60 protein-coding genes (2 of these 60 only partly in view) are annotated in these 54,901 nt (G+C 58.1%); 26 read left to right on the top strand and 34 right to left on the bottom strand.

Translation table 11 applies throughout. The features are described from left to right. The 4 genes in view from AC2FJF_RS17940 to AC2FJF_RS17925 are tightly spaced (at most 15 nt apart) and all read right to left on the bottom strand, a layout consistent with a single transcriptional unit that may run on beyond the window. Positions 1–1,922, bottom strand: the 5' portion of a protein-coding gene (locus AC2FJF_RS17940) for a GcvT family protein (RefSeq protein ID WP_496726586.1). It extends 529 nt beyond the left edge of the window; only the first 1,922 of its 2,451 coding nucleotides appear in the window; the start codon lies at positions 1,920–1,922; its stop codon lies off the left edge, out of view. Positions 1,923–1,937: 15 nt separating this feature from the next. Then, the gene (locus tag AC2FJF_RS17935; RefSeq protein WP_496726585.1) at positions 1,938–2,318 is read right to left on the bottom strand and encodes a GFA family protein; all 381 of its coding nucleotides are present in this window, start codon (positions 2,316–2,318) and stop codon (positions 1,938–1,940) included. A gap of 4 nt (positions 2,319–2,322) precedes the next feature. Next, positions 2,323–2,946: a LysE family translocator gene (locus AC2FJF_RS17930; RefSeq protein ID WP_496726584.1), complete on the bottom strand. Its 624-nt coding sequence runs from the start codon at positions 2,944–2,946 to the stop codon at positions 2,323–2,325. Beyond that, complete coding sequence (locus tag AC2FJF_RS17925; RefSeq protein ID WP_472724551.1) at positions 2,946–3,515, bottom strand: helix-turn-helix domain-containing protein; 570 nt, start codon at positions 3,513–3,515, stop codon at positions 2,946–2,948. Before AC2FJF_RS17925 ends, AC2FJF_RS17930 begins: the two co-directional genes overlap by 1 nt. Positions 3,516–3,572: 57 nt before the next feature. Between AC2FJF_RS17925 and AC2FJF_RS17920 the strand changes: the two genes are divergently transcribed. Beyond that, positions 3,573–3,914, top strand: coding sequence for a DUF1294 domain-containing protein (locus AC2FJF_RS17920; RefSeq protein ID WP_496726583.1), 342 nt, complete (start codon positions 3,573–3,575; stop codon positions 3,912–3,914). A gap of 111 nt (positions 3,915–4,025) precedes the next feature. Further along, positions 4,026–4,415: an SHOCT domain-containing protein gene (locus AC2FJF_RS17915; RefSeq protein ID WP_496726582.1), complete on the top strand. Its 390-nt coding sequence runs from the start codon at positions 4,026–4,028 to the stop codon at positions 4,413–4,415. A gap of 50 nt (positions 4,416–4,465) precedes the next feature. Here AC2FJF_RS17915 and AC2FJF_RS17910 read toward each other — a convergent pair whose 3' ends face one another. Together AC2FJF_RS17910 and AC2FJF_RS17905 are read right to left on the bottom strand one after the other, a co-directional pair. Further along, positions 4,466–4,918, bottom strand: coding sequence for a GAF domain-containing protein (locus AC2FJF_RS17910; RefSeq protein WP_496726581.1), 453 nt, complete (start codon positions 4,916–4,918; stop codon positions 4,466–4,468). A 53-nt stretch (positions 4,919–4,971) separates the two neighbouring features. Further along, positions 4,972–6,144: a thiolase family protein gene (locus tag AC2FJF_RS17905; RefSeq protein WP_496726580.1), complete on the bottom strand. Its 1,173-nt coding sequence runs from the start codon at positions 6,142–6,144 to the stop codon at positions 4,972–4,974. 102 nt (positions 6,145–6,246) lie between these two features. Between AC2FJF_RS17905 and AC2FJF_RS17900 the strand changes: the two genes are divergently transcribed. From AC2FJF_RS17900 to AC2FJF_RS17890, 3 genes are all read left to right on the top strand, one after another. Further along, positions 6,247–6,585 carry an STAS domain-containing protein gene (locus AC2FJF_RS17900; protein WP_496726579.1) on the top strand — a complete coding sequence of 113 codons (339 nt, stop codon included), beginning with the start codon at positions 6,247–6,249 and terminating at the stop codon, positions 6,583–6,585. Positions 6,586–6,613: 28 nt separating this feature from the next. Then, a complete protein-coding gene (locus AC2FJF_RS17895; RefSeq protein ID WP_496726578.1) occupies positions 6,614–7,075 on the top strand; it encodes an ATP-binding protein in 462 nt (153 codons plus the stop codon). Positions 7,076–7,271: 196 nt separating this feature from the next. Then, entirely contained in the window at positions 7,272–8,849 is a 1,578-nt protein-coding gene (locus AC2FJF_RS17890) for a gamma-glutamyltransferase family protein (protein ID WP_496726577.1), read from the top strand. A 34-nt stretch (positions 8,850–8,883) separates the two neighbouring features. Here AC2FJF_RS17890 and hspQ read toward each other — a convergent pair whose 3' ends face one another. After that, the gene (gene hspQ, locus AC2FJF_RS17885; protein ID WP_108861127.1) at positions 8,884–9,210 is read right to left on the bottom strand and encodes a heat shock protein HspQ; all 327 of its coding nucleotides are present in this window, start codon (positions 9,208–9,210) and stop codon (positions 8,884–8,886) included. A gap of 80 nt (positions 9,211–9,290) precedes the next feature. On the opposite strand from hspQ, the gene AC2FJF_RS17880 reads away from it, so the two are divergent. After that, positions 9,291–10,172 carry an AEC family transporter gene (locus AC2FJF_RS17880; RefSeq protein WP_496726576.1) on the top strand — a complete coding sequence of 294 codons (882 nt, stop codon included), beginning with the start codon at positions 9,291–9,293 and terminating at the stop codon, positions 10,170–10,172. Positions 10,173–10,232: 60 nt separating this feature from the next. Further along, complete coding sequence (locus AC2FJF_RS17875; RefSeq protein ID WP_496726575.1) at positions 10,233–10,814, top strand: transglycosylase SLT domain-containing protein; 582 nt, start codon at positions 10,233–10,235, stop codon at positions 10,812–10,814. Positions 10,815–10,826: 12 nt separating this feature from the next. Here the strand turns inward: AC2FJF_RS17875 and AC2FJF_RS17870 are convergent, their stop codons facing one another. The 4 genes from AC2FJF_RS17870 to AC2FJF_RS17855 all read right to left on the bottom strand — a co-directional run bounded on the left by AC2FJF_RS17870 (position 10,827) and on the right by AC2FJF_RS17855 (position 16,994). Next, a complete protein-coding gene (locus AC2FJF_RS17870; RefSeq protein WP_496726574.1) occupies positions 10,827–11,423 on the bottom strand; it encodes a LolA family protein in 597 nt (198 codons plus the stop codon). A 40-nt stretch (positions 11,424–11,463) separates the two neighbouring features. Further along, entirely contained in the window at positions 11,464–14,361 is a 2,898-nt protein-coding gene (locus tag AC2FJF_RS17865) for a DNA translocase FtsK (protein ID WP_496726573.1), read from the bottom strand. Between the two features lie 14 nt (positions 14,362–14,375). Next, positions 14,376–15,557, bottom strand: coding sequence for an aminotransferase class I/II-fold pyridoxal phosphate-dependent enzyme (locus AC2FJF_RS17860; protein WP_496726572.1), 1,182 nt, complete (start codon positions 15,555–15,557; stop codon positions 14,376–14,378). A gap of 108 nt (positions 15,558–15,665) precedes the next feature. After that, positions 15,666–16,994 (bottom strand): amidase, encoded by a 1,329-nt coding sequence (locus AC2FJF_RS17855; RefSeq protein ID WP_496726571.1) that lies wholly within the window; start codon positions 16,992–16,994, stop codon positions 15,666–15,668. Between the two features lie 53 nt (positions 16,995–17,047). On the opposite strand from AC2FJF_RS17855, the gene AC2FJF_RS17850 reads away from it, so the two are divergent. Continuing rightward, complete coding sequence (locus tag AC2FJF_RS17850; protein ID WP_496726570.1) at positions 17,048–18,310, top strand: FAD-dependent monooxygenase; 1,263 nt, start codon at positions 17,048–17,050, stop codon at positions 18,308–18,310. On the opposite strand, the gene AC2FJF_RS17845 is transcribed toward AC2FJF_RS17850, so the two are convergent. From AC2FJF_RS17845 to AC2FJF_RS17830, 4 genes are all read right to left on the bottom strand, one after another. Next, the gene (locus tag AC2FJF_RS17845) at positions 18,307–18,492 is read right to left on the bottom strand and encodes a Trm112 family protein (RefSeq protein ID WP_109310669.1); all 186 of its coding nucleotides are present in this window, start codon (positions 18,490–18,492) and stop codon (positions 18,307–18,309) included. The genes AC2FJF_RS17850 and AC2FJF_RS17845 overlap by 4 nt on opposite strands. Further along, positions 18,489–19,130 carry an LON peptidase substrate-binding domain-containing protein gene (locus AC2FJF_RS17840; RefSeq protein ID WP_496722019.1) on the bottom strand — a complete coding sequence of 214 codons (642 nt, stop codon included), beginning with the start codon at positions 19,128–19,130 and terminating at the stop codon, positions 18,489–18,491. Before AC2FJF_RS17840 ends, AC2FJF_RS17845 begins: the two co-directional genes overlap by 4 nt. Positions 19,131–19,157: 27 nt before the next feature. Next, complete coding sequence (gene trxA / locus AC2FJF_RS17835) at positions 19,158–20,075, bottom strand: thioredoxin (RefSeq protein ID WP_496726569.1); 918 nt, start codon at positions 20,073–20,075, stop codon at positions 19,158–19,160. Between the two features lie 76 nt (positions 20,076–20,151). Beyond that, on the bottom strand, positions 20,152–20,940 hold the full coding sequence (locus AC2FJF_RS17830; RefSeq protein WP_496726568.1) for an exodeoxyribonuclease III: 789 nt from the start codon (positions 20,938–20,940) through the stop codon (positions 20,152–20,154). 181 nt (positions 20,941–21,121) lie between these two features. Here AC2FJF_RS17830 and AC2FJF_RS17825 point away from each other — a divergent pair, with 181 nt between their 5' ends. Continuing rightward, on the top strand, positions 21,122–21,682 hold the full coding sequence (locus AC2FJF_RS17825) for a hypothetical protein (RefSeq protein WP_496726567.1): 561 nt from the start codon (positions 21,122–21,124) through the stop codon (positions 21,680–21,682). A 154-nt stretch (positions 21,683–21,836) separates the two neighbouring features. On the opposite strand, the gene AC2FJF_RS17820 is transcribed toward AC2FJF_RS17825, so the two are convergent. Next, positions 21,837–22,523: a response regulator transcription factor gene (locus AC2FJF_RS17820; protein ID WP_058272567.1), complete on the bottom strand. Its 687-nt coding sequence runs from the start codon at positions 22,521–22,523 to the stop codon at positions 21,837–21,839. Positions 22,524–22,684: 161 nt separating this feature from the next. Between AC2FJF_RS17820 and ribA the strand changes: the two genes are divergently transcribed. Both ribA and AC2FJF_RS17810 read left to right on the top strand, forming a co-directional pair. Beyond that, positions 22,685–23,779 (top strand): GTP cyclohydrolase II, encoded by a 1,095-nt coding sequence (gene ribA, locus AC2FJF_RS17815; protein ID WP_496726566.1) that lies wholly within the window; start codon positions 22,685–22,687, stop codon positions 23,777–23,779. After that, positions 23,776–24,276 (top strand): L,D-transpeptidase family protein, encoded by a 501-nt coding sequence (locus AC2FJF_RS17810; protein WP_496726564.1) that lies wholly within the window; start codon positions 23,776–23,778, stop codon positions 24,274–24,276. Before ribA ends, AC2FJF_RS17810 begins: the two co-directional genes overlap by 4 nt. Here the strand turns inward: AC2FJF_RS17810 and AC2FJF_RS17805 are convergent. Both AC2FJF_RS17805 and AC2FJF_RS17800 read right to left on the bottom strand, forming a co-directional pair. Then, positions 24,260–24,919 carry a YggS family pyridoxal phosphate-dependent enzyme gene (locus AC2FJF_RS17805; RefSeq protein ID WP_496726563.1) on the bottom strand — a complete coding sequence of 220 codons (660 nt, stop codon included), beginning with the start codon at positions 24,917–24,919 and terminating at the stop codon, positions 24,260–24,262. The two genes, AC2FJF_RS17810 and AC2FJF_RS17805, sit on opposite strands and share 17 nt — an antisense overlap. Before the next feature lie 102 nt (positions 24,920–25,021). After that, complete coding sequence (locus AC2FJF_RS17800; protein WP_496726562.1) at positions 25,022–26,050, bottom strand: porin; 1,029 nt, start codon at positions 26,048–26,050, stop codon at positions 25,022–25,024. Positions 26,051–26,333: 283 nt separating this feature from the next. Between AC2FJF_RS17800 and AC2FJF_RS17795 the strand changes: the two genes are divergently transcribed. From AC2FJF_RS17795 to holA, 4 genes are all read left to right on the top strand, one after another. Next, the gene (locus AC2FJF_RS17795; RefSeq protein ID WP_496726561.1) at positions 26,334–26,822 is read left to right on the top strand and encodes a DUF3576 domain-containing protein; all 489 of its coding nucleotides are present in this window, start codon (positions 26,334–26,336) and stop codon (positions 26,820–26,822) included. Between the two features lie 72 nt (positions 26,823–26,894). Next, positions 26,895–29,447 carry a leucine--tRNA ligase gene (gene leuS / locus AC2FJF_RS17790; RefSeq protein WP_496726560.1) on the top strand — a complete coding sequence of 851 codons (2,553 nt, stop codon included), beginning with the start codon at positions 26,895–26,897 and terminating at the stop codon, positions 29,445–29,447. Next, on the top strand, positions 29,434–29,925 hold the full coding sequence (gene lptE, locus AC2FJF_RS17785; protein WP_496726559.1) for an LPS assembly lipoprotein LptE: 492 nt from the start codon (positions 29,434–29,436) through the stop codon (positions 29,923–29,925). Before leuS ends, lptE begins: the two co-directional genes overlap by 14 nt. Beyond that, entirely contained in the window at positions 29,922–30,950 is a 1,029-nt protein-coding gene (gene holA / locus AC2FJF_RS17780; protein ID WP_496726558.1) for a DNA polymerase III subunit delta, read from the top strand. Before lptE ends, holA begins: the two co-directional genes overlap by 4 nt. Here the strand turns inward: holA and AC2FJF_RS17775 are convergent. Next, the gene (locus tag AC2FJF_RS17775) at positions 30,947–32,131 is read right to left on the bottom strand and encodes a TIGR03862 family flavoprotein (protein WP_496726557.1); all 1,185 of its coding nucleotides are present in this window, start codon (positions 32,129–32,131) and stop codon (positions 30,947–30,949) included. The two genes, holA and AC2FJF_RS17775, sit on opposite strands and share 4 nt — an antisense overlap. 48 nt (positions 32,132–32,179) lie before the next feature. Here AC2FJF_RS17775 and AC2FJF_RS17770 point away from each other — a divergent pair, with 48 nt between their 5' ends. Continuing rightward, a complete protein-coding gene (locus tag AC2FJF_RS17770) occupies positions 32,180–32,476 on the top strand; it encodes a hypothetical protein (protein ID WP_058272576.1) in 297 nt (98 codons plus the stop codon). Here AC2FJF_RS17770 and AC2FJF_RS17765 read toward each other — a convergent pair whose 3' ends face one another. Genes AC2FJF_RS17765 through AC2FJF_RS17755 form a run of 3 tightly spaced genes read right to left on the bottom strand, consistent with a single transcriptional unit; the run spans position 32,477 to position 34,559 of the window. Continuing rightward, on the bottom strand, positions 32,477–33,214 hold the full coding sequence (locus AC2FJF_RS17765) for a VOC family protein (protein ID WP_496726556.1): 738 nt from the start codon (positions 33,212–33,214) through the stop codon (positions 32,477–32,479). Further along, complete coding sequence (locus AC2FJF_RS17760; protein ID WP_496726555.1) at positions 33,211–33,819, bottom strand: enoyl-CoA hydratase/isomerase family protein; 609 nt, start codon at positions 33,817–33,819, stop codon at positions 33,211–33,213. The genes AC2FJF_RS17765 and AC2FJF_RS17760 overlap by 4 nt, the downstream gene beginning before the upstream one ends. Beyond that, positions 33,816–34,559 carry an SDR family oxidoreductase gene (locus AC2FJF_RS17755; RefSeq protein WP_496726554.1) on the bottom strand — a complete coding sequence of 248 codons (744 nt, stop codon included), beginning with the start codon at positions 34,557–34,559 and terminating at the stop codon, positions 33,816–33,818. Before AC2FJF_RS17755 ends, AC2FJF_RS17760 begins: the two co-directional genes overlap by 4 nt. 138 nt (positions 34,560–34,697) lie before the next feature. Here AC2FJF_RS17755 and AC2FJF_RS17750 point away from each other — a divergent pair, with 138 nt between their 5' ends. The 5 genes from AC2FJF_RS17750 to lpxK all read left to right on the top strand — a co-directional run bounded on the left by AC2FJF_RS17750 (position 34,698) and on the right by lpxK (position 40,746). Next, positions 34,698–36,221, top strand: a complete 1,524-nt coding sequence (locus tag AC2FJF_RS17750; protein WP_496726553.1) for a DUF2125 domain-containing protein — start codon at positions 34,698–34,700, stop codon at positions 36,219–36,221. Between the two features lie 174 nt (positions 36,222–36,395). Next, a complete protein-coding gene (locus tag AC2FJF_RS17745; RefSeq protein ID WP_282120329.1) occupies positions 36,396–37,742 on the top strand; it encodes a TldD/PmbA family protein in 1,347 nt (448 codons plus the stop codon). Next, complete coding sequence (locus AC2FJF_RS17740; RefSeq protein ID WP_496726552.1) at positions 37,729–38,529, top strand: inositol monophosphatase family protein; 801 nt, start codon at positions 37,729–37,731, stop codon at positions 38,527–38,529. Before AC2FJF_RS17745 ends, AC2FJF_RS17740 begins: the two co-directional genes overlap by 14 nt. Next, on the top strand, positions 38,526–39,761 hold the full coding sequence (locus tag AC2FJF_RS17735; RefSeq protein WP_496726551.1) for a 3-deoxy-D-manno-octulosonic acid transferase: 1,236 nt from the start codon (positions 38,526–38,528) through the stop codon (positions 39,759–39,761). The genes AC2FJF_RS17740 and AC2FJF_RS17735 overlap by 4 nt, the downstream gene beginning before the upstream one ends. Next, on the top strand, positions 39,748–40,746 hold the full coding sequence (lpxK, locus tag AC2FJF_RS17730) for a tetraacyldisaccharide 4'-kinase (protein WP_496726550.1): 999 nt from the start codon (positions 39,748–39,750) through the stop codon (positions 40,744–40,746). The genes AC2FJF_RS17735 and lpxK overlap by 14 nt, the downstream gene beginning before the upstream one ends. A gap of 38 nt (positions 40,747–40,784) precedes the next feature. On the opposite strand, the gene AC2FJF_RS17725 is transcribed toward lpxK, so the two are convergent. Both AC2FJF_RS17725 and AC2FJF_RS17720 read right to left on the bottom strand, forming a co-directional pair. After that, positions 40,785–41,447, bottom strand: a complete 663-nt coding sequence (locus AC2FJF_RS17725) for a DsbA family protein (protein ID WP_108861100.1) — start codon at positions 41,445–41,447, stop codon at positions 40,785–40,787. Positions 41,448–41,461: 14 nt separating this feature from the next. After that, complete coding sequence (locus AC2FJF_RS17720) at positions 41,462–41,968, bottom strand: DUF721 domain-containing protein (RefSeq protein WP_496726549.1); 507 nt, start codon at positions 41,966–41,968, stop codon at positions 41,462–41,464. Positions 41,969–42,049: 81 nt separating this feature from the next. On the opposite strand from AC2FJF_RS17720, the gene mutY reads away from it, so the two are divergent. Together mutY and AC2FJF_RS17710 are read left to right on the top strand one after the other, a co-directional pair. Next, entirely contained in the window at positions 42,050–43,105 is a 1,056-nt protein-coding gene (gene mutY / locus AC2FJF_RS17715) for an A/G-specific adenine glycosylase (protein WP_496726548.1), read from the top strand. Positions 43,106–43,164: 59 nt separating this feature from the next. Beyond that, positions 43,165–44,301, top strand: coding sequence for an alkane 1-monooxygenase (locus AC2FJF_RS17710; protein ID WP_496726547.1), 1,137 nt, complete (start codon positions 43,165–43,167; stop codon positions 44,299–44,301). 84 nt (positions 44,302–44,385) lie between these two features. Here AC2FJF_RS17710 and AC2FJF_RS17705 read toward each other — a convergent pair whose 3' ends face one another. The 4 genes from AC2FJF_RS17705 to AC2FJF_RS17690 form a co-directional block, all read right to left on the bottom strand. Then, positions 44,386–45,768, bottom strand: coding sequence for an adenylate/guanylate cyclase domain-containing protein (locus AC2FJF_RS17705; protein ID WP_496726545.1), 1,383 nt, complete (start codon positions 45,766–45,768; stop codon positions 44,386–44,388). A 144-nt stretch (positions 45,769–45,912) separates the two neighbouring features. Further along, positions 45,913–47,016, bottom strand: a complete 1,104-nt coding sequence (locus AC2FJF_RS17700; RefSeq protein WP_496726544.1) for a site-specific DNA-methyltransferase — start codon at positions 47,014–47,016, stop codon at positions 45,913–45,915. A 92-nt stretch (positions 47,017–47,108) separates the two neighbouring features. Further along, positions 47,109–47,741, bottom strand: a complete 633-nt coding sequence (rnhB, locus tag AC2FJF_RS17695; protein WP_496726543.1) for a ribonuclease HII — start codon at positions 47,739–47,741, stop codon at positions 47,109–47,111. Positions 47,742–47,852: 111 nt separating this feature from the next. Next, positions 47,853–48,326: a hypothetical protein gene (locus AC2FJF_RS17690; RefSeq protein ID WP_496726542.1), complete on the bottom strand. Its 474-nt coding sequence runs from the start codon at positions 48,324–48,326 to the stop codon at positions 47,853–47,855. A 177-nt stretch (positions 48,327–48,503) separates the two neighbouring features. On the opposite strand from AC2FJF_RS17690, the gene AC2FJF_RS17685 reads away from it, so the two are divergent. The 3 genes from AC2FJF_RS17685 (at position 48,504) to AC2FJF_RS17675 (ending at position 51,141) form a co-directional block, all read left to right on the top strand. Next, positions 48,504–48,788, top strand: a complete 285-nt coding sequence (locus AC2FJF_RS17685; protein ID WP_496726541.1) for a hypothetical protein — start codon at positions 48,504–48,506, stop codon at positions 48,786–48,788. Beyond that, on the top strand, positions 48,760–49,461 hold the full coding sequence (locus AC2FJF_RS17680; protein ID WP_058279725.1) for a winged helix-turn-helix domain-containing protein: 702 nt from the start codon (positions 48,760–48,762) through the stop codon (positions 49,459–49,461). Before AC2FJF_RS17685 ends, AC2FJF_RS17680 begins: the two co-directional genes overlap by 29 nt. Before the next feature lie 108 nt (positions 49,462–49,569). Continuing rightward, positions 49,570–51,141, top strand: a complete 1,572-nt coding sequence (locus tag AC2FJF_RS17675; RefSeq protein WP_496726540.1) for a DUF427 domain-containing protein — start codon at positions 49,570–49,572, stop codon at positions 51,139–51,141. 86 nt (positions 51,142–51,227) lie between these two features. On the opposite strand, the gene AC2FJF_RS17670 is transcribed toward AC2FJF_RS17675, so the two are convergent. From AC2FJF_RS17670 to AC2FJF_RS17645, 6 genes are all read right to left on the bottom strand, one after another. After that, entirely contained in the window at positions 51,228–52,019 is a 792-nt protein-coding gene (locus tag AC2FJF_RS17670) for a DUF1217 domain-containing protein (RefSeq protein ID WP_496726539.1), read from the bottom strand. Then, positions 52,019–52,417, bottom strand: coding sequence for a flagellar biosynthesis repressor FlbT (gene flbT / locus AC2FJF_RS17665; RefSeq protein ID WP_109310643.1), 399 nt, complete (start codon positions 52,415–52,417; stop codon positions 52,019–52,021). Before flbT ends, AC2FJF_RS17670 begins: the two co-directional genes overlap by 1 nt. After that, the gene (gene flaF / locus AC2FJF_RS17660; protein WP_496726538.1) at positions 52,417–52,791 is read right to left on the bottom strand and encodes a flagellar biosynthesis regulator FlaF; all 375 of its coding nucleotides are present in this window, start codon (positions 52,789–52,791) and stop codon (positions 52,417–52,419) included. The genes flbT and flaF overlap by 1 nt, the downstream gene beginning before the upstream one ends. A 77-nt stretch (positions 52,792–52,868) precedes the next feature. Further along, on the bottom strand, positions 52,869–54,080 hold the full coding sequence (locus AC2FJF_RS17655) for a flagellin N-terminal helical domain-containing protein (RefSeq protein WP_170417286.1): 1,212 nt from the start codon (positions 54,078–54,080) through the stop codon (positions 52,869–52,871). A 211-nt stretch (positions 54,081–54,291) separates the two neighbouring features. After that, a complete protein-coding gene (locus tag AC2FJF_RS17650) occupies positions 54,292–54,651 on the bottom strand; it encodes a flagellar biosynthesis protein FlgN (RefSeq protein WP_496726537.1) in 360 nt (119 codons plus the stop codon). Next, positions 54,635–54,901, bottom strand: the 3' portion of a protein-coding gene (locus AC2FJF_RS17645) for a rod-binding protein (protein WP_496726536.1). The gene runs 15 nt beyond the window's last position; the window shows 267 of its 282 coding nt (coding positions 16–282); the start codon falls outside the window, past its right edge; the stop codon is at positions 54,635–54,637. Before AC2FJF_RS17645 ends, AC2FJF_RS17650 begins: the two co-directional genes overlap by 17 nt.

Genomic DNA, 54,901 nt, shown 5'->3' with positions numbered 1-54,901 from the left:
TCACCGGCAAAGGAGACGCGAATCAGGTAGGCGGGCTGGCCTGCAACCGTGGCGGACTGGTGGGTCAGCCAACCAGTGGTCAGATCGGCATCTGTCAGGTTCGACAGGATCTCGCGCGATTTCGGGCCCGTGACGATCAGAGTGTCGCGTGTTGTGGTCACGTCCTCGATCGACACACTGGCAGGCATTGCGTTCATCAGGATGTCACGGTCATGCCATTGCGCAGTTGCGGCGGTGATCATAACGAATTCGTCCTCGCCCAGACGGATGCAGGACATCTCGGTCAGTATGCGGCCACGGTCGTCAGAGACATAGATGAGGTTCATCCGGCCGACCTTTGGCAGCCCTCCGGTTGCGAGACCGCGCAACGCCTCTGCGGCGCCCTCTCCCTTGACCATGAAGCGCGAGAAGCCTGGCAGATCTAGTACGCCACAATGGTCTCGCACGGCCTCGCATTCTTCTTGGATCCGCTGCTCCCACGGGCCGGACCGACCCCAAGTATGGGTTGCATCAAGCGACGTGTCATCGCCCGGCTTCGCGAACCAGTTGGCCCGCTCCCATCCGTTATAGGCACCCATCACGCCGCCCAGCGCTTTGACCTTGTCATGCACCGGCGACAGTTTCTTGTCGCGTGCGGCAGGCCATTCGTGATGGGGGAAGTGCATGGCGTATTCGTTGCCATAAACCTCCAGACCTTTCTGGTTGCAATAGTCCTGATCTGTGTAGTCGGTGTAGCGGCGCGGATCGACGGCCCACATGTCCCACTCGGTCGCGCCATCGACGATCCATTCGGCCAGCACCTTGCCTGCACCACCGCCCTGAGCGATGCCGAAGGTGAATGTATGTGCCTCGAACGCGTTTTTCACACCCGGCATCGGGCCGATCAGCGGCAGGCCATCCGGTGCATAGGGGATCGGGCCATTGATGACACGGCCAACGCCCGAGGTCGCCATCAGCGGAACCCGCTCCATCGCGTCGGTGACGATATCCTCGATGCGGTCCAGATCATCGTTCCACAGCTGGAACGAGAAATCCTCGGGCATAGCGTCGTCTTCGGTCATCCAGTGGCCCTTGCAGTTGGGCTCATACGGACCAAGGTTGAAGCCATTCTTTTCCTGCCGCAGGTAGTACGAGATATCCACGTCGCGCAGCAGTGGCAGTTTCTTACCACCGTTCGCTTTGGACCATTCTTCAATTTCTGGAACTTCGTCCGTCAGCAGGTACTGGTGGCTCATGACCATTGCGGGAACGGTACGACCGCCGAAGGGCTTGAACCACTCCCCCACGCGCTGTGCGTAGTAGCCGGCCGCGTTCACCACGTAGTCACAGTCGATGTCACCCTTGTCCGTGTGAACGGTCCAGGTTCCGTCGTCGTGCTGGGTGACGCCAGTTGCCGGGCAAAAGCGGATGATCTTCTGGCCCATATCACGGGCACCCTTGGCCAGTGCCTGTGTCAGCTGCGCCGGATCAATATCACCATCGGTGGGATCGTACAGAACGCCTTCAAGATCGTGCGTCTCTAGGAAAGGATAGCGCTCTTTCGCTTCTTCCGGGGTCCACATCTCCATCGGGATGCCTTGATAGCGTCCCATCGCCATGGCGTGTTCGAACTCTTGCATCCGCTCCTTGCTGTGCGCCAGACGGATCGAGCCTGAAACGTGGTAGTTCATCGGATAGTCGACCTCTTCGCCCAGACGCGAATACAGCTCGGTCGAGTACCGCTGCATGTTCATGATCGCCCATGAATTCGAGAACGTCGGAACGTTACCCGCCGCGTGCCAAGTCGAGCCAGCGGTCAATTCGTTCTTTTCCAGCAGGACACAGTCGGTCCAGCCCTTCTTGGCCAGATGATACAGCGAGGAGGCCCCCACCACACCGCCACCGATAACAACCACGCGGGCTTTTGTCGGAAAATCGCTCATTGGTCTTGATCCTTGTTACTGTGCCCGTTGGGGCAGATCGTCTGTGATGTCGTAATAATCGCCCTTGTCGGCCACAAAGATGTGCTGGGCGAGCTGTAATCCGGTGGGCGTATCGAAAGCCCCCATGGAAATCGAAATCGTGTCCTCGTCATTGTGCTGCCAGAAGAGGAACGAGCCGCAGGAACAGCAGAAACCGCGGCGGGCGGTGTCCGAAGCGCGGAACCACGTAAGCGTATCGCTGGCGGTGAAGCTCAAGTTATCCTGATGTGTCCAGGTCGAAGACCAAACATGGCCGGACTGTTTTCGGCACTGGCCACAGTGGCAGGCCGAAGGCGGAGACAACTCTCCGTCAATCGTGAATGCGACAGCGCCGCAGAGGCAAGAACCGGTTCGCATGTGACTACCCCTTTGCTGTGGGCGTGGAGCTGGCCCCCAGCAACACGCCATAGATGATGAAACAGGCGGCCATGACACGACGCACCCAAGTGTTGAAAACCGCTCCCAGCGCAGCCTTGCCCATCAGCGCGCCCAACACGGTGAACCCGGTGTAGCTGAGCGTGGTGATGATCAGCGCCGTAGGCATGATGACGACCATCTGCTGCCAGATCGGAACATCAGGCTGCACAAACTGGGAAAAGGCAGCGAGGTACCCTGCCACGCTTTTAGGATTGATCGTAGCGACCGCCAGTGCGTGCAGATACACATGGCGCGCGGGTCGTTCACTTGCCGGGGCCGGGCGCGTGGCATTCATCCAGCCGCGAACCCCAACCCAGATCAGGAACCCTGCCCCTACCAGTTTGGCGATAAAAAACCCGGTTGGAGATGCTGCGATCAACGCGGTCACACCCAGCGCTGACAGGACAAGAAACGTGCTGGCCTGCGTTAGAATCGCCAGCACGCCCAGCATCGCTTTGGGAAACGGCAGGCTCATCCCGTTTGAAATGCAATTGACCGCGTTCGGCCCCGGCGTGGTGACGAACACCACCCAAAACAGCGCGAATATGGTCCAGGCTTCAAAGCTCATCAGTACACCGGCGGAGCGATAACCCAGATGGCCACTGCGGGCTCATCATAGGGGTTCGACCATTGATAGGGTTCATGTTTGATCCGAAAGCTGTCGCCGGGGCCGACCGAAAACTGGCGCCCACTGATCGTCAGTTCCAACCGCCCTGACACCATGTACCCAACCTCCTGCGTTGGTCGGTTGGCCGGGGTTTGCATTTTCGATCGGGGCTTGAATGTGGAATGCACCATTTCGAAATCATCGGTCAGATCGGGCGACAGCAGTTCTTCGATCAACCCTTCCTCACCGGACCCCATCGGGCGGCGCGTTCCGGCGCGCACCACATACCCCTGCTCATCTGCCGGAGCGGAGGAATGCGCGAACAGCATCGACATCGGCACGCCCAGACATTCGGCAATCTGGCGCAGGTCGGAAATTGAGGGGTCGGACTTGTCGCGCTCGACTTGGCTAAGCCAACCAACAGAACGACCCAGACGTGCAGCGATCTCGGTCAGCGTCAACCCACGCGCCTTACGCAAAGCCCGAAGATCGGCTCCGAGTGTGGCGCTGTGCGGGGCTTGGCTGTTCACTGAACGCTCCGAAGTTTGGTGAAATTTTCTCCTCGTTTTTCACGATGCGCTGATTCCGTGAAAAAACCAAGATATTTTTCACTTGGACGCACAACATTGTTTGGGTATCCGTCCACCATGTGGATTGCGGTGATTTATCTGTGGGTCGTCAACACCCTGACTTTGCTTGCCTTTGGCTGGGATAAGCTGCGGGCAAGACGGCGGAAAAGGCGTATCCCGGAACGAAACCTATTGTGGTTAGCGGCGCTGGGCGGCAGTCCAGGCGCATTGCTGGGGCGGTGGATTTTCAGACACAAAACCCGCAAGCGGCTGTTTTCATACTACATCTTTGGGATATTCGGCATTCAAGCTGTGCTGGCCTATCTTCTAACGGTCATTGAATTACCCAGCTTGGCGTAGCGTAGTAAAACCATCAGAGAATTGACACTAACCAACCGGCAAACTGTCTGCTACAGTCCATGTTATCTGAATATGAATATTCTTAGGCATTCGCAAAGGGTTGGATGACAAATGGACAACGGCATCGGTTTCTTCGACATAGTCTGGTCAATCTTCTGGCTGTTCCTGATGGTGGCCTGGTTCTGGGTGATGATTTCGGTTGTGGCCGATGTCTTCCGATCCAAGGACCTAAGTGGCGGTGGAAAGGCAGTCTGGATCGCCTTTGTCATCCTGATTCCATGGATGGGCGTTCTGGCTTACTTGATCATCCGCGGCGACAAGATGCACCAGCACAATGCCGAGGCCATGAGCCAGATCGAACAGGCGCAAAAGGACTATATCCGCTCGGTAGCCACAGTATCTGCTGCGGATGAGCTGGAACGGCTTGCCGCGCTCAAGGAAAAAGGCGTTCTGACGGATGAGGAGTTTGCGGCGCAGAAAGCCAAGCTTCTGGGCACCTGATGGGAAGCACACTCTAATCAAAATGGCCGGGGGCACGCCCTCGGCCATTGTTATTTGGCGAATACGCTGGACAGAATTCCGCTCAGTTGCCTTGCGTCTTGTTCATTGAACGCGTTGGGTTGATCGCTGTCGATATCGAAAACCGCAATGACGTCACCGGCGGCGTTGTGCACAGGCAGCACCACCTCGGATCTGGTCGAAGATGCGCAGGCGATATGGCCCGGAAACGCATCCACATCCGGCACCAACTGTACCTCACCCGTGCGGGCGGCGGCGCCACAGACACCGCGGTCGAACGGGATAACCAGACAACCGTGCCCACCCTGATAAGGTCCGATCTTCAAAAGCCCCGGCTCGGTGACACGATAAAACCCTGTCCAGTCAAAACGATCATCGGAATGATGCACCTCGCACGCGATGGTGGCCATCAGGGCCACGTCGTCGGTTTCACCCTCGGTCAGTGCGGCGATGGTCTTGGCAAGTGTATCGTAATCAGCTGTCATGTCGGAACTCGTGGCAGGGCTTTGCTCCGGAGTATTTGGAAAAAGGTGAAGCGTCAAACGCGTTCGATGGCTATCGCCGTGCCTTCGCCGCCGCCGATGCAGATGGCCGCCACCCCGCGTTTCAGGTTTCGCTTTTCCAACGCGTTCAGCAGGGTGACCATGATCCGTGCACCCGACGCACCAATCGGATGCCCAAGTGCGCAAGCCCCGCCGTTCACGTTGACGATGTCGCGGGACAGACCCATCTCGTGCATGAACGCCATCGGGACGACGGCAAAGGCTTCGTTGACCTCCCACAGGTCAACATCTTCTTTCGACCAACCGATATTGGTCAGCAATTTTTGCGCGGCTGGAACTGGTGCGGTCGTAAACAGCGCTGGAGCCTGCGCGTGGCTGGCGTGGCCGACAATACGGGCGCGGACGCTCAGGCCCTGCGCCTGTGCCGCGTCCTCCGATGCCAGTACCAACGCGGCAGCACCATCTGAAATCGAAGAAGAATTTGCAGCCGTGACGGTGCCATCCTTTCGAAAGGCCGGCTTGAGCGTTGGGATTTTCTCGGGCCGCGCAGAAAGCGGTTGCTCGTCCGCGGACTGGGTGACTTCGCCCTTGCGAGTGCGGACCGAGACGTGCGTGATTTCATCCGCAAATGCACCATTTTCCTGTGCGGCCAGCGCATTCGACAAAGAACGCAGCGCGTATTCATCCTGCGCCTCGCGCGTGAACTGATAGGCCTCGGCGCAGTCTTCAGCGAATGTACCCATCAGGCGACCTTTGTCATAGGCGTCCTCGAGCCCGTCCAGAAACATATGATCCATTGCCTGCGCATGACCCAACCGCGCGCCCTCGCGCATTTTGGGCAGAAGGTATGGCGCGTTCGTCATGCTCTCCATCCCGCCTGCGATCATTGTGTCCGCGTGCCCCAATGCAATCTGATCGTAAGCCATCATGGCTGCTTTCATACCCGAGCCGCACATTTTGTTGAGCGTCGTGGCCGGAACGTCGTCGCCCAGCCCAGCTGCGAAACCGGCCTGACGGGCCGGTGCCTGGCCCTGCCCGGCAGGCAGGACGCACCCCATCAGAACTTCGTCGACGGTCTCTGTCCCTGCACCCTGCAGCGCGGCCTTGATCGCAACGCCGCCTAGATCGGCTGCTGTCACTGTATCGAACATCCCCTGAAACCCACCCATCGGGGTACGTGCTGCGCCAGCGATAACGACTTGTTTCATTTGGATGCTCCTCCGCTTTTCTACTGAGATGGATACCGAATGGTAAGAATTGCCGTCTAGCGTATTTCTACGAGCGATTTTTAGTTTAGAGAGCCCGCGCGCATGGCCCTGACCAGTAAAACAACAGAAACAACGCAGATCATAACGGTGCATTCTGACCGTATCGATGCCGCAATGGCAATTCAGTTCAAGGAAGACATGCGCAATGAGGCCGACGGTGGCGCGCCGCGCGTCGTCCTGGACCTGACGGGGGTCGAATTCATCGATTCAAGCGGCCTGGGGGCCATCGTCGCGTCGATGAAGCAACTGGGCAGCGACCGCAGGTTGGATTTGGCAGGACTACACCCTTTTGTCGAAAAGGTGTTTCGGCTGACCCGTATGGATACGGTTTTCAATCTTTACCAGACCCTGGACGACGCCCTTGCACGGTCGGCGGAATGAATACACGGATTGAATAGGCGCGATGTCCATGGGGAATGGGAACTGCTTGGATCTGAGCTTTGCTGCCACGGAAACCGAAGCCAGCGCTGGCATCGCCCAGCTTAGCAAAGGGCTTGAGGTGCAGGGCCTGCCGTCACACAAGGCGAGCGATGTTAAAATCGCGCTGGCCGAGGCGATCAACAATGTGGTCGAGCATGCCTATGCGGGCGTCACTCCGGCCAAGGTCAGGGTGCATTGTCGGCTGCATCAAAGCTGGCTGGATATTCTGATCTCTGACACTGGGAATCCTCTGCCCGGATTTCGCGTGCCGGATGGTGTGCCTGCGCCCTTGGGATCGACGCTCGATGAGTTACCCGAAGGCGGGTTTGGCTGGTTCCTGATCCATGAACTGACCAGCGACATTCGCTATGAGCATCGCAATGGCTGCAACCGGTTGTCACTGCGGTTTGACTTCCCAAACCCCTCCGCCGGACCCAAAAAGGCCACATAAAGGCCCCGATCGCACCATTGGCGCGCCGCAAACAAAGGGCAAAAAGATATCTGTAGCTCAGATAGCTTCCCTCGGCGCCTAGTGTCACAGCCCCCACCCAGTGAACGGCGCCGAGGATCTCCCTTCCCGCTGATGTGACTAGACAATCCCTGACCGCGCTTTACGTTCGGCGTTTTCAAAAGGGGAAGGCAAAGCTATGCGGGATTTTCACACTCCAGGTCGGTCCGAAGTTCTGGCAACCGAGGGAATGTGCGCCACATCGCATCCTCTGGCCGCGCAAGTTGCCGTAAACATCCTGCAGCAAGGCGGCAATGCCATGGACGCTGCCATCGCAGGCGCTGTGCTGCTGGGCATTTGCGAGCCACAGATGACGGGCATCGGCGGCGATTGCTTTGTCCTGTTCAACCGCGCAGGCGAAGATCAGATACGCGCCCTGAACGGATCCGGGCGCGCGCCGGCGGCTGCCAATGCGGACAAGTTGCGGGCCGAGGGGCTGGATACAGTGCCGTTGAACACACCCGATGCGGTGACCATTCCCGGTGCGATTGATGCCTTTTGCCATCTGGCAGAAACCGAGGGCAGGCTTGGGCTGGATGAGATACTGGCACCTGCCATTCACTATGCCGAGGCCGGTGTCCCGGTCGCACCCCGGGTCGCCTATGATTGGAAAACGGGGGCTGACACGCTGCAGGGGGCAGCGCGCAGGCACTACCTGGCTGACGGCGAAGCGCCGAAAACAGGTCAGGTCTTTCGCGTGCCAGGGCAAGCCGAGGTTCTGCGCCAGATTGCACGCAATGGTCGTGACGCCTTTTATTCCGGTGAAATTGCACAGGATATGATTGACGCCCTAACAGCATTGGGTGGTGTTCACACGGCCGAGGATTTTCTGGCCACGCAATGCACAAAATCCCAGCCTGTCACCGGAAACTACAACGGCATCGATCTTGTCGAACACCCGCCAAACGGACAGGGTGCGACTGCAATCCTGCTTTTGAACATCCTAAAGAACTTCGATTTGGCCGGTCTTGACCCATTTGGCCCAGAGCTCATCCATTTTGAGGCCGAGGCCTCGAAACTCGCCTATGACGCGCGCAATCGGTTCATTGCGGACCCCGATCACACAACCCACGCTGAACGATTCCTCGACCAGAGCGTGGCGGATAAGCTGGCCGCGTTGATTGACCCCAAGCGCGCCATGCCAGCGGCGGCCCCACTAACCGAATCCATTCATAAGGACACGGTCTATATCACGGTTGTTGACCGGGATCGGATGGCCGTTTCGCTGATCTATTCCATATTTCACAGCTTCGGGTCTGGCATCGCATCGGAAAAATACGGGATTTTGCTGCAAAACCGGGGCTCAGGCTTCAACCTGAGCGCCGGTCGCCCAAACGAGCTTGGCCCGGGCAAACGCCCGATGCACACTATCATTCCCGGTATGCTCAAACAGGATGGCCGTGTGCTCATGCCATTTGGCGTGATGGGCGGAGCTTTTCAACCAACAGGCCATGCACGCCTATTGTCCAACCTCACTGATCATGGGTTGGGTTTGCAGGCCTCTGTGGACGCCCCGCGCGCCTTTGCAGACGGCGGCGTTCTGAAACTTGAACGCGGAATTCCGCCCAGCACATCTCAACAATTGAGCGATTTTGGGCACAACGTTCAGGTTCCAGAAACGCCCCTTGGCGGAGCGCAAGCAATCCGAATCCGCACAGATGGTGTTCTGGAAGGCGCAAGTGACCCCAGAAAAGACGGTTGTGCATTAGGTTACTGACCACCAGGGCGCGCAATCTGGCGCACCAAATCACTTAGTTCAAATTAAAGTGCAGCGGGTACGCGCCATTCTCGAAAGGACCGAACATGTCAGGAATATCAGGATGCTCAACCGGTTCCCCGGATTGATCGGCAACCAGATTTTGTTCTGAAACATAAGCCACATAGAAGGATTGGTCGTTTTCTGCGAGCAGATGGTAAAACGGCTGATCCTTGATGGGGCGGCTGTCCTCGGGAATGGCCTGATACCACTCTTCTGTGTTGGAAAATTCCGGGTCCACGTCAAAAATCACCCCTCGGAAGGGATGCTTTTTATGGCGGACCACCTGTCCCAGGCGGTACTTGGCATTTGTCTTCAGCATTATCTCAGCCCCCAGAGATCTTACTACCTCTTTCCGGGCCGGAATGCCAATCATTGATCGGAAATTAAAGGAAACAGTCTGTGAACATCTTACTGACAGTGTTCGAAATTGTGGCACCGGTTTTCCTGCTGGCAAGCATCGGATTCACCTGGGTCATACTTGGTTTTGAGTATCGTTTGGAGTTTGTGACGCGCCTTGCCGTGACGCTTGCTGTGCCCAGCCTGATATTTGTAGCGCTGATGCAGACCGAGATTCCGGCAGGAGAGTTGACGCGTTTCACGCTGGCCGCAATAGCGGGTCATGTTGGGCTGGCCGTAGCATTTGGCGTTTTCGTTCGACTTTCTGGCCTTGACCGCCGTACCTACCTTTCGCCGCTAATTTTCGGAAATACTGGCAATCTGGGCCTGCCGCTATGCATTTTTGCGTTTGGCCAGGCTGGTTTGGGATTTGCGGTCATTTTCCTGGCCATCACCGCTTTGTTTTCCTTCACCTATGGCATCTACCTTGTCGCTGGGAAGGGTGCATTCGGTAAAGCCGCGCGTGAACCGATGGTCTGGGCAACCCTGCTTGGGGCCTTGTTTTTGTGGCAAGATTGGGAAACGCCTTTGTTCCTGACCAACACGCTAGAGTTGCTGGGCCAGATGGCAGTCCCGATGATGCTGATTACAGTAGGTGTCGCGATCGCAAGGCTGACAACGCGCAAATTGGGTCAGGCAATCTGGCTATCAGGCCTAAAACTGCTTGTCTGCTTTGGGCTGGGCTGGGCAATCGCGCGCGTCTTTGATCTGGATTCCATCGCCTTTGGCGTACTGGTCCTGCAGATGTGTACCCCGGTCGCGGTGACATCCTACCTTCTGGCCGAGCGATTTGACGCAGATTCAGACGCTGTTGCCGGGATGGTTATGGTGTCAACGGTGCTGTCCGTGGGCGCTTTGCCCTTAATTCTAGCGATTGTTCTATAACGATTGTGATTTCCTAAACTCTCAATCTGCGCTAGAATAAAGAAAAAAGGCACGAGGCACATGAGCAGAATTTTCTTTGTACTCCTTGGGGTGCTGCTTTTGGCATCCTGTGGTGGCGGGTCCAAACAGCCACCGAGCAGACTGAACGACGCGTGCAGCATTGCGCGCGAACGGCCTGATTTTATCAAGGCGTTCAAAAGCACCGAACGGAAATGGGGCGTCCCAATTCACGTTCAGATGGCGACGATCTATCAGGAAAGCCGCTACAAGCACGACGCACGCACACCGCATCAATACGTTCTGGGCGTGATCCCGATGGGCCGTCAAAGCAGCGCCTATGGCTTCAGTCAGGCGCTGGACGGCACCTGGGATGAATATCGTAAAGAGACCGGCAAGCGTCGCGCCAAGCGGGACCGCATCCGCGATGCGTCAGATTTCATCGGCTGGTACATGAACAAAACCCATCAGCGGAACGGTATTCACCCCACAGATACGCGCAACCAGTATCTGGCCTATCACGAGGGGCACACCGGCTTTGCCCGCGGCAGCCATAACAGCAAATCCTGGCTGTTGAACGTCGCCAATGACGTGGATGCACGCGCCAAGCTCTATCAGGCGCAGCTGGCGAACTGCCGCTACTGACAAGATTGCGGGTCAGCGATTGCCTGACCCGCTTCTTTTTGATCTTGAAAACAGATCGTTGCTGAGATTTCCGCCGGTACTCAGCTGCCCCAGCAGAACGGTCGTCTGACTGCCGGCATTGTCGTGAATGACCCATTTGCGCAGCTCGATCGGGTCCCCCGTAAACATCAGTTCAATCCGGCCGGATTCGGGATTTTTTGGGTCCCGAGCGGTAACAACCGTGGCCGTCCCATCAAAATCATGGGCAACCACCATGTTCGCCTGCCCCAGATTGACGTTGCGCGCCAACACCAGCGACAACGGGGTACGTTTTAGCGGATACTGCTCCGGCGGCTGGTTCGATTTTGGGTCAAAGATCTGCACCGTACCTGCACGCGCCAGAACCACAGCGCTGTTGGGCGGGTCATATTCGAACCGCATCTTACCGGGGCGTTCTATCCACAGCTTTCCGGTGCTCAGCGAGCCGTCATCGTTGACTTGTGTGAACGTGGTCTCAACGGTTTTGAGGCCATTGAGGTAGTTTGAGATTTGGGACAACGGCAGCTTATCAGCCGCCCAGGCCGCAGGCGCGGCGAGTGTCAAAGCAAGGGCAAAGGCAATCTGTTTCATAAGTTCCCAGATAAGCGCTCTGCCCTTGTTATTAAATATCCTATTGTTCAGGTACGAGGATTTCGCGTTTCCCGACATGATTTGCCGACGAAACAACGCCTTCATCCTCCATTTGCTCAACAAGTCGCGCAGCTTTGTTGTAGCCAATGGCAAGTTTCCGCTGAATGTACGAGGTCGAGCATTTGCGATCCTTAATCACGATCGCCACCGCCTGATCGTATAGCGCGTCTTCCCCGTTGGTGTTGCCACCGGTGTTGAGGCCCAATACGGCATCGATGTTGTCGGCTTTATCCTCGGATGGGCCGTCCAGTACGGTGTTCACATAGTCCGGTGGGCCGAACTGTTTCAGGTGGTTGACGATTTCCTCGACTTCCTCGTCCGAAACAAACGGGCCGTGGCAACGGGTGATCTTGGCGCCGCCTGCCATATACAGCATATCGCCCTGCCCCAGCAGTTGCTCGGCCCCCATTTCGCCCAGAATAGTTCGGCTATCGACTTTCGAGGTCACCTGGAACGAAATCCGGGTTGGGAAGTTCGCCTTGATCGTACCGGTAATCACATCGACCGAGGGGCGCTGCGTGGCCATGATCAGGTGAATACCCGAGGCCCTTGCCATCTGCGCCAGACGCTGGATGCAGGCTTCGATCTCTTTACCTGCGACCATCATCAGGTCGGCCATCTCGTCGACGATCACGACGATGTAGGGCATCGCCTCGGGCGCGAATTCTTCGGTCTCGAAAGTTGGCTCGCCGGTTTCGTCGTCAAACCCGGTCTGGACGGTGCGGCTGAACAATTCACCTTTGGCCAGCGCGTCTTTTACGCGACCATTGTAGCCCGCGATGTTGCGCACGCCCATCTTGGACATCTTGCGATAACGGTCCTCCATCTCGCCCACGACCCACTTCAGGGCGACAACCGCCTTTTTCGGGTCGGTTACAACGGGCGACAGCAGATGCGGAATGCCATCATAGACGGACAGTTCCAGCATCTTGGGGTCGATCATGATCAGGCGGCATTCGTCCGGTGTCAGCTTATACAGCAGCGACAGGATCATGGTGTTGATCGCGACCGACTTACCGGAACCGGTTGTCCCCGCAATCAGCAAGTGGGGCATCTTGGCCAGGTTTGCGACCATGGATTCGCCGCCGATATCCTTGCCCAGCGCCAGTGGCAGCGCGTGGTTACCATCACCGAAATCACGGCTGGCAAGGATTTCTCGCAGCACCACCATCTCACGGTTTTCATTCGGCAGTTCGATCCCGATCACCGAGCGCCCCGGCAGGGTCGAAACACGTGCCGACAGTGCCGACATCGAGCGCGCGATATCGTCAGCCAGACCGATAACCCGGCTCGCTTTCAGGCCCGGAGCAGGCTCTAGTTCGTACATGGTAACAACCGGGCCGGGGCGGACACTGGTGATCTCACCCTTGACGCCATAATCGTCCAGAACGTTTTCCAACATACGCGCGTTTTCTTCCAACGCCTCGTCGCTAAGGTGATGGCGCTGAATACTGGAAGGGTTGGACAGCAGGCTCAGCGGCGGCAGCTCAAAGTCCGAATGCCGGTCTTCAAAGGACAGCCCAGGCTGCGCTTCGGCCTGTGCACGACGCGACGGCGCAGGCGCGCGACGCACGGGCTGCGCCACCACGGGCTTGCGCGGTTCGGCCACTGGAATTTTCATCGCAGGGCGCGGGGCCGGTTCGGGCTCGGGCGTGTCTTCAAATACGGCCTCATCCTCATAGACGGGCTCGGGCGCAAAATCCTGATGCAGGGGTTCTTGCTGCCACTCGGGTTCAGGTTCTGCTGTCAGCATCGGCTCGGGTGGCAGTCCGTCCAAGGTCATCGGTGGTTCGGGCGGAAGCTCTTCCCCGCCTCTGGCGTTCAGAATCAACGGGTCCGGTCCGCGGCCACGCCCTTTGGTCAAAGGCAGGGTTGGGTCGACTTCAGGTGCCATCTCACCGGTAGCCACCTTACGGTTGCGCACGGCTGCGGAAATCTTGGACTTGATGCGATCTTCACCAGGCATTTCATCAAATCCGGCAACCGGGTCCCGGTCGAGCAGTTCCGGTTCCGGCATCGGATCCGGACGGCGGATCAGGCTGGGCATCCGTGCCAGAAGGCCAGGTTTGACGGGCTCGGGCTCTTCGAAATCCGGCTCTTCGAACATCGGATCTGCATAGGCCATATCATCGTCAAACACGGATTCAGCAGCCTCAGCGCGGGCGGCTTTACGCTCGTCCCACTGCGCCCGGCGATCGCGTGCGGCCTGCGCGGTGACTGATGCACTGCGACCCAGAAGGTTCATCAGCATGTCATAGGACATAACAAGACCCAGCAGGAAGGCGCGCAGACCCTTGCGCACGTCGGCCTTTGTGAACCCAAGAACGAATGTCCCTAATGCCAACATGCCAGTTGCCATCGCCAGCGACATCAGTTTGACCATGAAATGTGACGAAATCGGCAGCAGTGTCAGCAACGCACCCATTACGGTATCACCGAACAAGCCCCCCAGACCAAAGCTGTGGGTCGTGCGCCAGACCTCGCCCGGTACCAAAGTCGCGGCGTAGACAGAAACGATGGCAATCCAGATCGGCGCAAAGATAAGGCGGGCCACTGCGCGTTCCTCACCGAAGTGCCCCGCAAAGCGTACGCCCCAGCCAATCAACACCAGCGCGATGCTCCAACTGCCCCATCCGACGATCATGAACAGTGGCGCGGCGATCGACGCACCGATCCGCCCCATCCAGTTCTGCACTGGCGCGTCTGTCGACACCATCCAGTTCGGATCATCCGGCGTGTAGGACCAGATCATCGCGGCTGAAGCCAGCCCAAGCAGGATCAGGGCGATCCCGATCAGTTCCTTGCTGCGCCGTTCGATGGCGGCCTGTGTCGTGCTGTCCAGCAATGGATCGCGGTTGCGCGCGTTATATGATGCCATTTTGCCCTCGTACCTCACGAATAGATGCAGTCACGGAGCGTAATCAGCCCCTGCCGCAACTCTGTTTTTGGGGCCACCATTGCGACCCGGATAAATTGTTCGCCCGGGTTTTGCCTCGGATCACCTTGAGAAAGATATGCGCCCGGCAAGACCCGAACTCCGGTCTCCTGCCACAGCCTTAATGCCGTTTCTTCGCCATTTTCGACCGGCAGCCACAGGAAAAACCCGGCTTCAGGCGGCATATAGCCCTGCACGCCCGCGAAAACCTCATCCGCAATGGTGTACTTTTCCTGATACAGCGCGCGGTTCTCGACAACATGCGCCTCATCTGCCCAAACTCTTGCGGCGGCAGCCTGCAAAGGTAGCGGTAAAGGCGCACCTGCGTAGTTGCGTAACTGCTTGACCCTCTTGATGGTCTCGGGACCACCCGCGATCAGGCCCGAGCGCAGACCAGCCAGATTGGACCGCTTCGACAGTGAATTGAACAAGGTGATCCGCTCCGGATTGGCCCCTAGTTCCTGCGCAACGGTCAGTACACCGGTTGGTGCCGTGTCACGGTAGATCTCGGAATAGCACTCATCCGCGAAGATGCGGAAATCATAGGTCTCGGCCAGTTGGATCAGTTCGACCCAATAATCGCGCGAGGCGACCGCGCCCTGCGGATTGGCCGGAGAACAGATATAGGCCGCAACAGTGCGGTTCAGCACATCCGTAGGCAGGCTGGCATAGTCCGGCAAGTGACCGGTGGCGGCTGTTGCAGGCACAAAAACCGGCTCGGCCCGCACCGAAAGAGAGGCTACCATGTAAACCTGATAGAACGGGTTCGGGCACAGAATGGCGGGCTTTTCGCCATTTTTCTGCTCGGGGCACAGTGCCATCGCCGCGTTGTACAGGCCTTCGCGTGTGCCGTTCAACGCCATCACATTGGTGTCGGGGTCCATCGAAACGCCATAGCGGCGATCAATCCAGCCTGTAATCGCTGAGCGCAATTCGGGCGAACCTTCATTGGGTGGGTATCCCTGAAACCCGGCCGCGTTTTCTGTGATCACATCGGTGACCCACGCCGGAAAATCATGCATCGGCGCACCAATGGTCATGTGAATCACTTCGCCACCCGGCTGGTGATGATCCAACAGGGTGCGCAGACGCGGGAATGCATATTCCGGTAGGTCCGAAAACCGTTCGGGGAAATTCATAACTACTGCCTCAATACCGGGATCATTTCGCCCCGTTTTAAAGACAGATTACAGGTCGCACGCGGTTTCGTCCAGACAAAGAGGTGGCGATTCAGGGGATTGTGGCATTCAGGCCAACGCCACCTCGGCGGCTGATCCCAGCCGTAACAGGGCCTCTTCCGAGCCGGGATATCCCATCATCATCACGCCACACCCGGGTATTCCGGTCGGCAGTGTCAGTGCAGCCAGCCCCATCAGATTGCCGATACGAGTGTTGCGAAGAGCCAGCAGGTTTTCCGTGACATAGTAGTCATGATCATTCATCAACCGATCCAGATTCGGCGGCAGAATGGGGGCCGTGGGCGCAAGCACCGCATCAAACCCCGATGTTGCCGCATCCCATGCAGCCCTACAGGCTTTTAGCCTGGACCAGGCAGCGATGTAATCGGCACCCGTCGCGTTTTGACCCGACCGAAACCGTTCCAGAATCTCGGGATACATGGCATCGGGATTGGCTTCGATCACATCGCGCCACAGCCCATAGGCTTCGGTTGTGTAGAGAACGCCAGATAGCGCCATGGCGTCGTGCAGCTCGGGGACGTCCAGCGGAACGATCTCGACACCGGCCTCGGTGAGTTTTTCCAACCCATCCTCAAAGGTCTTGCGCGGTTCATCCCTCAGGTCGTCCTGCGCCACGGTCTGAAGATTGGCAAAGCGGCGGCCTTTCAGGCTGACACCGCGAAGATCCGGCGGAGAGCGCCCCTCCAGCAAGGCCAGCATATGAGCTGCGTCCTCGACTGAGCGGGTCAGTGGACCAACAGTGTCGAACCGCAGACACAAGGGCACTGTACCCTCAAGGCTGACACGCCCGGCGGTGGTTTTCAGCCCGACCAGATTGTTCCAGGCCGCTGGGATGCGCACTGACCCGCCCGTATCCGAACCGATCCCACAGGCGGCAAGGCCCCAGGCCACCGATGCGGCCGCGCCCGAAGAAGAGCCTCCGGATACGGCGTCTTCATCGTCAATGCATGGGGGCGTGCCAGTGATCGGGTTCAGGCCAAGGCCTGAGAAGGCCAGCTCGCTCATATGCGTCTTGCCCAGACAGACCGTGCCCATGGCGGTGGCGTTACGCACAACGACCGCGTCCATTTCGGGAACCCGGCCTTTCAGCAAGGCCGAGCCTGCCTCAGTCGCTGTGCCGGCGGTATCGAACAGATCTTTCCAGCTGATCGGCACACCATCCAGCAGGGACCGCCGCAGGCCCAGATTGGCGCGCTCCTGCGCAGCCTGCGCCTCGGCCCTAGCACGATCATGCGTAACGCGGGCATAGATCCTGTCGCGGTGCGGATGCGCGTCGATGGCGGCCAGATAAGTCTCGGTCAATTCAACCGGATCGATCTGTCCCATGCCGATACCCCGACCCAGATCACACGCCGTCATGGTCAGCCAGTCCTGCATCCCTGCCCCCTCTGGAAAAAGCACTTTGAGGGACGGTAGCGACAGGACCGCACATGGACAATCCCGAAAGGGCGCGCATATTGCAGGCCATGGAACACAACTCGGATATCCTGATCGTAGGCGGCGGCCTGAACGGCCCCGCCCTGGCCCTGGCACTGGCCCAGACAGGGCATTCTGTCACCGTCGTCGACGCATTGGCCGAAAAAGCCCGAAAAAACGCGGCTTTTGACGGGCGCGCCTATGCGTTGGCGCTGGCCTCGCAGCGGTTGTTGGATGCGATCGGTGTCTGGGACAGGGTAGCGGAACATGCCCAGCCCATGCTTGATATCAAGGTCACCGATGGGCATTCCGGTGCCGGCCCATCGCCGTTTTTCCTGCATTTCGACCATGCCGAGATCGAAGAAGGCCCAATGGGCTTCATGGTCGAAGACCGCCACCTGCGCCGGGCCTTTCTGGATGCCATGGTCGAGCAGGACAGCATCACGCAGATCAGCGGCAAAACCGTTGTCGCGCAGGCCTCTGATGATACCGGCGTAACGCTGACGCTGGATGATGGCACGACCATGACCGGCGGAATGTTGGTTGGCTGTGACGGGCGCCGCAGTGGCACCGCCGTGCGTGCCGGGATCAAGCGCACCGGCTGGGATTACGGCCAAACCGCGTTGGTTTGTGCCATTGAGCATGACCTGCCCCACAATGGCGTGGCGCATCAGTTCTTCATGCCCGCCGGCCCCTTGGCGATTCTGCCGCTGACCGGCAATCGCAGCTCAATCGTCTGGAGCGAGCGCACCGCAATGGCGCAGCACATCAACGCCATGCCCGAAACGGATTACCTGCAGGTATTGCGCCCGCGATTTGGTGATTTTCTGGGGGACATCCGTCTGCAGGGTGACCGGTTCACCTATCCATTGAACCTGACCATCGCCAATTCCTTCATCGGTGACCGTATGGCGCTGGTAGGCGACGCCGCCCACGGCATGCACCCAATCGCAGGTCAGGGTTTGAATGCAGGTCTTCGCGACGTAGGCGCTTTGGCGGAAGTTCTGACACTGGCTGGACGGCGCGGCGAGGATATCGCATCAGTTCTGGTGCTGGAGCGCTATCAGGAATGGAGACGGTTCGACACGGCGGCGCTGGCCATGGCGACGGATGTGTTCAACAAGCTGTTTTCCAACGACAACCCCATTCTGCGCTTCGGGCGCGACATCGGGATGGAGATCGTCGGCTCGGTCCCCGGGCTACGTCGCGGCTTTGTACGTGAGGCCGCCGGGCTGACCGGAGATCTGCCGAAACTTCTGCAAGGGCGCGCGATTTAATCCAGCTCGCGCGCTTCATCCACCAGCATGACCGGGATTCCGTTGCGGATTGGAAAGGCCAGATTGGCAGCTTTGGACACCAATTCCTGCTTTTCGGCGTCGTAATGCAAAGTGGTGTGCGTCTGCGGACAGATCAGCGCCTCAAGCATGTGACGATCAAATGGGTGTTCGGCTTCGGTCATTGCAGTTTTTCCTCGCTCGATCCGCCCCGCATGGCGAATTCAATCAATGTCACCAATGTCTCGCGGCGCGTGCGAAGGCAAGGTGCCTCAAGCAGCGCCTGTTTCTCTTCGGGATCGAAATCCAGCAGCATCGACAGAGAATTCACTAGCAGCTCGTCATCGGCATCCTTCAACGTGTCCCAGTCGGTCGAAAGCTGGCGCGAGGAAAAAAACCGTTCGAGCAAATCCAAAAACCGCGACCGATCGAACGCATTGTCCGCTTCGGCCTTGCCGAGATCGCGGTCAAACCCGTCCCATGAAACTGCACAGCGGCGATAAGGCGTAAACGCATCCAACTCGGACTTGATCCGAAAACGTGAGACGCCGGACAGTGTAATCAGGTACCGACCGTCTTCGGTTTCAGAAAACTGCGTCACACGCCCGGCACAGCCGATTTGATGCAGTTTGCTTTCGTTGGACTGACACGGATTCGGCTGGATCATTCCAATTAGCCGTTCAGGCGTTTTCAGCGCGTCGTCCAGCATTTGCAGGTAACGCGGCTCAAAAATATGTAGCGGCAAGCGAGACCGGGGCAGCAAAAGCGCCCCGGGCAATGGGAAAACGGATACCGTCTCCGGCAGGTCAGCGGGATGCATCATGTACCCGAGTGTAGCCCTGATCAGGAATTAGGCAAATATCATCGAGCTGAGCTTGCGCCGCCCGTTCAGAGCAATCGGATCATTGGCCTTCAGCGCGTCGAAAATGGTAAACAGTTGTGCCTTTGCCGCGCCATCATTCCACTCGCGGTCGCGGCGGAACAGTTCCAGCAATTGCGCGACCGCTTCTTCTACCTCGCCATTGGCGTGCAGCGCCTGCGCAAGATCGAACCGCGCCTGATGATTGTCGGCATCCGCCTCGACCGCCGCCTTCAGCTCACCCACCGGGCCTGCATCGGCCGCTTGTTTCGCCAGCTCAAGTTGGGCATGGGCTGCTTCAACCTCGGCCGAGGTTGAAATCTCTGCGGGTGCGCCGTTCAGAATGGCCTCGGCCTGCTCCAAATCGCCCGCGGCAATATGGGCACGCACCAGACCGCCATAAGCGGCGGCGTGGTTTGGATCTTCCCCCAGAATGGCGGAAAAGGTCTGCGCGGCATCCACAGCTGCGCCATCGGCCAGCATTTCTTCGGCAGCCAGAACAGCGTCATCCAACTGACCCCCTGGGCTTTCACCACCGGCGGCCTCAATCACTCGGTCCACAAACGCCTTGATCTCGGACCCTGGAACGGCACCCTGAAACCCGTCGACCGGTTGACCTTTGTAGAACGCGTATACGGTCGGGATCGACTGAACGCGCATTTGCGAGGCGATCATCTGTGCCTCATCCACATTGATCTTAACCATCTTCACCGCCCCTTTGGCGGCGGTCACGGCTTCCTCCAACAGCGGCCCAAGCGTTTTGCAGGGACCACACCATGGGGCCCAGAAATCCACGATCACAGGGATTTCCTGCGAGGCCTCGACAACATCGGCCATAAAGGTGGCCTCGGATCCATCCTTGATCAGATCGGCGGTATCGGGTCCGGCTGCGGCGTTCAGAAGGTCCATGGCATTCACTCTTTCGTTCGAATTTGGCCCCTATATGCAACTGCAAAGGGCAGAAACCAAGGGGAGAGTTGCAGGGTCAAAGGTCGAATGTCGCAAAGACCGGTGCGTGGTCGCTGGGTTTTTCCCACCCGCGCGCATCGCGCAGAACGCGGCTGGAGTGCCCCGCGTTCGAGATATCCTGCGTGGCCCAGACATGGTCCAGACGTCGCCCCTTGTCGGCTGCGTCCCAATCACGGGCGCGGTAGGACCACCAACTGTACAACTGCCCTTCGGGGATGTCCTGACGGGTGATGTCAATCCAGCCGCCTGCATCTTGTGTTTCGGCCAGCGCCTCAACCTCGATCGGCGTGTGTGAGACGACCTTGAGAAGTTGCTTATGCGACCAGACATCATCCTCGCGCGGGGCGATGTTCAGATCGCCAACCAGAATGGACTTTTCGGGCTTTTCGGCATGGAACCAGTCGCGCATATCTGTGAGGTAGTCGAGCTTCTGCCCAAACTTCTCGTTCTTTTCTCGGTCTGGGATGTCGCCACCGGCCGGGACATAGAAGTTGTGAATGGTGACACCATTTTCCAACCGCCCAGCGATGTGGCGCGCGTGGCCGAGACCTGCAAAATCCTTGTCACCGACTTCTTCCATCGGCAGGCGCGACAGGATGGCGACGCCGTTATACCCCTTCTGGCCCCTTGCAACCATGTGGGTGTACCCCAGTTCGGCAAATCCGTCGGTTGGGATCTTCTCAACCGGCGACTTGCACTCCTGCAAACACAATACATCGGGAGCTTCTTCCTGCAGTAATTTCAGCACGATAGGCTCGCGCAGGCGGACCGAGTTGATGTTCCAGGTAGCAAGAGTAAAGGGCATGGGGGATTCCTCTGTCGCGGTTGGGCGGAGGTTAGCGTGGTGTGGGATGGGGTGCCATGAGAAATGTGTGCCCGGGGTGAGCTTCTGCAAAAACGTAATTTGGGCTTGATGCCGACCTTGCTTTTGAGATCAGTTGAGACTTGAACCACTGCGCGGGCGTCTTATTGACGAGAATAATATTATGAAAAACAGAACTTATCTAATTCAGTTTGCGACCTCAGCCTTGCTGTCATTTGTCGCTGCAAATGCAGTCTTTGCCAAAGAAGTTCGTTTCTGGGACATGCCTACCGGCTGCAGTTGGACTGTGGAATATTCGAATGGCGACACTTGGGTCAACACCTTCGACGGGCAGCGATCTGGCAAATACATCGTCACCACAAAGGATAAATCTGGAAACAAAAACAGAGTAAAGACAACCGAGTACGACAAAGAAGGCTTGATGACCCAGCGCACTTGGGCGAACGGAAAGTGGGAGATGTTCGAACCACACAGTTGTTTTGGTGTTCCGGGAAAGTGTTCTTACACCTATCGAAACGCCGATGGTATCGTTTCACAAACAACGTCAAAGACCACTGTAGTAGGGCCTACACGTTATCGCGTTAAAGCCAGATCAGGTGAGGCAGGTACATACTCGGTTGATACTGTAACGACCACTCACTTTGGTCTTGCCTTGAGTTCAAAAAACAAGAACTTTTGGTCCAAAATCACCGAGTTCCGAAACTGTGGCATTGTTACTTCATAGGCCGCAGCCTAAATCCTCCCAACAAAAAAAGCCGGGCCATAAGGCCCGGCAGTCCAACAGGGAGGTGCATGTCATAACCCGGACATGCGCGGGTTGGGAGTACTCTAATTACACATCCAGAGTATCACTTTGATCCACGTCAATCCACCCGGAGTTACGAGACCAAGCGATATCCACCCGATTCTGTGACCAAAAGGCGCGCGTTCGATGGATCGGGTTCGATCTTTTGGCGCAGGCGATAGATGTGGGTTTCCAGCGTATGTGTGGTGACACCGGCATTATAGCCCCAGACCTCGTGCAGCAGGACGTCGCGGGCGACGACGCCATCTGCCGAGCGGTACAGGAACTTGAGAATGTTGGTTTCTTTCTCGGTCAGGCGGATCTTGCGATCCTCTTCGGTGATCAACATCTTCATCGCCGGCTTAAAGGTATACGGCCCCAACACAAAGACCGCGTCTTCGGATTGTTCATGCTGGCGCAACTGCGCGCGGATGCGGGCCAGCAAGACCGGAAATTTGAACGGCTTAGAGACGTAATCATTGGCACCGGCATCCAAACCCAGAATGGTATCTGCGTCGCTGTCATGGCCGGTCAGCATCAGGATCGGGCTTTTGACGCCTTGTTTGCGCATCAGACGGCACAGCTCACGACCGTCCGTATCCGGCAGACCGACGTCCAGAATGACCAGATCATAAATCGCCTCGCGCGCCCGCTCCATGGCGGATTGCCCATCCGCCGCTTCGAACACGTCGAAATCCTCGGTCATCACGAGTTGCTCGCTGAGCGCCTCGCGCAGATCTTCATCGTCATCCACCAGCAGGATTTTCTTGAGTTGAGCCATGTCCGGTCCTCCTAAGCCTTTTCCACCATTTGCGTGCGGAAGATGCAATCAACAAGATTTACTGCAATGGTCTCACGCCCTCGTGTCTGACGCAGAGGAATTGTTTCACTTTTTCTTCTGTTCGGGTTAGACGAAGACCAACACGTTACAGGGTAACATAGATGAGTCTTATCCCCGATATCTCGGAATTGCTGGCACGGGCCCGCGCGGATCTGCGTATGGGCGTTCCCGTCGTATTGACTGATGACAGCGGGTTCAGCGTCATAGCGATAGCGTCTGAGACATTAAGCGCACAACGGCTGGCCGACCTTCGGAACTTCGAAGGTCAGCCTGTGGTCGCGATCACCGTAAGACGCGCAGAAACGCTGAAGGCACGCGCCTATGATGGCGACCTCGCACGGGTGATCATCCCATCAGACACCGACATCGCATGGGTTCAGGCGGTCGCCGACCCCTCGGATGATCTGAATACCCCGATGAAAGGCCCCCTGATGTCCGAGCGTCAGGGTAGTGCCAACCTGCACCGTATTGCCATCGCTTTGACGAAGTCCGCACGCCTCTTGCCGGCCGCCGTGGTGGTTCCAATTGATGACGGTCGCGATTTTGCGGTGGCACATGGCCTGACCTGCATCGACCATACCCGCGCTGCGCCGCATCTGGCAGATCGAAGCGCCCTGCACGCGATTGCCGCCGCGCGCCTGCCAATGGAAGTGTCCGAGGCCGGTCGTCTGCATGTTTTCCGCCCCGAAGATGGCGGCGAAGAACACTATGCCGTAGAAATCGGGCGTCCGGACCGCAGCAAACCTGTTCTGGCCCGTTTGCATTCGGCTTGTTTTACGGGCGACTTGATGGGCAGCTTGAAATGCGATTGCGGGCCCCAACTGCGTGGAGCGCTTGCCCAGATGGGGTCCGAAGGCGCGGGCGTATTGCTGTATCTCAATCAGGAGGGGCGCGGTATCGGCCTTGCCAACAAGATGCGGGCCTATTTCCTACAGGATCAGGGATTTGACACGGTCGAGGCCAATCACCGATTGGGATTCGAAGATGATGAACGTGATTTCCGACTGGGTTCGGACATTCTGAAAGAACTTGGATTTTCGTCGGTTCGGTTGCTGACAAACAACCCGGCGAAAATCGCGATGATGGAAAAGACGGGCATCGCCGTGACTGAAAGAGTGGCGCTGAAAGTGGGTGAAACAGCCCATAACCGAGGGTATCTGGCGACCAAAGCCGCGAAGTCAGGCCATTTGTTGTGACACCGGACGATCTGGTGCTTACGCCACGCGGTGTCCGGTTTGCCGGTCGACTCTTTCCCTGTTCGGTCGGAAAAGGCGGTCTGACAAATGACAAGCGCGAAGGCGATGGGGCCACGCCGATCGGGGTACACCATATTGTCGGTATGCTGTTTCGGCCGGACAGGCTCACAGCTCCGACCGGATGGGCCATCCCAATAGGCCCCGGAGATCTTTGGTCTGATGATAGCGCGGACGGTCAGTACAACCAGATGGTCAGCGCGCCCTACGCGCCCAGCCATGAAAAGATGCGGCGCGCGGACCCCCTGTACGATCTTGTCATGATCACAGACTGGAACTGGCCGAACTCTGTGCCGGGCCGCGGGTCCGCCATTTTCCTTCACCAGTGGAGACGCCCCGGCTACCCAACCGAAGGCTGCGTTGCGTTTCGCCGCGATCATCTGCATTGGATCGCGCGTAGAATTTCCCCCGGAACGCGTCTGATTATCCCGCAGGTTTGACCCGCTCGCCAAAGATGGCGGACCCCACACGCACATGGGTGGCGCCCAGTGCAATCGCCTGCTCGAAATCACCGCTCATCCCCATCGACAAGCCCTGTAACCCGTTGCGTTCGGCGATCTTGGCCAGCAACGCAAAATGCAGCGAGGGTTCCTCTTCAACCGGCGGGATTGCCATCAGACCCTGAACCGGCAAATCCAGTCCGCGACACTCGGCGATGAAGGCATCTGCGTCAACCGGCATGATCCCCGCTTTCTGCTCTTCTTCTCCGGTGTTGACCTGGATGAAAACATCAGGGCAGTGGCCAAGCTCTTGCGCCAACCGCGCAAGTGTTTTCGCCAGCTTGGGCCGATCCACCGAATGAATCGCGTTAAACAGCTCCATTGCCTGCCGGGCCTTGTTGGTTTGCAGCGGTCCGATCAGATGCAGGTCAATCTCTGAGAATTTCTCTTTAAAGCCCGGCCATTTTTCGGCCGCTTCCTGCACGCGGTTTTCCCCGAAACAACGGTGGCCCTGGCTTAGCACAGCCTCAACACGTTCATTCGGCTGGACCTTTGAAACCGCGATCAGCTTTGTCGATCCCGCAAGTCGTCCGGCGGCGGATTCGGCCTTGGCGATGCGGGCAGTGATGTCGTGCAGCGACATGGAATTCCTTTCTCTGCTTTGAGGGCAGAAAAACACCAAGTCCGCGCAAAAGAAAAGGGCAGGTCCAAAGACCTGCCCTTAAACTTTGTGGTTCAGATCAACTTAGAAGTTGAACTGAGCACCGAAGTCAGCACGTACTTGGCTGTCGCCGTCGCCACGCTTCTGTTGGCCCAGACCACCGCGCAGCGATGCGCCGCCGCCCAGGTCGTACTTAACGCCGATACCATACTGCTGCAGGTCGTCATCCGCCGAACCGTCACCGTAAGCGGCGGTCAGAGTGGTTGCCGCGCCCAGGTTGTAGGCCAGCGACAGACCGTATGCGGTGCCGTTGCGAGCATCGTTTACAACGTCATCGTCAGCTACAAACAGTGTGCCCGAGAAGTCACCGAATTCTGCGCCCAGGGTCAGAACGGCCAGCGACTGCTTTTCGCTGCTGCTGTTCACGTTCGCCTTGGTTTCACCATAGGCCAGCGCTGCGGTGATGTTGTTGAAGTTGTAGGTTACGCTAACGTCCCAGCGGTCTGCGTCCTGCGCAACACCGTCCAGAGCAACAGTTGCCTGGTCGTAAGATGCGCCGAAAGCGAAGTCGCCAACTGCGTACTGGAAGAACACAGCGTTCGCACCCGAACCGGTCGACGAGTAACCCAGGAAGCTGTAGTCAACGCCCGAGTACTGGCCGATGAAGCTTTCCAGGCCAGGCTCGTTACCGTAGTAGTTCGCCAGGTTGTCGAACGAACCCGCAACGTTGCCCGCGTCAACACGCAGACCACCGTAGATGACCGAGAAACGTGCGCCGTTCAGGCCAGCCGAGTTGGCTTCGCCGTTGCCGGCATTTTCGTCAGCCTGCAGACGAACACGAGCCGAGAACTCAACGCCGCCATCGGTTTCTGCGGTGCCGTCGATGTTCAGGCGGAAGCGCGAGACCAGGATGGTGTTGTCGGTGTCGACGGTCGCGGTGCCAGCGGCAGTAACTGCGCCAGTTGCCGGATCAACGGTGAAGTTGTCAACAGTACCGGTACGGTCTTCAAGGTAGCCAATACCAAAACGACCGTAGCCGCTGAATTTAACGTCGGCCGCTGCAACGCTTGCGGTTGCAATCAGAGCGGTCGATGCGAAGAGAACTTTTTTCATCTTGTTTCCCTCGGTTTCAAAAGTTTTTCTACTCGACATATGCCTCAGCACATGTCTCAGCACGGGAACCGTTTCGCTCGGATTACCCCCAAAGCGCAAGCTTGCCTTAAATGTGAAGGGTGCATTGGCCCCAAATTGGTGCAAGGATGCCACAGTCGATATTTGGGGACTAAACTGCCGTCCACACTGACATGTGTAACAAGAATAGGGTTGTTGCTGAACTGGACCTTGTCTAGGAGTAACACTTAACAAAGTAGACCAAGTGAAACAGGACCAGTCGACAATGCGCCTGCAGACGATTTTCGGTTTGATCATAATAACTGCTGCCGTGTCGGCCTGCGGACAGAATCAGAGTGCGGCTCCGAATCCCGCATTGCTGTATACAGATAGCACGCGTACAGAAGAACGAGAACTGAACGATCCGGAGCGCACAACAATCTGGGACGTATTCAACCGCGGGAATGCCGAACAGATCGTCAATGTGAATCGGTATCTTTGGGCTGCCTCGCTGGATGTGCTGAATTTCCTCCCGATTCAGGAGGTTGATCCATTTACCGGCGTGATCGTAACAGGTTACGGCACGCCGCCTGGTGGCGGACGCTCTTATCGCGCGACCGTGCATATAAGTGACCCGGCCTTGGCGGCGCGGTCGCTTTCGGTGGCACTGCAGACCAGCGGGGGCGCTCCGGTAAGCGCCGCGACGTCGCGGGCGGTCGAGGATGCGATCCTAAACCGCGCACGCCAGTTGCGCATTGCGGACAACAAACTCTAGCCACCCGCCGAAAATCACAATATTACCACGCCGGGTTCACGCCCGGCGTTTTCATTCACGAAGGACCGCACAATGTCGCGCTACTCGGCCACCGAAATCGAAGCAAAATGGCAAGAGGCCTGGGACAAGGCCGGGATCTTCACCGCCGACCACACGGCAGACAAGCCGAAATATTACGTGCTTGAGATGTTCCCTTACCCGTCGGGGCGAATCCATATGGGGCATGTGCGCAACTATACGATGGGCGACGTCATTGCGCGCCACAAGCTGGCGACGGGGCACAACGTGCTGCACCCGATGGGCTGGGATGCTTTTGGAATGCCTGCGGAAAACGCCGCCATGGCTATTGGCGGCCACCCGAAAGACTGGACATACAGCAACATCGCCGACATGCGCGGGCAGATGATGCCGCTGGGCCTGTCGATCGATTGGTCCCGCGAATTCGCCACCTGTGACCCCGAATATTATGGCCAGCAGCAGGCTCTGTTCCTCGATATGCTCGACGCCGGGTTGGTTTATCGAAAGAACGCTGTGGTGAACTGGGACCCGGTCGACATGACCGTTCTGGCCAATGAGCAGGTGGAAAATGGACGCGGCTGGCGCTCGGGCGCTCTGGTGGAACGGCGCGAGCTGACCCAGTGGTTCTTCAAAATCTCGGACTATTCCGAAGAATTGCTGGATGCGCTTGATACGCTAGAGAACTGGCCTGCCAAAGTGCGACTGATGCAGGAAAACTGGATCGGCAAGTCGCGCGGCCTGCAGTTCGGCTTCGAACGCACTGATGGTGGTGAGCCCATCACTGTCTATACGACTCGGCCCGATACGCTGTTGGGCGCGTCTTTTGTTGGTATTTCGCCGGATCACCCGATTGCCAAGCAGCTTGAGGCCGAAAACCCCGAAGTTGCTGAGTTTGTTGCCGAATGCCGCAAGGGTGGCACCACGGAAGAAGCCATCGAGACGGCTGAAAAGCTGGGCTACGACACTGGTATCCGCGTCAAACACCCGCTGGACCCGAATTGGGAGCTGCCGGTCTGGATCGCGAACTTCATCCTGATGGATTACGGCACCGGCGCGATCTTTGCCTGCCCTGCGCATGACCAGCGCGACCTTGATTTCTGCCGCAAGTATGGCCTGCCGGTCATCGACACCTTCTTTGCACTGGATGACGATACACCGGTCGACAAGATCGCCTTTGTGCCGCCGAAAACTGAAAAAGTTCTTTGGGTGGACCATTTCGCAGGGCTGACCGAGGCCACGGGGGATGAGGCGATCAACGCCACCGTCGATTTCGCGGAAAAAGCAGGTTGGGGTGAAGGCGTCACCAAATATCGTCTGCGCGATTGGGGGCTCAGCCGTCAACGCTATTGGGGTTGCCCGATTCCGGTCGTGCATTGCGACAAATGTGGCACCGTGCCCGAGAAGAAAGAGAATCTGCCGATCGAATTGCCCTATGACGATGGCAACGGCAAACCCATCAACTTCTCGATCCCCGGCAACCCGCTGGACCGCCATGCCAATTGGCGTGACACCCCTTGCCCGTCCTGCGGCGCGCCAGCCAAACGTGAAACCGACACGATGGATACGTTCGTCGATTCGTCGTGGTATTTCGCCCGTTTCACCGCGCCACGCGCTGACACGCCCACCGATCTGGCCGAGGCCGAATACTGGATGAATGTCGACCAGTATATCGGCGGGATCGAGCACGCGATTCTGCACCTGCTCTATTCGCGCTTCTTCGCGCGGGCGATGAACATCACGGGTCACCTGCCGAAGAAAGCCATTGAGCCGTTCAATGCGCTGTTCACGCAAGGCATGGTGACACATGAGATTTATCAAACCCGTGATGCCAACGGTCGCCCGGTTTATCACCTGCCCGAAGATGTGACCGACGGAAAACTGGCCGACGGCACCGAGGTTGAGATCATCCCTTCGGCCAAGATGTCTAAATCCAAGAAAAACGTGGTCGACCCGGTCAGCATAATCTCGGCCTTCGGCGCGGATACTGCGCGTTGGTTCGTCCTGTCCGATTCGCCGCCTGAACGGGATGTGGAATGGACCGCATCCGGGGCCGAGGCTGCGTTCAAGCACCTCAGCCGTGTGCATCGGATCGCCTCGGAAATCGCCGAATCGGATGTTCCGGCCAATGCCGAGGATGAAACCCTGCTGCGCGAGATGCACAAAGCCATCTATGACGTCACAGGCGGAGTCGAATCTTTCGGCTTCAACGCCTCCATCGCCAAGCTTTATGCTTTCACCAACACCCTGGCCAAATCCAAGGCGGGCACCGCAGCCAAACGCGAGGCCGCCAAAACGCTGGCACAGCTGATGTCGCCGATGACCCCGCACCTGTCCGAGGAGCTTTGGCAGCTGCTGGGTGGCGAAGGGCTGGTTGCCACGGCATCATGGCCGGTTGCGGATGCAGCTATGCTGGTGGACGACACCGTCACCCTGCCGATCCAGATCAACGGCAAGCGCCGCGCGGAAATCAGCGTGGCCAAAGATATGCCCAAGGACGAGGTTGAAAAAGTCGCGCTGAGCACCGAAGCTGTGCAAAAGGCGCTGGATGGCGCCACACCCAAGAAAGTAATCGTTGTACCGGGCCGGATTGTGAATGTCGTCGTTTAACCGCAGAACCTTTTTGCTGATGCCGCTGGCCCTTGCCGCCTGCGGTTTCGAACCTGTGTACGCCCCGGGCGGATCGGGTTCGGCCCTTTTTGGTCGCGTAGAAGTGTCTGCTCCAAACACAGTCACCAGCTTTCTACTTGTCGAAGATTTGGAGCAGAAACTTGGCCGTAGTGCGACATCCGGCAGTGAATACAGCCTGGATGTGTCCGTCGTGACCCAGACGGTGGCGGCATCGATTACCTCAACAAACGAAACCAACCGTCTTATCATCAACGGGACTGCCAACTATTCGCTTAGATCGAATGCGACAGGGCAAGTTCTCGCCTCGGGTTCGGTGACGGATTTCGTGGGATATTCGGCCGCCGGGTCTACTGTGTCGACACTGGCTGATGAGCGGGATGCAACGCAGCGCCTGATGGTAATTCTGTCCGATCAGATCATCAGTCGGCTCTACGCCACGCCGGGCCTGTCCGCATGAAGCTGAGCCCGCGCGAGGCCGAGGGGTATTTCTCGAGACCCGACGCGGACAAAACCGGATTGTTGATCTACGGCGCGGATGCGATGCGCGTAGCGCTAAAGCGGCAACAAGTTCTGGCGGCCCTGCTGGGGGCAAACGCCGAAGAAGAGATGCGGTTGACCCGCCTGCCCGGAAGTGATCTGCGTGGCGATCCGGCCTTGTTGCTGGATGCGATCAAGGCAGTCGGGTTTTTTCCCGGGCCGCGCGCTGTATTCGTCGAAGACACAACCGACACGGCCGCCCCCGCAATCCTTGCCGCGCTGGAAGATTGGGTAGCTGGCGATGCCCAAATCATCGTCACCGCCGGGCAGCTCAAGGCCAGTTCCAAAATCCGCAAGGCGTTCGAAGCGCATCGCTCGGCTTATGCGGTGGGCATCTATGACGACCCGCCGTCGCGGGCCGAAGTCGAACGCGTTCTGGCGGCGGCCGGTTTGCAGAACATCCCACGCGATTCGATGGCCGCGATTGCTGAGTTGGCAACCGGTATTAGCCCCGGTGACTTTGCCCAAACGATTGAGAAACTGTCGCTTTACAAGCGCGGTGACAGTTCCGAGCTGACCATTGAAGACGTTGAAGCCTGCGCGCCCCGCTCGACCGAGGCCGCACTGGACGATGTGCTGAACGTGGTTGCCGATGGTCGCGCGGGTGAAATCGGCCCGCTGATCCGACGTTTGCAATCACAGGGAACCAATGCGGTCAGCCTGTGCATCGGCGCGACAAGGCACTTCCGCACTTTGTATGCATGCGCATCCGATCCGGGCGGAGCAGCACAGGGCATCGGAAAACTGCGCCCCCCGGTTTATGGGAAACGGCGCGACCGCATTCTGCGTCAGGCCCAAGGGTGGGGTGCGCCAAAGTTGCAAACTGCGTTGACAGTTCTGACAGATACGGACCTGTCGCTGCGCTCGGCCGGGCAAACGGCACCGGCCATGGCATTGGTCGAACGTGCCATGATCCGTCTGGCGATGCTGGCGCGAACCCGCTAACCGCTTTGATCCAACCAATGTGCCGCCGAACGCCCAGCCCAACGGCCGGTCGCCAGGCAGGCTGTCAGAAGGTACCCCCCGGTCGGGGCCTCCCAATCCAGCATCTCGCCCGCGCAAAACACTCCGGGACATGCAGTCAGCATGAGCTCCTCATTAAGCGCCGCACGTGGCACACCTCCTGCTGTGGAGATGGCCTCGTCCATCGGGCGCAGGCCCGAGTGTCTGATCTGCAGATGCTTGATCACGCTTACGTCTAGCGATGGAATCTGGCCATCGCGCTTGGACATTTCATGAAACAGGGCGACCTTTTGCGGAGACAGGTGCAGAGATTTCTTCAGCCACTGCGAAAAGGTCGTTTTCGATTTTTTTGACACAAAACGACTACGCAACGTATCGGCATCCAAATCCGGAACCAAATCGACAAAAAGCGGTGCTCTGTCACGCAAGGCCGGGGTCAGTGAGTACAATCCACCCCCTTCCAACCCTTTCGCCGAAACCGCAGCCTCGCCGCGACTTTCCAACTCTCCGGCCCTCCATCGCACCGATTTCAAAGCCGCGCCAAAATGCGGCTGCATATGGGGGCTCCATTCCACGGAAATGGCTGAGTTTGCGGGTGCGAAAGGTGTGAGGGGCACGCCTTTACCCGTCAGCACCGATGCCCATGCTCCGTCTGATCCCAACCGCGACCAGCTTGCCCCGCCCAGCGCAAGAACGGTCACATCGGGGAATAGCTTCTGCCTGCCATCAGCCGTGTCGAATACGGCTTGGGCACCGTCCCAACCAACCCACCGCCAGCGTGTTCTGACCTGAACGCCAGCCTCTGCCAGCCGTGCCAGCCACGCCCGCAACAGCGGAGAGGCCTTCATCGATGTCGGAAACACCCGCCCGGTCGAGCCTGTGAACAGCTCTTGCCCCAACCCTTGCGCCCATGTTTGCACGTCCGACGCATCGAATTCGGCAATCATTGGTCGCAACCAGGTCGCGGCCTCACCATAGGACCTCAGCAAAATCTCAAACTGTTCGTCCTTGGTCAGGTTCAACCCGGACTTCCCGGCCATCAGGAATTTACGCGCCACCGATGGCTTGGCCTCGGCCACCACAACGGAATGCCCGGCTTTGGCCAGTTCCTCGGCCGCCATCAGGCCTGCGGGTCCGCCGCCGATCACCAGTGCCAGTGCCATCCCTGCCCTCTTGCCTTTCGCGCCACCTGACGCAACCCTACCCTCGTCATGACGAACAGCGATCCGATCTGCCCGCTCTGCAACCGCCCGATCCCGGACGGGGGCGGAAGCCTGCACCATCTGATCCCAAAACTCAAAGGGGGCAAGGGCGGACCCACCGTCCTGCTGCACCAGATCTGCCATAAAGAGGTGCATGCGACCCTGACCGAGGCGGAATTGGCCCGTGAATTCAACAGCGTCGAGGCTCTGCGCGCCCATCCGAGGCTGGAGAAATTCCTGAATTGGGTTCGCAAACGCCCGCCCGGCTTTCGCTCGAAAGTTCCGGGCAAGCGGCGCGGGCGTTGATCAGCCGGGATTAACCGGGTCGCCAAAGGCGTCCCGCGTCGGCGCGGCAAGCCCCCGAAACTCCAACCCGCGATAATCGGGCACATTGGCAAACCTGACGCCTTTGACGTGTTGGAACTCCAACGTTGTGTAGGGGCGTTTCCACAGCCATTCGCGATTTTCCACTGCCCACAAGTCAGCGTGTGGCGGAACATCGTCCGTAAACGCGTAAAAATGCAGATCAAATCCGTATTGATCAATGTCTTGCACCGAAAGCAAACGCATACCGTTGGCGCGGCAAAATGCATCCTCTGCTGCTATATTTCCGGTTCGCAGGGTGATCTGGCCGATACAAGCCTGCGCAAACGGATCGCTCGGATCTGCTGCGTTTAGCGGCCGGTTGCCTTCGAAATCATGCTGAAGCAGCTCGATCGCGAACCCTTCGGGGTCTTTGAGGTGACACATGTACCCGATGTTCAGAAACTGTTTCGGGTCCGAAACCTCAATTCCCTTTTCGCGCAGGAAGGCGGCCGCCAGATCGACATCCGGAACGGTGATGCCGATCTTCCAATAGCGTTGTCCTGTGTCATGGGTGTAGCCCCCGCCGCCGGGCATCAGCAACAAATCGGCGTCTTGCCCGGGATAACCCATGCGCAGGCACACACCCTGGTCCCGAACTGACATACCAAGGACGTTCGAATAGAAATCACTCAACTTTTCGGGATCAGCGACGCGCAGTCGCAAACCAGAGAGCCTCATGCGCACAGCCCGGCGATTCCTGCCGCGATCCTTGGATCGGCGGCGACGCTGTCAGCGACCAGCTCGCGCGCAGTTTGCATAAGGTCATCCGGTGCCACCACCCGATCCACCAGGCCAAAGGCATAGGCCTCATCCGCGGTGATCTTTTGCCCGGCCATCAGGACCAACTTGGTGCGTGACGGCCCTATCAGCGCCGACATGCGCACAGGATCGGACGGTTGCGGCAGAAAGCCCAGCTTCATCACAGGATAGAAAAACTTGGCGGACGGGACCGCAACTCGAATATCGCAGGCCAGCACCATACCGTTCGCTCCCCCAGCCAGGGTTCCATTCAACGCGGCGACCGTCAGGCATGGCAGGGCAGCGATCGCACCCGACAAACGCTCCCATACGTCCGAAGTTGCAAGCCCGGCGCGCGCCTCGTCCAGATCGGCCCCGGCGCTGAACACGCTGCCCGCTCCGGTCAGGATCAACGCGCGTGCCTCGGTGGCGGCTTCGGCAATTTCGGCCAGCTCAGTCAGCATCGCCCCGGTCAGCGCGTTGGCTTTGCCGGGATTGTTCAGAGTGACGATCCACAACCCGTCTTCTTTGTTCAGTTCGATCACGTCAGCCCAACCCTTTGTCGAATATCTTCGCGCCGCAAGGAGATTTCGGTCCCCAAAAATTCATCCGCATCGGACGTGCACATCCACAGCAGCGCCTTCGCTGGCCAGTCGGCAGGGATATGATCGCTCCAGTCCAACTGGCTGACGGCGTTGATACCGCTTGTCTTGATGACCCGTTGCATATCCGTCGCCACGGTCCCCGGCGACAGACCCATGGCGCGGATACCGTGCAACGATTCCTCAAGATGGAGGCATTCCGTCAGCATTTTTGCACCGGCCTTGGAGGCACAATAGTGGCTCCATGCCTCAACCGGGTTCGAGGCCGCGCCTGATGATACGGTCAGCACGGTGCCTCCACCGGCCGCGCGCATGATGGGCAGGGCAGCGCGCATTCCGTAGAACACACCCTTGAGGTTTATGTCGATCGCCTTGTCCCAGGCCGCAACATCCGCGTTCGAAAGATGAAAGATCGGATCAATGACGCCGGCGTTCCCGATAAGAACATCCAAACCGCCAAAGCGGTCGACGCAATCTGCCACGGCCTGTTCGACCTGCGCAAAATCACTGACGTCACATTCCAGTGCGATTGCGTTTTCGCCCAGCGCAGTTGCCAATGCGGCGATCTGATCGCGGCTACGCGCGAGCAGCGCCACGTTCGCACCTGCTGCGGCAAAAACGCGCCCTGCCTCTGCTCCGATGCCCCGGCTGGCCCCGGTTATCAGTACGGTTTTCCCCTGCATTTGGTTCCTATACCTCCAACGGTTTGAATTTGTGTGAATGCTTACCGCGCGAAGGGGGAAAGGGTCCAGCCCTTGCCCCTTGACGCCCGACGTCACAAGCACGACGATGCCGGCAAAATTATCTAGAAGGGTACTGTAATGTCCGTTTTCCTTCGCCGCAGTTGCGGTGCTGTTTTGGCATATGCCGTTATCACACAAGGCGCACTTGCCGACCTGACCTCGCAGGATGTCTGGAATGATTGGAAAACCTATCTGGGTCAGATGGGGTACACCGTTTCGGGCGACGAATCCGTTGCAGGCAATGTAACGACGATTGCCGACATGGCTGTTTCGATGGACCTGCCGGAAGAGGATGCAACCTTCCAGATGGTCGTGCCGGAAATGAGCCTGACGGAAAACGGCGACGGCACGGTCAGCATCGATTTCCCTGACACCTATGTGATGACCGTGTCCGGCCAGGGAGATGGCGAGGAATTCTCGGTCGATATCAACTATTCTGAGACCGGAATGAACCTGGTCGTTTCAGGCTCGCCCGACGAAATGACCTACGACTATTCGGCCGACACGATAGGTATCAAGCTGGATGGTCTGAATGTGGACGGCGAAAAGATGCCCGCTGATGCGCTCGCGCTCAGCTTAAACATGACAGATCTGGCTGGCAGCTCGGTCATGAAAATCGGCGAAAACCGTGACATTGATCAGAAATTCACCGCGGGTGGGATGACCTATGATATGGCGTTCCAGGACCCGGACAGCGGCGACACGGCTAGGGTTGACGGCTCGATGAGCCAGCTGGCGTTTGAGGGCACAAACGTTATCCCATCCGAATTCGACATCTCGGACCCGCAGGCCTTCTATAAGGCGGGCTTCTCGTTCTCGGGGCTGTTCACCTACGGATCCGGCCAGAACGCGATTGCAGGCACCAGCGAAGGCGAGGCATTCTCGGTCGGAAGCGAGTCTCAGGGTGGCAAATTTGGCGCCAGCATCGACGCAGAGCGTCTTGCCTATGACATCGAGCAGAACAGCGCGAAAGTCGCAGTGACGACGGCCGACCTGCCCTTCCCGATCGAAATCGCGATGGAGAATGCCGGGTTCAAGTTTGAAATCCCGGTGCAGAAATCCGAGGAAATCCAACCTTTTGGGTTCGCCATGAACCTGACCGACTTCACCATGTCGGATATCCTGTGGAGTATGTTCGACCCAGCAGGCGCCCTGCCGCGCGACCCGGCAACGATTGCGCTGGACACCACCGGAACCGCCAAGGTTCTGTTGAACATCTTTGATCCCACCGCGGTCGAAAACCTGGATACATCCGACGCCGCACCGGGCGAGTTGCACTCGCTGAAGATCAACGAACTGCTGGTGTCTCTGGTCGGAGCCAAGCTGACAGGTGAAGGCGATTTCACCTTCGACAACTCCAACGTCTCAGAGTTCGACGGAATGCCCACGCCGACCGGCGTTGCCAAGCTGAAACTGAATGGTGCCAATGCCCTGATCGACAAGTTGATCGAGATGGGGCTGGTGTCGGACAGCGATGCAATGGGCGCGCGGATGATGATGGGTCTGATGGCCGTACCGGGTGACGAGCCCGACACGCTGAATTCGGAAATCGAATTCACTGCGGACGGTCAGATTCTGGCGAACGGCCAGCGTATCAAGTAACACTTCGGGAAGGCGGCACCGCTGCCTTCCCAATCCTTCGCCGTGGTGCGAACTCCGGCACTGGGCGCATCGTGCCGAATTCCATTTCAATAGTTTGCTCAACCTAAAATAGCCGCAGGCCTTGCGAGACCGGCGGTCCAAGGCTAGGTCGAATGCACACAGACCGGAGGCCTCATGACCCGCACACCAGAAGAAATCAGCCATAACCTGCTGGACGCGGCCCGCAAAGCCGGGGCCGAAGCGGCGGATGCCATCGTTCTGGATGGCTCATCGGTATCGGTTGAAGTCCGCGGTGGCGCGCTGGAGCACGCCGAACGGTCCGAAGGCACCGACCTGGGACTGCGTGTGTTTCTAGGCAAGCGGCAGGCGATCGTCTCAAGTTCGGACAGTCGCCCCGAAACGCTGACGGCGATGGCGCAACGTGCAGTGGCCATGGCAAACGAAGCTCCGGAAGATCCTTTTACAGGGTTGGCCACGCCCGACCAGCTTGCAAAAGACTGGGATATCGCGGCGCTGGAACAATTCGACCCGACGCCGGAACCATCGGCGGATACGCTTTTGCAGGATGCACTGGCTGCCGAAGCTGCCGCTTTGGCCATAGAAGGCGTGTCCCAAGTATCAGACGCCGCGGCCGCTTATGGCACCCACCGCGTGCATCTGGCTGCCACAAATGGCTTTTCCGGCGGGTATTCCCGCAGCAGCCGCTCGACCTCTTGCGTTGCTATCTCGGGCCAAGGCACAGGGATGGAACGCGACTACGACGGCGACAGCCGCACATTCCAGAGTGACCTGCGCAGCCCTGATGAGATTGGCCGCTCGGCAGGTGAACGCGCCGTTGCGCTGATTGGGGCACAAAAACCCGCGACAGGCACATTCCCTGTCCTGTTCGACGAGCGGATTTCGTCTTCGCTGATCGGTCATCTTTTGGCCGCCAGCAACGGCGCCGCCATTGCCCGTGGTGCGTCATGGCTGAAGGACAACCTGGGAGAGCAGGTCCTGCCTGAACACCTGTCACTGATCGAAGACCCGCATCGCCCGCGTATCTCGGGCTCTCGCCCCTTTGACGCCGAAGGTTTGCCAACACAGCGAAGGGCCGTTGTTGAAAACGGAGTACTGACCGGGTGGACTCTGGATTTGGCCAGCGCACGAAAACTGGGCATGACCTCGACCGGGAATGCGGCGCGTGGCGTGTCCGGCCCCCCGTCGCCCAGCAACTGGAACCTGAGCCTGACCCAAGGCACGCACAGCCGGGACGATCTGCTGCGTGACATGGGAACCGGCCTGTTGGTGACCTCTATGATCGGATCGACGATCAACCCCAATACCGGCGACTACTCACGTGGGGCATCAGGCTTTTGGGTCGAAAACGGGGAAATCACCCATCCCGTCAACGAATGCACGATCGCTGGCAATCTGCGTGACATGCTGAAACGGATTATTCCGGCAAATGACGCACGTACGTACTTGTCCCGCGTGGTGCCATCGATCCTGATCGAAGGAATGACACTTGCCGGCACCTGACCTGCAACTGCTGATTGACGCCGCATTAGAGGCCGGAAAGATCGCCACTCGGTTTTCGGGGACAACGGCGCAACGCTGGGATAAACCCGACGGGGCCGGCCCGGTGACCGAGGCTGATCTTGCCGTGAACGCGATGCTTGAGCAAATGCTGCCCGCAGCGCGCCCGGGGTATGGCTGGTTGAGCGAAGAGACTGAGGATTCAGCTGACAGGCTGTCGAAAGACCGTGTTTTCATCATTGATCCCATCGACGGCACCCGCGGCTTTGCCGAAGGCTCGCGGACCTGGGCCCATTCATTGGGCATCGCCGAACAGGGCGAAGTGACGGCCGCTGTGATCTACCTGCCCTTGCGAAACCTGCTATATGCCGCAGCAAAAGGTCAGGGCGCTACGCTCAATGCCGAAAAGATCCGGGTCAGCGAACTCAGTGTGTTGGAAAGCGCCGAGGTGTTGGCCGCGAAACCCAACATGCAGCCGCAACACTGGCGTCAGGGGCAGGTACCCGAGTTCAAACGGAACTACCGGCCATCTCTGGCCTATCGCATGGCCCTTGTTGCACAAGGTCGGTTTGACGGGATGATGACCCTCAGGCCCAGTTGGGAATGGGACATCGCCGCCGGTGATCTGATTATACGCGAAGCCCTCGGCCGGTGTTCGGACCGCGCGGGGCTGCCCCTGCGGTTCAACAATGCAATTCCGCGTCTGAACGGTGTGATCGCTGCGGGTTCAGGTGTTTATAGGCTACTGTCGGAACAACTCGAACCGGAAGGCCCTGGAATCGCACCATGAGCAAGCCACGCTCGTTAAGCCTTGCCGCCTATCGCGTGCTGTCCTGGGGTATGCAGAATACCGCCAGCAACGGCGATATTGCGCGCCCCGAGGGCGAGGTTCTGTGGTTGCACATAAATGCGTGGGAACGTCACCGCGCTATTGTTGATTTTTACCAGCGGTTGCAGCAGACGCGCCCCAATCTGTCGGTGGTTCTGACCGCGCCACCCGATGCAGATCTATCAAGATGGGCCAGCAGCGGATACCCTCTGGTCAACCTGCCCACCGAACAAACCGGGGCGGCGCGCGCGTTTCTAGACCATTGGCAGCCGGATATCGGAATTTGGGTCGGGGGCGGCCTGATGCCCAACCTGATCACACGCGCCGAGGAACGTGGGATTCCCATGATGCTGATCGAAGCACAGGCGGACGTGAAAGTCGCGCGCGGCGGCCGTTGGCTGCCCGATATCACAAGATACACGATTGACTGTTTTCAGACGATCCTGTGTACGACACCGGAAATCGTCCGCCAAATTCGGCGATTGGGCATCGCTTCGAACAAGGTGCAAGAGGCACCGCCCCTACATGTCAGCCCAAACCCGCGCTCATGGCCCGAGGACGAGCTGATCGAAGTGAACCATGCGCTGTCTGGCCGACCGGTCTGGTTAGCGGCGTGGGTCCAGGACAAAGAATTCATCTCGGTCCTCAGTGCCCATAGACAGGCAATGCGCATGCTGCCGCGTTTGGCATTGGTGTTGCAAGTGGCCGACATTACAGAAGCCGGGCCGCTGCACCGGCGGCTTGAAGCGATGGATCTGCGCTGTACCAACTGGGATGAAAGCGGGACGATCGAGGATATGACTCAGGTGATCCTCTCCGCCGTGCCTGAGGATCTGGGTCTTTGGCAGCGGGTATCGCCCGTTACCTTCATGGGCAGCTCTCTGGAACGCGGCGCCGGGGGCGCGGATCCGCTGATCGCCACGGCGCTGGGATCAGCTGTGATCCACGGCCCGTTTGTGCACAGCCAACAACAGCTTTACGATCAGCTTGACCGGGCCGGGGCCGCGCGCACGGTCAGGTCCGCCACCGAACTGGGCGATGCAGTGGTGGAATTGTTGGCACCGGATCAGGCCGCCAATATGGCGCTGGCCGGGTGGCAGATCGTTACCGAGGGTGCGCCGCAGGCGGATCACTTGATCGACATGATTCAGGACTACCTGGACCAGCGGAGTGCAGACGATGCGAGCACCTGATTTCTGGAATACCGCGCCAGATCGGCTGGACCTGCGCGCACGGCTACTGGCACCGCTTGGGCGGCTCTATGCTGGCGCTACGGCGCGTCGGGTCGCCTCGGAAACTGGTATTAACCCGGGTGTTCCTGTCATTTGCATTGGCAACCTGAACGCGGGTGGCACCGGCAAGACCCCGACTGTGATCTGGATGATCGAGCAATTGCGCGATGCCTGGCATGAGACACATGTGGTCACGCGCGGCCACGGCGGCTCGCTCGAAGGGCCGGTGCGGGTGGACCCCGGCAAGCATACCGCGGCGCAGGTCGGGGATGAGCCCCTGTTGCTGGCGGCTTTTGCCGATGTCTGGGTCGCCAAAGACCGCGCCGCTGGCGCAAAAGCAGCCGCCGCGGCGGGTGCCACAGTCATCGTGCTTGACGACGGGTTTCAAAACCCCTCGGTGGCGAAGGATTTCTCGGTCATTGTGGTGGACGCATCGCGAGGATTTGGAAATGGACTGTGCTTACCGGCTGGCCCGCTGAGGGAACCGGTGGAAGTCGGATTACGGCGCGCTGATCTGGTGCTGTCCCTTGGCGAAGCTGATGCCCAAATCGAGTTTGCCGAACGCTGGGGGAAAAAACTGTCCGTCCCACATGCGACCGGCGCGGTTGAGCCGCTGCAAACCGGCATGGATTGGAGCGATACGCCTGTTCTTGCCTTTGCAGGCATCGGACACCCCGAGAAGTTCTTTGCCACTTTGCGCCAGCAAGGCGCGACCTTGCTGCGGGCCGAAGCGCTGGATGACCACCAGCCGCTGACACCCGCTCTGATGACCCGTCTTGAAAACGAAGCCCGCTTGTTGCGCGCGCAAATGGTCACCACGGAAAAAGACGCCGTTCGCCTACCCGCAGCGTTTCGCAGCAAGGTCATCACGCTTCCGGTTCGTCTGAAGGTCGATGAGGCGGACAAGATCAGGCAGATGCTTTTGCAGATCGCCCCGTCGCCCTGAAGGACGACCGGCCCGGATTGAGCCGGTCGTAAAAGCAATTAGCTGCCCAGTTCGTCTTCGATCAGCTTTTTGAAGCCGTCATAGGACTGATTCTCGACCGGCTTGCCATTCACGATGAAGGACGGGGTCGCCTGAATACCGTCGCGCTCGGCGTTTTCCTGATACCATGCGACCAGCGTCTGCGCCCGGGTGCCGTCCTGCAGGCAGGCTTCAAGCTGATCATTGTCGATACCAGCCAGACGCCCGATTTTGCGCAGCTCGTCCACGATTTCAGCGGGACCACCGGCTTTGGTCCACTCGGACTGACCTTCATAGATCAGGTCGGAAATGCCAAAGAACTTTTCGGGCCCGCCGCAGCGTGCAACCATCGACGCCCACAGGCCATAGCGGTCAAAGTAGACCTCGCGATAGATGAACTTCACCTTACCTGTGTCGATGAAATCCTTCTTGAGCTGCTTGTACGCTCCCGAGTGGAAATTCGCACAATGCGGGCAGGTATAGGACGCATATTCGATGATCTCGACTGGTGCGTCTTCGGCGCCCAGAGTCATCTCGACGATGGTCGAGGTGTCCAGATCGGCCTCTTGCGCCTCGGCGCTGCTGATCAGCGGATAGGCGGGGTTGGAATTTGACAGCGACAGCCAATAACCGCCAGCGGCCACGGCGACGGCCGCACAAATTCCGGTTGCAATACGGCTCATTTCTCAGCCCTTTCTCAGCGTTTTTGCTTGGATAAAACGTTACGGCCCAGACGTTCAAGAGCTGCGCGCAGATCACCATCGTGAACTTCTTGCGCAGCGCGGTCTGCCTCGGCTGCTATTTCTGGTTCGATCTTGGGTTTAGCTTGTTTCGGCTTGTGGTCGAAACTGGCCTGCCCCTCGGCAAATCCTGTCGGAGCGGTCTGGGTGATGCGCACCCGGCTGATGGCATTATAGCCATAGACCGCGTTCACCTTGCCGCGCAATTGTTCCTTCTGCATCTCCAGCATCGGGGCCTGCGGTCCGGTGGTCAGAACCGTTAGCGTGGCACCAATGCCACCCTTCCCGTAACCCACTTTTACCGGTCGCGCGATAGCGGCCATATCCTGTCCAACGATCTCGGACCAATGGGTCAGCAGGCGTGATACGGCAAAGCCCCGGCTCTCACCGGCGTGCCTGATCTGGTCGTTCAGCAATGTCGCGGTGCGTTTGAACCCGCGGGTCGAAGAACGTCTGCGCTGCATCTGGTTTCCAACTCCTGCGCCGCTATTGTAAAGGGCAGAACAACAGGCGCCAGCGAAACCCGACAAGGAGATAGATAAAACTTGCGTGACTCTGGTGAATTTGACGTGAGCAGTGCGCTACTGGATTGGTACGACCGCCATGCCCGCGAGATGCCTTGGCGCGTAGCCCCAGCCGATCGGGCTGCGGGCGTGATGCCCGACCCCTACCGCATATGGTTGTCCGAGGTCATGCTGCAGCAGACCACTGTTGCGGCTGTGCGCGACTATTTCGTGCGATTCACTACCCGCTGGCCAACTGTCGAAGCGCTGGCGGCGGCGCCCGACGATCAGGTCATGGGGGAATGGGCCGGGCTTGGCTACTATGCTCGCGCCCGCAATTTGTTGAAATGCGCCCGGGTCGTGGTCGAACAGCATGGTGGAACGTTCCCCGATACCTACGACGCGCTCCTCAATTTGCCGGGGATCGGTCCCTACACCGCCGCTGCAATTTCCGCCATCGCCTTCGACCGACCCGAAACCGTGTTAGACGGCAACGTGGAACGGGTTATGGCCCGCCTCTATGACATCCACGACCCTTTGCCCGGTTCAAAACCGCAACTGAAAAAGCATGCGGCTGCGCTTACGCCTATCACCCGACCGGGTGACTATGCGCAGGCAGTCATGGACTTGGGGGCAACAATCTGTACACCAAAATCTCCGGCCTGCGGTATCTGCCCGGTGCAAGCCGCCTGCGCCGCTCGCGCCGCTGGAACGCAATCCGATTTGCCACGCAAGACACCAAAAAAGCCCAAACCCACGCGATACGGCCATGTCTATATAGCCCAAGGCGATAACGGAGCCTTTCTGATGGAACGTCGTCCCGACAAGGGGCTGCTGGGTGGTATGCTGGGCTGGCCGGGGTCAGAATGGTCAGACGGCCCGGCCGAGGCACCGCCCTTTCCGTGCGAATGGCAGGTGCTGCCGGGTGAGGTACGCCACACCTTTACCCACTTCCACCTGATCCTGCGGATCTGGACGACCACGCTGCCGGTCGGCTGGTCGCATGACGATCTGATTGTCATGGACAAACACGCTTTCCGCCCCAGTGACCTACCTACTGTTATGCGCAAAGCGTATGACCTCTGGCGCTCTACGTAACCCATTGTGTGGCATTGCCGGGTGGGGCTAGTCTGCCCACAGTTTCTCGGAGCGAAGCGATGATCGCATCAGACAGTCTGTCACGCTGGCAAGCGGCATTGCCCTTCTGGGTGTCCTTCCTGCTGATCCCCGTCATCTGGCTTACCGCCGTTGCCGGAGGCTGGTGGGTCTTGCTTGTGCCTCTTTCGACTTGGTGGGCGTTTGCAGTTCTGGATCGGTTAACGGGGCTGAACCTTGAAAATGCCGATCCGGCCACGCCGGACGGCGGTCTCAAATGGTACATTCTGCTGACCAAGGCATGGGCCCCGGTTCAGTTTCTTACGCTGTTTGGGTTGCTCTGGTACGCCACTCATACCGATCACCTGTCTGTTTTTAGCAAGATTGGATTGTTCTTCGGGATGGGTGTGATCTCGGGCACCATCGGGATCAACTACAGCCATGAACTGATGCACCAGAAAGGGCGGTCAGAACGTTGGCTGGGTGATATTCTACTGGCCATGGTGCTGTATTCTCATTTCCGGTCAGAACACCTGCTGGTCCACCACCGCTATGTCGGAACACCACGCGATCCGGTCACTGCGCGTTATAATGAAGGGTTTCACCGCTTCTATCCACGCGTTCTGTGGCAGTGCCTTGCGTCCGCCTTCCACGCAGAACGGGACAAGCTCGCGCGCAAGCAACGTCAATGGACCGACCTCGCGAACCCGTTCTGGCGCTATTGGGCGCTTCAGGCGGGTATGCTGGCGTTGGCTTTCGTGGTCGGGGGATGGTCAGGCGTTGCCCTGTTCCTTCTACAAGCAGGCGTCGCCATATGGCAGCTGGAACTGGTGAACTACGTCGAACACTACGGCCTGACCCGCAAACATCTTGGCGATGGCAAGTATGAGCATGTCCAGCCGCGCCATTCGTGGAACGCCTCGCAAAAAGCGTCGAACTGGCTGCTGATCAACCTGCAGCGTCACTCGGACCATCACTACAAACCCAACCGGCGCTTTCCGCTGCTGCAGCATCATTCGGAAGATGCGGCCCCGCAACTTCCCTTTGGCTATCCGGTTATGACCATCACTGCGATGGTCCCACCGCTTTGGCGGCGCATCATGAACCCCCGCGTTCGGGCCTGGCGGCGTCAATATTATCCCGAAGTCACCGATTGGAAACCGTACAACAGATCTCTCAACCCGTTGCCGCGTTCGTGACCGCAGCGCGCGCCCGCGCGCTGCCCGGCCCAACAGAATGACGCGCATCTCTGATGCGTGTCCGATCGGCGGGAGCTGCCCGTTCTACTGCGCCCAGAGATCCATAGTGCCCTGCACCCCGCGGACTGGCTGGTTTTCATGCTTCACGAAACCTGCTGTCAGGTCGGCGGCGTTATTGCCCTCCTGCATCACCTGCGCCCGGACCGCGTCACTCAGCACCACGCGGACACCAAGGTCGCGCGTCATCGCTTCGAGCTTGGCGGAGACATTCACCGCATCCCCGATAACCGCAAATTCCAGTCGGTTCGCTCCGATATCTCCCAATACCACCGAGCCGTAGTGAACACCGATCCCCACGTGAATCTCGGGCTCGCCCGCGCGCCGCCGTTCAATGTTCCAACGATCGATCACGCCCACCATATCACGGGCACAGGCGACCGCGTTGCTGGCATCCAATGGGGTCGGTACCGGTGTGCCGAAGGTCGCCATCAATCCGTCCCCCAGATATTTGTCCAACGTGCCATGATGGCGAAACACTTCGGTTTCCATTCGGGCGTGAAACCCGCGCAAAACTTCAATGACTTCATAGGGGTCGCGCCCGGCAGCGAATTTGGTAAACCCCACGATGTCGATGAACAAAACGGCGATGTCTTCTTTGCGAACCTGCTTGAGCGGCTCATCATTCTGGCTGAGTTCGTCCACGACGTTCGGAGAGAAATATCGCGACAGGTTTGCACGCTCCCTCTCAAGCCCGGCATTTGTCATCAACAATCGATTGAGCCGCCGCATCGAGATACCAAGCGTAACCGCGACCATCAGGAATACGATCACCTGCTGAATACGCTGAGGGACCATGAAACTGTTGGGGTCCAGCAACTCCGCAACATCCGGATACCCGGCCAATGCCTCGAACATGCGCTCACTGATGCCCGGAATTGGCGTAGCGACCCACCAGGCGATGATCCAGCCTACCGTCCACATCGTCGCCGTCCACGTGCCGATTGCCACGACCGTGCGCCACGAATAGGCCAGAGTTCCCGCGGCCAGAATGATGAAGAAATACTGGAAGTTGTCGAACCGGTATTGCATTGCCAGCGGTCGAACATCATCGCTGAACGGGTTCGGCACGATCATCCCCAAAGTCATGATCAGCAAGTCGACGAAGATCAGCAAAAGCTCGACCCGTGACTGGCCCACGCTGCCAGCCCGCCGGATCAACCAACCATTGGCGCAAATCAATAACAGGATGAAGTGATACCACAGAACGTCCCAATGGGGGTTCAGGTAGATCAACAAAATGCCAGTCAGGCCCATCGCTACCCAGCGGGCGCGGACAGCCAGTTCCAACCCTTCGCGCTTGTGCCGTTCCAGCGCAGCCTCGGTGTACTTGTTGTCCAGATCATATTTGTCTGGCTGTGTCACAAAAAACCGCCCAAATCGGGTTTCGCTGGCTGTGGTATCCGACATTGCCAAGGTTCCTTCCGTGAGCAGCAGGACAAGGAATCTCATATCGGAACTGAATGAAGAATAAAACAAAAGACCCCGCCGAGATCGGCGGGGCAAGGCGTAGTGCCTTGTGTCAGGCCACAGGCACCGGCGGTATTCTTGAAATCAGTTGTGCATCTCGGACCGGATCTGCTGACGCAAAACGTCGATCGGCACCGTTTTGCCATCGCGTTTGAAGCACCAATAGGTCCAGCCATTGCATGAGGGCGCGTTTTCCAGATGCGCCCCGACCTGGTGGATCGAGCCTTTGACGTTGTCGCCCACCAGCGTCCCGTCAGCCCGAACCTTGGCCTTGTGGCGTTGATTCATGGAATAAAGTTCTTCACCCGGGCGCAGCATGCCGCGTTCGACCAGCTGGCCGAAGGGCACACGGGGCTCGGCGCGTTTGCTTGCGCTGACTTCCAGCGCTTCCCGGTCGAATTTGCGGACTTTCGAGATACGCTTCTCGGCAACCTTGCGATAGCTTTCCTCGCGCTCAATCCCGATGAATTCGCGACCCAGCATCTTGGCGACGGCACCAGTGGTACCCGTCCCAAAGAACGGATCCAGAATAACATCGCCCGGGTTGGTCGACCCGATCAGGACACGGTGCAGCAGCGATTCCGGCTTTTGCGTCGGGTGTGCTTTGTCGCCGTTTTCATCCTTAAGACGCTCGTGCCCGGTGCAGATCGGCAGAACCCAGTCGCTGCGCATCTGTACGCCCTCGTTCAGCGCCTTCAGCGCTTCATAATTGAACGTGTACTTAGCACCCTCACGCTTGGAGGCCCAAATCATCGTCTCATGCGCATTGGTAAACCGCTTGCCACGGAAATTCGGCATCGGGTTCGATTTGCGCCAGACAACATCGTTCAGAATCCAGTATCCGGCGTCTTGCAGTGCAGTGCCTACGCGGAAGATGTTGTGGTAGGACCCAATCACCCAAATCGCGCCATTGGGCTTGAGCAGACGATGCGCCGCTTTCAGCCATTCGCGGGTGAACTGGTCATAAACACCAAAGCTTGAAAACTGATCCCAGTGATCGTCAACCGCATCAACCTGGCTGTTATCGGGGCGATGCAGCTGGCCTTTGAGTTGAAGATTATACGGCGGATCCGCGAAAATCAGGTCAACCGACTCCGCAGGCAGACTGTTCATCACATCGATGCAGTCGCCAGATAGAATCGTGTTTAAAGGGAGCGTTTTCACGCCCTTTTTGGTGGTTGTTGTCATTTTACTGCCTCAAGTATCCACGGCGCTTTTGCGCTCATTTGGTTGAGACAAGGATGAGTCAAAGTCGATTCGCCGTCAATTTCTTTTTTGAATCAGCGGCTTACGATTTGCTCTTGATACAAGATATTGTGTACCGGCTTGAATGAACGCCTATGATGTGGGGTCACACCAAGATTTTGCAGCGCTTCCTTGTGTTGTTTTGACGGATAGCCTGCATTCTTCTCCCACCCATAGCCGGGATGCTGTTGCGCCAAATCCACCATCAGTTGATCGCGCCAGTTTTTGGCAATGATAGAAGCCGCCGCAATCGACACGGAATGCGCATCCCCTTTGACCACCGCCTGCGCCGGGATCGTCAAACCCAGCGGGATCATGTTTCCGTCAATCAGCAGATAGTCCGGCGGAGGATCAAGGGCCGCAACCGCTCGTTCCATCGCCAGATGCGAGGCACGCAAGATGTTGTGTTCGTCAATCTCGGCAACCGAAGCATCGGCAATGGCGAATTCCGCGCGGTCGCGAACCGCGATATCCAAAACAGCCCGTCGTTTCGCCGTCAGTTTCTTGGAATCGTTCAGCCCCTCGGGAATATCTTCGGGGTTCAGGATCACTGCCGCGGCAACCACAGGCCCGGCCAATGGTCCCCGGCCCACCTCATCCACACCGGCAATGCGCAGATATCCTTGCGCCACTGCCGCCTGTTCAATCGAATAATCTGGCGTTGTCATACCAACCGAAAACCGCGTTTCGCGCCCCACCGCAAGACAAAAAAGAGAGGGCGGCTTGCGCCACCCTCTCCTGCGCGGCGCTTCTGTGGCGCCGCTCCTGCTCGAAAGTGATTACTTGTAAACGACGCGGTATCCCTTCTGGCGCAGGCATGCGGGTTCATATGCCCGCTTCACCTTATTGCCGTTCCAGAATCCGACCTTGCACTCTTGCGGCAGGCTATTGGCATGTTTGTAGTGCTTCTTGAGGCACTTCGGCGCCAGAAGCGGATGATTGTTCGAATACGTATTGAATGTGCGCAGACATTGCTGCGGCAGATCATACCGCGCCACATGCTGCGGCAGGGGGCGTACCGGGTAGCTAGGCTGCGCTACATAAGGTTGGGGTGTGTAGGTCTGTTGACGCGTTGTTCTGGTCCGGTTCTTGCGTTTTTCTTGGTTATAGTAGTGGACCCCTGCCCCGATGATCGCAATAGCGGCAAGCCCGCCAAGGATGTCCTTGGCATCCGCAGCCCGCGCCTGCGAGGCTGAGACGCCGGTGATGGCAATGGCAGTGGCAACGATAAGAGCGATGAACTTCCGGTGCATGATGCGTGTCCTTCCTGGTGTTTCGGGGCGATCCGACACGGACCGCAAACGTGATGCCCCAACACTGGGTCCGCCCCCTTCAGACAAGCAATAACGGGTGATTGTTATCCGATATCACGCCCCTCAAACCCCTTAGGTTATTGAATATCGTGCAAACCCATGCGCAGGATGCAGCCTATGAAACCGATCCTCTCTTCTCTGGCCGTTGCGGCCCTGATATCGCTAGGTACCGCCGCGTCGGCAGAGTGCTATGCGGACTACAAGGCCAAGCAGGACAACCCCCTGCGGCTGCATTATGGCGTGATGCAGGTTTCGGCCTGTGACAAAGGCCAGGCCCAACAAGAAGTCGCGCAACGCCTTAGCGCGTCGGGCTGGACCTTGTTGAACGTCATGTCTGTCTTTGGGCCGGAAGGATTGGATAAAAGGAAGGCCAATGCCGGACAATTCTATCTCCGTTACTGAGGCCAGGCGGTCAGGCACACGATTGGTCGGCGCAGGTATAGCGGCAATCGTCCTGATCCTGATAACCGCCGCCGTCTTCCTGTTCTGGACCCTGCCAGACGCCAACGCCTTCAACGCGCGAGTGGAGCGGTTGTTTGTCGAAAGCGACCTGACGTCGCAGACGGAAATCCGGCTGCTTGAGATTCTGGCCCAGTCCGGCACCGCCTTTGCCGATACCCTGTCCAGCTATCGGATGGTGATTTTCGTATTGCTGGTCTTTGCCAGCGCCATGCTTGTGACGGCGCTGGTCTTTTTGGTGATGCTGGTGATGCTGAACCGCCGGATGGCGCAGATCGAGCGCACGGGTATTCAGGTCACGTCGCTGCTGATCAGTCGCGAGGAAAACACCGTATATCTGAATAATATGGACTTCAAACTGACCCCAGCTGCGATGGAGACCCTGTCGGTCCTTGCCGAATCCCGACTGGATGACGAGGTCCTGTCCGGCGTTCAGATCGAAGCAGTGATTTCGGGCAAAAGCGCCGCCGACTGTGACGAAGCTGCCGGCGCCACGCGGATCAAAAGACTGCGTGATGCCCTGGGCAATCAGATGGTCAGCGAGTTGCTGGTCAAGAACATCGCCAAGAAAGGCTATATGCTGTCCATCGAAAAGGACGTGATCCAGATGGTCTGATCCGACGGGGTTTCGCAGCTATCGAACAATAAAAATGCCGAGACCGCCCCTTGGAAATTCCCTTCACAAGGCCCATCCTATAGTGACCCCGGGCCAGGGAGGATGATGATGAACGTCCACGCCACAGCAAGACCAAAGGGCTATGGGATCTCGGTCGAACGGTTAAGCGGTAAAATTGCGATTTACCGGGACCAGGACCTTTTAGCCGAAAGCAGCAACGCCAAGGTCATGTATGAAACGCGGCTGCCGCCGACGATCTACATCCCGCGCGAGGACGTGCTGGTGGATCTCAGCGACGAGACCGAACTGCAAACCTTTTGCCCCTTCAAGGGCACTGCGACCTATCACGACGTCATCCTTGATGGTGAACGACTGGCCAATTCCGTTTGGGCCTATGAGGAGGCCCTGCCAGAAAGCGCCGCCATTCAAGGGCATATCGGATTTTTGCCCAACGCGTATACCCGGATAGATTTGGGCGATAACCAGCTCCGGGAACCCGAAGACGGCAATATCAGTGGTCCTTTGATCGATTGGCTGATGCGTGGGGCGTCTGCGAATGACACGCCTGAGGCATTCACCAAAGCGCTGGCCGAGAAAATGCTGGAGCATGGGATCGCCATCCAGCGCCTGAGCATCCTGACATGGTCCCTGCATCCGCTGATAGCGGGCAAGCACTACATCTGGGAAAAGGGTGAGGCCGAGATTTCGACCAATGTTCCGACCTACGAAATCCACGACCACCCGGCTTATATCAACAGCCCATTACGTCATGTGTCGAACGGGCTGGGCGGCGTGCGACAGCGGCTGAACGCGGAAAATCCCCACAATAGCTTTCCAATAATGGAGGACCTGCGTGAAAAAGGGGCGACCGACTATGTCGCCATGCCGTTGCCGTTCTCGGATGGACGTACCAACGTTCTGACCCTGACCTGCGATCACCCGGACGGTTTCACGACGGAAAACCTTGGGCTGGTGTTCGAATGCTCGCTGGTCATCGCCCGGTTTTATGAGGTTTTCATGCAGCGCGAGAACGCTCAGGTCCTGCTTGAAACCTATGTTGGCAAACGCTCGGGCGCGCGCGTCTTAGGGGGTGAGATCCGGCGCGGTGACGGGGATGAAATTGATGCCGCCATTATGTTCTGTGATCTGCGCAATTCGACCAGCTTGGAAGAGAAACTGGGGCGCGCCGACTACATAAATCTACTAAACGACTTTTTTGAAACCGTTTCTGGCATTGTGCATGAAAACGGCGGCGAAGTCCTGAAGTTCATCGGTGACGCGGTCCTTGCCGTGTTTCCAGCGGGTGAGGATTCAAAAAACGCCCGCGAGAACGCGCAGCGAAGCGCCATCAACATCGTAGAAAAGTTGGGAGAGTTGCGCCAGTCAGGTTCCGACAACCATTGTGATTGCTCAATCGGGGTTGCCTACGGGCGCGTGACCTACGGCAATGTCGGTTCACGTGAACGGCTGGACTTTACCGTGATCGGACAAGCCGCGAATATCGCTGCGCGTCTGGGTGAATATGGAAAAACCAAAAACCACAGGATTGTGGTGTCTGCCGATATTGTGCCCGCCTGCGCCAATGCGCTGCCTCTTGGCGACGTCAAGCTGCATAACGTTTCGCAACCGGTCGAGTCTTATGCTCTCAGAACGTCCGCAGATGCCGTTCTGAACGCTTAAGATACAAAAAGCGCGCAGTTCAAATCAATCAGGGCCACCCGACAATGCTTCTGGTGGTCGTCGCGCGTCCGAAGCACTTTTTTGCCTTAGACACCAAGCAGGATTAGCGCAGTCTGCGCCGGGGAAATCGCGCTTTCAAGCTGGGCGATTTTACTACGGGCAAGGAATTGATCTGTCAGCCGCTCTATTGCGGCCTTATCCTCGAATTGGGCCAGATCATCGGACCCGGTCAGCCCTGACAACCTGTCTTTGAACACTTCCAGTTGCTTGTCGATATTCAACTGGCCAAAGCTGGACGGTAACCCCAGAGCATTTTCCATCATCCGCCGCAGCGGAGGCAAGCTCATCAAATCAAACCACTTGGTATCTTTGCTGCCTTCCTTTTGAGCCAGCTCCCCCAGAGCATGCTGCGCATACAAAGCGATCCGCATCGTTTCATCTGATTCACCCACAGCAATTTCAAATCGCGACACGACACTGTCACGTGCAATCTCTTCCATGTTGGTGATCAGCCCGGTTTTTCGCACCTCGCCCGGCCCAAACCCAAACGCCTCGGAAAACTGCCGGTACCTTTTGTCGGACAGACGATTGGACAACGCATCCTGCGCCTTGGTCCCGTCGGACAGGATCTTCTGGATGAAATAGCGATTGTCCAAGTCGGATTCCAACCCAAAGGCGCCAAGTGCAACTTGCAACAGCCGGCGATCGGACACCAATTCCTCTGCTGTCTGGACCTTTTTGATCTTCTCCAAAAAGTACTCACTGTCCCTTTTGTTGACAGGGGACGAAGAAAAACTGTCGATCTGCGCGTCATATGTCCGCTGCAGGAATCGCCAGCCGACAATGCCGCTTGAAGGTATGACCGGCTGGAACGTCATTACTGGTAGGCCATCAGGCGCTCTTCGCGGGGCAGCAGCGCGCGCAAGGCTTTAAGGCATTTGTAAAACTGCTGATCCAGAAGCGCTTGCGTTGCCTCGGACAGAACCCGGCGACTGTCGGCGTCGGTGAAGACCTGGCTCAGCTCTTCGACGCGCCGCAACAATTGTTGGCGTGCCTGATCGGGTTCCATATCTCCAGACAGCACCAGCTGAGCAGCATAGCAGACACGTCGAACCGGAGTGTTCACCTGGTCCGGGTGGATCGCATCCCGCAGGCGCAGTACGTTCGCCTCAGGCGTCATGATCGAAAACCGACTGCGGCGATCACCATTTTCCACGACCACACCATTGATCAAAACCCGTTCTTTCGGCGCCAATTTCAAAACCAACCCTGCCATCAGGTAGCCCCCATTTGGCGAAGACCGCGCAGAACCGCCATGTTGATCTCCAACAATGGCTCAACCGAGGCTTTGTTCCCCAATACCTGGCTGCTGTGTTGTTCGGTGAATTCAGCCAGATAGAATATCCGCGCACGCAGATCATTTGGCAGCGCATTGTCAGAGTCCGTGACGCCACTGGCCAGAACGGTCCACAGTCGCCGGTTTTCGTGCAAAGCCTGCACAAACGCGCCGAAATCTGATTTTTGGCGGGCCGCGGCGGCCTTGAGCCTGCGCGTGATTTTCGAAATCGCTTCGTATTCCGTATCGCGCGGGGTGCGCGTTGGCGCGGCGGTCTGTGCATATGCTCGTTGTGCGAGGGCTTGCGGGGTCACTTAATATCCTTCCGGTAATCTGCCACTTGGCGGTCAGTATCGGGGCGCGTTGCCGCGCCCCGACCATGTTCCTTAACTTAGCGGAACAGTGACAGAATCGACTGCGGTGCCTGATTTGCGATCGACAGCGACTGGGTTGCCAGCTGTTGCTGAACCTGAAGCGCCTGCAGACGTGCCGAGGTTTCTTCCATATCCGCATCGACCAATGACCCGATTCCGGATTTGAACGAATCCGCCAGGTTCGAAATGAACTCCTTCTGCGTTTCGATCCGACCTTGCGAAGAACCAAAAGCCGCCGATGCATCGATCGATGTGTCAATCAGCGTCTCGATTGTGGCCAACGCGGCCGTAGCACCTGCACCGGTTGAAACATCAATGCCCGTCAATGCGCCAAGACCGCCTGAACCCGCGTTCACATACTGAGCCGAGAACGAAATGTCCGTGCCGGTGGCATTGGCAACGGACAAGGTGCCCGCGGTGCCCGAGTCATAATCAACAGTCAGACCCGTGATACCAAGTTCATCAATTTTCGCCTTCAAACCCACTGCAACGATATCACCGGTCGTAGAGGCCGCAGCATCCGTTGCAGAAACCGTGTAGGATACGACCTGATCGTCGATCGCCAACACAACCTTGTCACCTGCAGCAAACGCACCACTGGATTCATCCGTTACCAGCGCAGTTGCCGAAGTTGTGCCGTTGTCAATCGTCGCACCAACGCGGTCGTTGCCGGTGGAAGACCCGGTCGAACCGTCAAACACCTGAGCCGCCGTGTACCCGCCGGTAGAAAGGTCCTGACCCGCAACAGTGATAGACGACGCGGTCACGTTGCCAGAGTTGTCCCGGTCAAGAGACGCCAGGATCGAAGCGGAACCCGCCGAGCCGTTAACCAGGTTGAGGCCGTTGAATTGCGCGGCGTTAACAACCGAGTTTATCTGGCCCTTTAACGCGGTGACATCGTCGTTGATCTTGTCGCGATCTACGTTGTCTTCCTGTGCTGCAACGATCTTGCTTTTCATCTGAGACAGCAGATCGGTGACCGTTTCGGACGCGTTACGCGCAACCGCTACGGTGGACTCACCCAGTGCCAAGCTGTCTTTGATCGCGTTGAAGCCTTTGACATCCGATTCCATGACCTTAGAAATCGCCCAGACGGCCGAGTTGTCTTTCGCAGTCGCAACGTCCTTACCGGTGGAGATCGCGTTCCGCGTTGCCCCAAGATCCTTGTTGACCGACTTGAGAGTTTGCAGCGCAACCATGGCGCCATTGTTTGTCAGAATGCTGGACATTAGCTTTCTTCCTTTTCCGTTCGGGCCCTTTTCGCCCATGCTCATCCCGCCACTGGTGCGGGCTTTGACGTCTTTCTGATCGGTGCGATCCGCCGTCGGGCTGTTCGCGCCACCTGATTTGTCCAGGTGCCCGAACACCTTTGACGTCGATCCCCTAACGGAGTGCTAAAGCGCGGAATTCAGAAACCTCGGATTTGAATTAAACCCGTATCTATGCCCGTTTTTCCAGCTTGGCTTGATGGCGGACGGCGAATTCGCTGCGCTGCCCGTCCGCACCATAGGTGCTGAATTCCTGCCGCACGCGCCGTAACTCGGCCATGCGGTTGGCCACCGCGCGAATCCCTTCGGCGGCGCTGTTTAGTAACGCCTGATTCCGCTCGACCTTTCTTTGCAGGCGGATCAGCTCATCACTATCAAGGACATCAAGATCATTGAGTGCCCCAATCAGCTTTTCCTTTTCCGGAGCCGTATGATGCAGACAATCCAGATCGCCCTGCACCAGCGCGTTTCGCTCAAGCTCAAGAACGTCTTCGAGTGATTTTACTAGGTCGGTTTCAGACGTCTTTGGCATCGGTTTTCTCCATCATGGATTGGAACAGGGTTTCGGACAGGCCAACGCCACCGGATCTGGCCAGCGCACGGGCCTGATGCTGAACAAGAAATGAGGCAAACTGATCTTCGCCCGCACCGCCGCCAAAGGATTGGCGCGCTTTGCCCAGCCCGGCCGATTTCAACATCTCACTCAGAAACGAAGCCTCTAGTTCTATCGCCGCCTCCCGCAATTTCTGGGAATAGGCGGGGGGTTGAGATGGGGAGAGAGG

Source organism: Ruegeria sp. CDSB013 (assembly GCF_059611165.1).
This window is presented reverse-complemented; position numbering and strand designations above follow the sequence as displayed.

Excerpts from the sequence above, each read along its gene's own strand:
- AC2FJF_RS17935 (WP_496726585.1), bottom strand. The coding sequence starts at position 2,318 with ATGCGAACCGGTTCTTGCCTCTGCGGCGCTGTCGCATTCACGATTGAC.
- AC2FJF_RS17930 (WP_496726584.1), bottom strand. The coding sequence starts at position 2,946 with ATGAGCTTTGAAGCCTGGACCATATTCGCGCTGTTTTGGGTGGTGTTC.
- AC2FJF_RS17915 (WP_496726582.1), top strand. The coding sequence starts at position 4,026 with ATGGACAACGGCATCGGTTTCTTCGACATAGTCTGGTCAATCTTCTGG.
- AC2FJF_RS17910 (WP_496726581.1), bottom strand. The coding sequence starts at position 4,918 with ATGACAGCTGATTACGATACACTTGCCAAGACCATCGCCGCACTGACC.
- AC2FJF_RS17905 (WP_496726580.1), bottom strand. The coding sequence starts at position 6,144 with ATGAAACAAGTCGTTATCGCTGGCGCAGCACGTACCCCGATGGGTGGG.
- AC2FJF_RS17900 (WP_496726579.1), top strand. The coding sequence starts at position 6,247 with ATGGCCCTGACCAGTAAAACAACAGAAACAACGCAGATCATAACGGTG.
- AC2FJF_RS17895 (WP_496726578.1), top strand. The coding sequence starts at position 6,614 with ATGGGGAATGGGAACTGCTTGGATCTGAGCTTTGCTGCCACGGAAACC.
- AC2FJF_RS17890 (WP_496726577.1), top strand. The coding sequence starts at position 7,272 with ATGCGGGATTTTCACACTCCAGGTCGGTCCGAAGTTCTGGCAACCGAG.
- hspQ (WP_108861127.1), bottom strand. The coding sequence starts at position 9,210 with ATGCTGAAGACAAATGCCAAGTACCGCCTGGGACAGGTGGTCCGCCAT.
- AC2FJF_RS17875 (WP_496726575.1), top strand. The coding sequence starts at position 10,233 with ATGAGCAGAATTTTCTTTGTACTCCTTGGGGTGCTGCTTTTGGCATCC.
- AC2FJF_RS17870 (WP_496726574.1), bottom strand. The coding sequence starts at position 11,423 with ATGAAACAGATTGCCTTTGCCCTTGCTTTGACACTCGCCGCGCCTGCG.
- AC2FJF_RS17865 (WP_496726573.1), bottom strand. The coding sequence starts at position 14,361 with ATGGCATCATATAACGCGCGCAACCGCGATCCATTGCTGGACAGCACG.
- AC2FJF_RS17860 (WP_496726572.1), bottom strand. The coding sequence starts at position 15,557 with ATGAATTTCCCCGAACGGTTTTCGGACCTACCGGAATATGCATTCCCG.
- AC2FJF_RS17855 (WP_496726571.1), bottom strand. The coding sequence starts at position 16,994 with ATGCAGGACTGGCTGACCATGACGGCGTGTGATCTGGGTCGGGGTATC.
- AC2FJF_RS17850 (WP_496726570.1), top strand. The coding sequence starts at position 17,048 with ATGGACAATCCCGAAAGGGCGCGCATATTGCAGGCCATGGAACACAAC.
- AC2FJF_RS17845 (WP_109310669.1), bottom strand. The coding sequence starts at position 18,492 with ATGACCGAAGCCGAACACCCATTTGATCGTCACATGCTTGAGGCGCTG.
- AC2FJF_RS17840 (WP_496722019.1), bottom strand. The coding sequence starts at position 19,130 with ATGATGCATCCCGCTGACCTGCCGGAGACGGTATCCGTTTTCCCATTG.
- trxA (WP_496726569.1), bottom strand. The coding sequence starts at position 20,075 with ATGGACCTTCTGAACGCCGCAGCCGGACCCGATACCGCCGATCTGATC.
- AC2FJF_RS17830 (WP_496726568.1), bottom strand. The coding sequence starts at position 20,940 with ATGCCCTTTACTCTTGCTACCTGGAACATCAACTCGGTCCGCCTGCGC.
- AC2FJF_RS17825 (WP_496726567.1), top strand. The coding sequence starts at position 21,122 with ATGAAAAACAGAACTTATCTAATTCAGTTTGCGACCTCAGCCTTGCTG.
- AC2FJF_RS17820 (WP_058272567.1), bottom strand. The coding sequence starts at position 22,523 with ATGGCTCAACTCAAGAAAATCCTGCTGGTGGATGACGATGAAGATCTG.
- ribA (WP_496726566.1), top strand. The coding sequence starts at position 22,685 with ATGAGTCTTATCCCCGATATCTCGGAATTGCTGGCACGGGCCCGCGCG.
- AC2FJF_RS17805 (WP_496726563.1), bottom strand. The coding sequence starts at position 24,919 with ATGTCGCTGCACGACATCACTGCCCGCATCGCCAAGGCCGAATCCGCC.
- AC2FJF_RS17800 (WP_496726562.1), bottom strand. The coding sequence starts at position 26,050 with ATGAAAAAAGTTCTCTTCGCATCGACCGCTCTGATTGCAACCGCAAGC.
- AC2FJF_RS17795 (WP_496726561.1), top strand. The coding sequence starts at position 26,334 with ATGCGCCTGCAGACGATTTTCGGTTTGATCATAATAACTGCTGCCGTG.
- leuS (WP_496726560.1), top strand. The coding sequence starts at position 26,895 with ATGTCGCGCTACTCGGCCACCGAAATCGAAGCAAAATGGCAAGAGGCC.
- lptE (WP_496726559.1), top strand. The coding sequence starts at position 29,434 with ATGTCGTCGTTTAACCGCAGAACCTTTTTGCTGATGCCGCTGGCCCTT.
- holA (WP_496726558.1), top strand. The coding sequence starts at position 29,922 with ATGAAGCTGAGCCCGCGCGAGGCCGAGGGGTATTTCTCGAGACCCGAC.
- AC2FJF_RS17775 (WP_496726557.1), bottom strand. The coding sequence starts at position 32,131 with ATGGCACTGGCACTGGTGATCGGCGGCGGACCCGCAGGCCTGATGGCG.
- AC2FJF_RS17770 (WP_058272576.1), top strand. The coding sequence starts at position 32,180 with ATGACGAACAGCGATCCGATCTGCCCGCTCTGCAACCGCCCGATCCCG.
- AC2FJF_RS17765 (WP_496726556.1), bottom strand. The coding sequence starts at position 33,214 with ATGAGGCTCTCTGGTTTGCGACTGCGCGTCGCTGATCCCGAAAAGTTG.
- AC2FJF_RS17755 (WP_496726554.1), bottom strand. The coding sequence starts at position 34,559 with ATGCAGGGGAAAACCGTACTGATAACCGGGGCCAGCCGGGGCATCGGA.
- AC2FJF_RS17750 (WP_496726553.1), top strand. The coding sequence starts at position 34,698 with ATGTCCGTTTTCCTTCGCCGCAGTTGCGGTGCTGTTTTGGCATATGCC.
- AC2FJF_RS17745 (WP_282120329.1), top strand. The coding sequence starts at position 36,396 with ATGACCCGCACACCAGAAGAAATCAGCCATAACCTGCTGGACGCGGCC.
- AC2FJF_RS17735 (WP_496726551.1), top strand. The coding sequence starts at position 38,526 with ATGAGCAAGCCACGCTCGTTAAGCCTTGCCGCCTATCGCGTGCTGTCC.
- lpxK (WP_496726550.1), top strand. The coding sequence starts at position 39,748 with ATGCGAGCACCTGATTTCTGGAATACCGCGCCAGATCGGCTGGACCTG.
- AC2FJF_RS17725 (WP_108861100.1), bottom strand. The coding sequence starts at position 41,447 with ATGAGCCGTATTGCAACCGGAATTTGTGCGGCCGTCGCCGTGGCCGCT.
- AC2FJF_RS17720 (WP_496726549.1), bottom strand. The coding sequence starts at position 41,968 with ATGCAGCGCAGACGTTCTTCGACCCGCGGGTTCAAACGCACCGCGACA.
- AC2FJF_RS17710 (WP_496726547.1), top strand. The coding sequence starts at position 43,165 with ATGATCGCATCAGACAGTCTGTCACGCTGGCAAGCGGCATTGCCCTTC.
- AC2FJF_RS17705 (WP_496726545.1), bottom strand. The coding sequence starts at position 45,768 with ATGTCGGATACCACAGCCAGCGAAACCCGATTTGGGCGGTTTTTTGTG.
- AC2FJF_RS17700 (WP_496726544.1), bottom strand. The coding sequence starts at position 47,016 with ATGACAACAACCACCAAAAAGGGCGTGAAAACGCTCCCTTTAAACACG.
- rnhB (WP_496726543.1), bottom strand. The coding sequence starts at position 47,741 with ATGACAACGCCAGATTATTCGATTGAACAGGCGGCAGTGGCGCAAGGA.
- AC2FJF_RS17690 (WP_496726542.1), bottom strand. The coding sequence starts at position 48,326 with ATGCACCGGAAGTTCATCGCTCTTATCGTTGCCACTGCCATTGCCATC.
- AC2FJF_RS17685 (WP_496726541.1), top strand. The coding sequence starts at position 48,504 with ATGAAACCGATCCTCTCTTCTCTGGCCGTTGCGGCCCTGATATCGCTA.
- AC2FJF_RS17680 (WP_058279725.1), top strand. The coding sequence starts at position 48,760 with ATGCCGGACAATTCTATCTCCGTTACTGAGGCCAGGCGGTCAGGCACA.
- AC2FJF_RS17675 (WP_496726540.1), top strand. The coding sequence starts at position 49,570 with ATGAACGTCCACGCCACAGCAAGACCAAAGGGCTATGGGATCTCGGTC.
- AC2FJF_RS17670 (WP_496726539.1), bottom strand. The coding sequence starts at position 52,019 with ATGACGTTCCAGCCGGTCATACCTTCAAGCGGCATTGTCGGCTGGCGA.
- flbT (WP_109310643.1), bottom strand. The coding sequence starts at position 52,417 with ATGGCAGGGTTGGTTTTGAAATTGGCGCCGAAAGAACGGGTTTTGATC.
- AC2FJF_RS17655 (WP_170417286.1), bottom strand. The coding sequence starts at position 54,080 with ATGTCCAGCATTCTGACAAACAATGGCGCCATGGTTGCGCTGCAAACT.
- AC2FJF_RS17650 (WP_496726537.1), bottom strand. The coding sequence starts at position 54,651 with ATGCCAAAGACGTCTGAAACCGACCTAGTAAAATCACTCGAAGACGTT.